Source organism: Micromonospora sp. NPDC047730 (genome assembly GCF_043204765.1).
Taxonomy (GTDB): domain Bacteria; phylum Actinomycetota; class Actinomycetes; order Mycobacteriales; family Micromonosporaceae; genus Micromonospora.
The window spans coordinates 1-56,464 of sequence record NZ_JBIDCU010000017.1 but is presented as its reverse complement, the minus strand read 5'-3'; the positions used below and the strand labels follow the sequence as shown (position 1 = coordinate 56,464).

Here is a 56,464-nt window from a genome sequence, read left to right as displayed (position 1 = left end):
CAACGGCACCGAGGAGGAGAGCGGCCCGACCGGCCGGCAGGAGGCCGCCGCGAACCGGCCGTCGCCGTTCCAGGACTGCTCGGCGCTCGGCAGCCCGCCCGCGTCCGGCGCCCCGGCGTCGGCGTCGGGGGGCGCGGGGCAGGCACTGCCCGACCTGACCCTGGACTGCTTCACCGGCGGCGCGCCGGTCGCCCTCCGGGAGCTGCGCGGCCCGGCCGTGGTCAACGTCTGGGCCTCCTGGTGCCCGCCCTGCCGCGACGAGCTGCCCGCCTTCCAGCGGCTCAGCGACCGGGCTGCCGGCCAGCTCCGGGTGATCGGGGTGAACAGCGGGGACAGCCGCGAGGGCGCCCAGGCCATCGGCGAGGACTTCGGGGTCCGTTTCCCGGTGCTGGTCGACCGGGGCGAGCGGCTGAAGCAGGAGCTGCGGCGCAAGGCCATCCCCCTGACCGTCTTCGTCGACGGGCAGGGCAACGTCCGGCACGTCGACTCCTCCGGCACGCTCGACGACGCCCGCCTGGCGGAACTGGTCCGGCAGCACCTCGGCCTGGCGGTGCCGGCGTGAGCCGCCGGTGGGCAGGTGCGGGCGTGCGTCGCCGGTGGGCACGGTGGGGCGCGGAGGTGTCGGCGTGAGCCGACAGCCGCCGGGCTGGCTCGACCCGCTGCTCGCCCGGCTGGGCAGCGCGCGCAGCGAGGACTTCACCAGGCTGGCCACCCCGGAGACCGGCGGGCGGGAGAGCGCCGTGCTGGTGCTGCTCGGCGAGGAGCCCGGCGCCGGCCCGGACGTGCTGATCCTCCAGCGGGCGGCCACCCTGCGCAACCACGCCGGCCAGCCGGCCTTCCCCGGCGGCGCGGCCGACCCGGAGGACGCGGACGCCCCGGCGACCGCGCTGCGCGAGGCCAACGAGGAGGTCGGCCTCGACCCGGCCAGCGTCACCGTCCTGGCCGAGCTGCCGAAGCTCTGGATCCCGGTCAGCGACTTCGTGGTCACCCCCGTGCTCGCCTGGTGGCACGCCCCGCACCCGGTGCACCCCCGGGAGCCGGCCGAGGTGGCGCACGTGGCCCGGCTGCCGGTCAGCGAGCTGGTCGACCCGGAGAACCGGATGCGCGTACGCCACCCGAGCGGCTGGATCGGCCCGGCGTTCTCGGCGCGCGGGATGCTCGTTTGGGGCTTCACCGCCGGGGTCCTGGCCGCCCTGCTGGAGATGGGTGGCTGGGCCCGCCCGTGGCCGCGCGACCGGGTCGTCGACCTGCCGCCGACCGGGGCCACCCCGGCGCCCTCGGCCGGCACGGACGCGGTGGACGAGACTCCGGTGCGCTGAACGGACGGTCACCTTCCGCACGCGATGGTCATTCCGCGGGCCGGGTGCCCGTACGCTTGACGCGTGTCCGCCGTGGATCTCGTACTGCTGCTGCTCATGCTCGTGTTCGCGATCAGCGGATACCGCCAGGGCTTCGTCATCGGGGTGCTGTCGTTCAGCGGCTTCTTCCTGGGCGCGCTGGTGGGTCTCCAGGTCGGGCCGCTGCTGGCGCAGCAGTTCGTCGACAGCGGCACCCGCGTGCTGATCTCCCTGGTGGCGGTCTTCGGGCTGGCGGTGGTCGGCCAGGCGCTCGCCGGCTGGGTCGGTTCGCACCTGCGCAAGGTGATCACCAGCGACGTGGGCAGGCGGGCCGACGACATCGGCGGGGCGTTCGTCTCGCTCTTCGCGGTGCTGCTGGTCGCCTGGCTCGTCGCGGTGCCGCTGGGCTCGTCGTCGCTGCCCTGGCTGGCCTCCTCGGTTCGCAACAGCGCGCTGCTCACCGTGGTGGACCGGGTCCTGCCGGACCAGGCGCAGCAGCTCTCCACGGCGCTGCGGGACACCGTCGACACGAACGGCTTCCCCGACGTCTTCGGCGACCTGGCGCCCACCCGCGCCCGGCAGGTGTCCCCGCCCGACCCGGCGCTCGCCGGCTCGCAGGTGGTGGTCAACAGCCAGCGGTCGGTCGTCAAGGTGCTCGGCTCCGCCCCGAGCTGCTCGCGCCGCATCGAGGGCTCCGGCTTCGTCTACGCGGACGACCGGGTCATGACCAACGCGCACGTTGTCGCCGGCACCCGCTCCACGGTCGTCGAGCTGAACGGCGACCGGTACGACAGCAAGGTGGTCGTCTACGACCCCGACCGGGACCTGGCCGTGCTGCACGTGCCCGGGCTGCCCGGCCCCTCGATGCGCTTCGCCGCCGGCAACGCGGGTAGCGGCGCGGACGCCATCGTGCTGGGCTTCCCGCTCGACGGGCCGTACAACGCCCAGTCGGCGCGGGTCCGGGACGTCGACCGGATCACCGGGCCGGACATCTACTCCGCCGGCAACGTGACCCGGGAGATCTACACGATCCGGGCGCTCGTGCAGAGCGGCAACTCCGGCGGCCCGCTGGTCTCGTCGAACGGCCTGGTCCTCGGGGTGATCTTCGCGGCGGCGGCCGACGACCCGAACACCGGGTTCGCGGTGACCGCGGCCGAGGCCCGCCCGGTCGCCCTGGCCGGTGCCGAGCGCACCCGCGCCGTCGGCACCGGCGAGTGCACCTGACCGCTGCCCGCCGGGTCGCGGGGGCGACGGGAAGCAGTTGCGTAATCTCCCGGTCGGCGTCGGCGCGGAGGCCCGTCAGCGCGGTGCCACACCGCCCACACCGCCCACCGGCCCGGGTTCCGACGGCGGTTTCGGGCGCCCGGCGCGCGCCGGCCCATGTCCGGACGGCCGTTCCCGGCGGTCGGCGCCCGACGGGCCGGGCTCTGCCGGCCGCCCCGGGCGGTCCGTGCCCGGCGGGCGTTGCCCGCGTCGGGACGGGCGGCCGGGCGGGGTGGCCCGCCAGACGGTGAGGGCGGCGGCGGTCGCGGCGACCACGGCCACGCCGAGGAGCCAGCCGGCCAGCACGTCGCTGGTCCAGTGCACGCCGAGGGCGACCCGGCTGAAGCCGGTCACCAGGGCGAGCAGCAGCGCGGCGGCGACCATCATCCGGCGGGCGACCGGCCCGGCGTGCGGGAGGAACACCACCAGCAGCACCCCGGCGGCCAGGGCGGCGTTGAGCGCGTGCCCCGACGGGAAGGCCAGACCGGGCGCCTGGGCCACCGGGTCGGGCAGGTCGGGCCGCGACCGGCCGAAGAGCAGCTTGAGCAGCGGGCTGAGCAGGCCGCCCACCGTCATCGTGACGGCGACCCAGACCGCCAGTTGCCGGGCCCCCCGCCGCACCAGCCAGAGGACCAGGACCAGTGCGCCGACACGCAGCGGCATCGGGGCGAACACGTCGGTCCAGAGGGACATCAGGCGTACCCACGCCGGGTGCTCGGCGGCGTAGCCGGCCAGCGCGTCGGTCACCGCCGTGTCCAGCCGGCGCAGCGGGGGCCAGTCTCCCAGGACCAGGAGCGCCAGCAGCGTGAACGGCACCACCACCAGGAACGCGGCCCCGACGGCGAGGGTGAGCCGCAGGCTGCGGGAGTGGTCAGGGTGCAGGCGGCGGCTGCGCCACGAGGGTCGCGGCGGCGCGGCGAGGGTACGCGGGCCCGGCGTGCTCATGACATCCGTTCTACCCGGTACCCGGGCCGGCCAGACGCGGACCGGGCAGTCGGATCGCCCTCGCCGTGCGGGTGCTGGTCGGGTCGGCCCGGCCGCCGCCCCAACCCGCCGGCTCGGGCTGCCAACTCGCCCGCCGGCTCGGATCGCCGACTCAGCTCGCGGGCGGGCGGCGCTCCACCCGGGCCGGGCGAGGCGGGGCGGCCGGTGGGGTCCACTGGCGGAACCGGCGCACCATCAACGCCGCCCCGGTGAGCAGGGCGACGAAGAGGGCGGCCCCGGCCCAGAGCCGCTCCGGCGTGGCCTCCTCGTGCGTGCCCGCCGGCTGCGCCGCCCAGTGGGTCTGCCCACGCGGCACGGTGAGGCCGAGCCGGTCGCTGCCGGCCCCGGAGACGTCGGCCTGCGCCGAGCCGGGCGCGGGACCGAACCCGACCACGCCCGGCGAGGAATGGTCGTCGAGCGGGTTGCGGCCCACCGGGGTCACCTCGGCGTCCAGCGCGGCGACCGGGTCGACCAGGCCGTACCCGAAGCGGTCGTCCCGACCGGTCGGGCCGATGTCGCGGGCGGTGGTCAGCAGCCGGTTCACCACGTCGCCGGCGGAGAGCTGCGGGTAGCGGGCCCGCACCAGCGCGGCGGTGGCGGCGACCAGCGGCGCCGCGAAGCTCGTGCCCTGCACGCGCCAGTAGCCGCCGGGGCGGGCCCCGACCAGGCTGGTGGCCGGGGCGGCGAGCGCCGTGGCCCGCCCGGTGATCGACCCGGACCAGAGGTCGTCGCTGTCGCGGTCCAGCCCGGCGACCGCGATCACGCCGGGCTCCCGGGCCGGGTACCAGACCTCTGAGCTGGACGAGGTGGCCACGTTGCCGGTGCAGGCGATCACCACCACGTCCCGGGCGAAGGCGTAGTCGATCGCGGCGGCCAGGGCGGCGCTGTCGCCGCTGCCGCCGAGGGACAGGTTGATCACCTGGGCGCCGTTGTCCACGGCCCAGCGCACAGCCTTGGCGACGATCATCGCGTCGTCGTAGCGGTTCTCGGCGTCGAGGACGCGGACCGGAAGGATCCGGGCGTCGGGCGCGAGGCCCACCGCGCCGCGCTTGTCGTCGTTCCGCCCGGCGATCAGCCCGGCCACGGTCGTGCCGTGGCCGACCGGGTCGGGCTCGTCGGCGGAGCCCCCGGGGTCGACCAGGTCGAGGCCGGGCAGCACCTGGCCGGCCAGGTCGGGGTGGGAGGCGTCCACCCCGGAGTCGATCACCGCGACGGTGACCCCGCGCCCGGTCGAGCTGCGCCAGGCCGCCTTCGCCTGCAACGCGTCGAGCTGCCACTGCTCGTCGCGGATCTGGTCGGGGCGGCTCTGGCTGTCGGTGGGCGCGAGCGGCACCGGGACGGCGGCGACCGGCTGGGCGGCGGCGACCGGTCGGGGGGCGGCGTCGGCCGGGGTGACCGGACCGGCAACCGAGGCGACGGCAGCCGCCACCCCGAGCAACGCGCGTCCGGCGATCCGCCGGCCCGCCGGCGGACAGCTGTGCCGCACCGTGGTCACATCCTCAAGCCGTTCATCCCAGACGCAAACATGACGATCGGAGATTACCGGTTCCCCGCGGCCTTGCGGGGCGATCCGGGGACACCCGTCACGGCGACGGCAGATACGCCAGCTGGACCAGCCGTACGCCCTCGCGCCGGGTGACGAGCCGGCCGCGCCCCGGGGGCAGCGGCCCGGGCCGGACCGGACCGACCAGCGCCCCCTCGTCCGGGCTGCCCGCCATCACCAGCCCGGCCGTGGACAGCTCGCGGAGACGCTGCACGATCGGCTCGTACTGGGCCCGGCCGGCGCCGCCGGAGCGTCGGACGAGCACCAGGTGCAGCCCGACGTCCCGGGCGTGCGGCAGGTGCTCCTCCAGCGCGCGCAGCGGGTTGGCCGGCCCGCCGGCCACGAGGTCGTAGTCGTCCACGAGCACGAACAGCTCCGGCCCGGACCACCACGACCGCTCCCGCAGTTGCGCGGGAGTGACCTCCGGCCCGGGAGCCCGGCCGTGCATGTAGCCCGCGGCCGAATCGATCAGCTCGGTGGTGTGCGCCGCGGCGGAGCCGTACCCGATCAGGTGCGGGGCCTCGGTGAGGTCCGACAGGCTGCGCCGGTAGTCGACCAGGATCACCCGGGCCTGCTCGGGGGTGAACCGGGTGATGATCGAGGTGGCCAGCGCGCGCAGGAACGACGACTTGCCGCACTCGGCGTCGCCGAAGACCACGAAGTGCGGCTCGGTGGCGAAGTCCAGCACCACCGGGCGCAGGTCCGCCTCGGCGATCCCGACCGGGATGCGCAGGCCGGTGGTCGAGGTCAGGTCCAGCTCGGCGTACGGGAGCACCGGCGGCAGCAGCCGCACCGGGGGCGCGGCCGGCCCCGTCCAGCTCCCGACGACCCGCTTGACGAGATCGGTGGTGTCCCCGCCGGAGGCGGCCAGCAGCGGCAGCGCGGTGAGGAAGTGCAGGCTCTCCGCGGTGACGCCCCGGCCGGGGGTCTTCTCCGGCACGTTCGCCGCCGCCCGGCGGGCCACCAGCGAGTCGGACGGGTCGCCGAGGCGCAGCTCCAGCCGGGAACCGAAGAGGTCCCGGATCGCCGGCCGGAAGTCCAGCCAGCGCACCGCCGTCGCCACCACGTGCACCCCGTACGACAGGCCCCGGGTGGCCAGGTCGGTGACGAGCGGCTCCAGGTCGTCGTACTCGCCGCGCAGGGTGGTCCAGCCGTCCACCACCAGGAACACGTCGCCGAACGGGTCGGCGCCCGGGCCGGTGCCGGCCGCCGCGGCCCGCCGCTGCCGCCAGGCGGCCATCGACTCCACGCCCAGCTCGGCGAAGCGGCGTTCCCGGTCGACCAGCAGGGTGGCGATCTCGCCGACCGTACGCCGGACGGCCGTCGGGTCGGCGCGGCCGGTGACGCCCCCGACGTGCGGCAGGTCGCGCAGCGCGGCCAGCCCGCCGCCGCCGAAGTCGAGGCAGTAGACCTGCACCTCGGCCGGGGTGTGGGTGAGCGCCAGCGCGCAGATCAGCGTGCGCAGCGCCGTCGACTTGCCGCTCTGCGGCCCGCCGACGACCGCGACGTGCCCGGCGGCGCCCTCCAGCGACAACCAGAGCAGGTCGCGGCGCTGCTCGAAGGGCTTGTCGACCACCGCCACCGGCACCTGCAACGCGCCGTGCAGCTCCGGGTTGCCGAAGGCGAGCCCGCGCGCCGGGTCGGCGGCGACCGGCCCGAGCAGCTCGTCCAGCGCCGGCGCCCGCCCGAGCGGGGGCAGCCAGACCTGGTGCGCGGGCGGGCCCTGGCCGGCCAACCGGTCGACCATCAGCTCCAGCAGGCTCCCGGTCTCGCCCTCGTCGGCCGAGGGCAGGGCGGGCGGCCCGACCGGCTCCGGCTTCGGCACGAGGTGCGTGGAGAAGGCGAGCAGGCGCGGGGCTCCCGCGCCGCCCGCGCCCGGTGCCGCGCCGCGCCGGCGGAGCGCCCCGGAGACGTACGCGGCCTTGAACCGCACCAGCGGCTCGGTGCCGAAGCGCAGGTAGCCGTGCCCGGGGGAGCGGGGCAGCTCGTGCGCGTCCGGCACGCCGAGCACCGTCCGGGACTCCAGCGCGGAGAAGGTCCGCAACCCGATCCGGTACGACAGGTGGGTGTCCAGCCCGCGCAGCCGCCCCTCCTCCAGCCGCTGCGAGGCCAGCAGCAGGTGCACGCCGAGTGACCGGCCCAGCCGGCCGATCTGCACGAAGAGGTCGATGAAGTCGGGCTTGGCCGAGAGCAGCTCGGAGAACTCGTCGCAGATCAGCAGCAGCGACGGCAGCGGGGCGAGCGGGGTGCCGGCGGCGCGGGCGCGTTCGTAGTCGCGCAGGCTGGCGAAGTTGCCGGCCCGGCGCAGTAGCTCCTGGCGCCGCACCAGCTCGCCGTTGATCGCGTCGACCATCCGGTCGACCAGCGGGAGCGCGTCGGCCAGGTTGGTGATCACCGCGGCGGTGTGCGGGAGCCGGTCGAAGGAGGCGAACGTGGCGCCGCCCTTGAAGTCGATCAGCACGAAGTTGAGCTGCTCCGAGCTGTGCGTGGCGGCCAGCCCGAGCACCAGCGTGCGCAGCAGCTCCGACTTGCCGGAGCCGGTCGCCCCGATCAGCAGGCCGTGCGGCCCCATCCCGTCCTGCGCCGACTCCTTGAGGTCCAGCTCGATGGCGCCGCCGTCGGCGCCCACCCCGATCGGCACCCGCAGCCGCTCCCGGGCGGAGCGGGGCGCCCAGCCCTGCTCGGCGGTGAAGCCCTCCGGGTCGCCCAGACCGAGCAGCTCGGGCAGGCCCGGCTCGGCGCCCGGCGGGGCGTCCGGGCCGCGTACGGCGGTGGCCAGCCGCAGCGGGGCCAGCCGCCGGGCGATCGCCTCGGCGTCGACCGGGTCGAGCCGGTCGGCCGTGCCCACCTCGGCGTGCCCCTCGGCCGAGTGGGAGTGCAGCCGGCCGTGGCGCAGCTCCAGCAGCAGCGCGAACCGGTCGAGCAGGCGCGGCGGCGGGGTGTCCAGGTCGATCACCGTAACCGCGTCGATGCCGCCGTCCCCGGTCAGGTCGGTGGCGCCGGTCAGGTCGCCCCCGTCGAGCACCACCACCACGTGCGGGCCGTCGGTGGCGGGCCCGGCCGGGCTGAACCGGGACCGGCTGGCCAGCACCTCGTCGAGCAGCCGTTCCAACTCGGCTGCGGCGCTGGTGACCAGCCGCACCGGGCCGAGGGCGTCGGTGCGGGTGGGGTGGTGGGCGTGCGGCAGCCACTTGACCCACTCCCAGGCGGCCCGCCGCTCCGGCCCGGCGCAGACCGCGACGAGCAGCTCGTCCGGGGCGTGGAAGACCGCGAGCTGGGCGAGCATCGCCCGGGCCAACGCCTGGCCGGCCGACCCGTCGCCCGGACCGCCGGTGGCGTCCCGGACGAAGACCCGGGCGAAGCTGCGCAGCGAGAGTGCCACCGGCAGGTCGGGCACCACGGAGTACGCGTCCAGGAACCGGCGCAGCGCGCCCGCCGTCATCGGCTCCAGTTCCTCGAGCGGGCGGGTGACCGGCGGGACCAGCGGGGTCGCGAGGGTCTGCGGGCCGACGGCGACCCGGACCACCGCGAAGTCCGGGTCGGCGGGGCGCCGTTCCCAGACCCGGTGGCTGTCGACGGTCGACCAGAGCCGGCCGGGATCCGGGTGCCGGTAGTAGAGCCCGGCGCGCTGCTGCCCGGCGGTGTGCCGGACCCGACGCCGCAGCGCCGTCAGGTGCCGCAGGTACTCCCGCCGGGCGGCCATCATCTCGGACTTCTTCGGCATGCCGGAGGCGCTGCCCCACGAGGTCACCAGCATGGCCAGCGAGGAGAGCCCGAACATGCCCCCGACCACGTACGAGTACGCCCCGCCGCCGCGACCGAACATCATCGCCATCGCCACCGTGCCGCCGAGCATCGGCAGCACCATCAGCAGCTGCTGCCAGCGCCCGCCGGTGACGGCGGGGATCTCCGGCGGCGCGTCCACCGGCAGCTCGCCGACCGGGATCTCCGGTGCCGGACGTCGGGGTGGCCGCTTGATGACGACAGTGGACACTCGACCTCCTGACAGCGCTCGGTGACCCGAGCCCGACACATGGTAGGTAAAGTCCTGTCGTCCGCGCAGCCACCAATCCCGTTCGATATGGAGACCGGTCGATGACAATCGGGTTGGCCCGGGTCACCATCAGCGCCCCCCAGCGGCGGGTCGACGTCGCCCTGCCCGAGCAGGTGCCCCTGGCCGAGCTGCTGCCCGAGGTGCTGCGGCACGCCGGCGAGGGCCTCGCCGACGACGGCGAGCGGCACGGCGGCTGGGTGCTGCGGCGCACCGACGGCGTGGTGCTCGCCACCGCGCAGGCGCTGCTGCCGCAGGGCGTCCGCGACGGGGAGGTGCTACACCTCGTGCCGGCCCGCGCGCAGTGGCCCGAGCTGGAGTACGACGACGTGGTCGAGGCGATCGCCGACGGGGCCCGGCGGCGCGGCGGCGCGTGGTCGCCCGCCGCCACCCGGGCCGCCGCCCTGGCCGGGGCGGCCGTGCCGCTGGCCGTCGGGCTGCTCGCCCTGGCGGCCGGCGGGCCCGGGCACCGGGCCGGCTGGCCGGCCGCCGCCGTGGTGGCGCTGCTGCTCACCCTCGCCGGGGTGGTGGCGTCCCGCGCCCACGGGGACGCCTCGACCGGCGCGACGCTCGGCGGCTACGCCCTGCCGTACGCGGCCCTTACGGGCGCCCTGGCGGTCAGCTCCGGCGACCCGGTCGGGCCGGTCGCCGGCCTGCGCTGGCTCGGGGCACCCGAGCTGCTGGCCGGCTCGGTGGCGCTGCTGCTGGTGTCGGTGCTCGGGCTGGTCGGCATCGCCACCCGGCTCCGGGTCTTCGTGGCCGGCGCCACCGCGGGGTCCGCCGGCGCGCTGGCGGCGCTCGGCGGCCTGCTGCTCAGCCCGGCCGGGACGGCGGCGGTCCTGCTCTGCGTGCTGGTCTTCGCCGTGGGCGCGGTCCCGCTGCTGGCCATCCGGCTCGGCAAGGTGCCGCTGCCCCCGATCACCCTGCCGACCGGCGAGCCGGGCGACGCCGACCGGGCCCGGGACCTGCCCGACCGGGACCGCGTCTACGCGGCGGTCGCCCGCACCGAGGAGATGCTCACCGGGATGCTGCTCGGGCACGCCGTGCTGGCGGTGTCCGCCGCGCTGGTCCTCGGCCTCTCCGGCGGGCTGGCCGGCCGGCTGCTGGTGGCGGTCGCCGCGACCGTGCTGCTGCTCCGCTCCCGGCTGTTCGTGGCGCTGCGCCACCGGGTGCCGACCGTGGTCGCCGGCCTCGCCGGGTACGCCGTGCTGGGCGCCGTCCTCGCCGAGCGCTCCGGTCCGGCCGGTCGGCTCGCGCTGGTCGTCGCCGGGCTGGCGCTGGCCCTGCTGGCGGTGGCCGCCGGCACCACGTACGCCCGCCGTCCGGTCTCCCCGTACGTCGGTCGGGTCGCCGACCTGACCGACACCGCCCTGGTGGTCTCCGTGGTGCCGGTCGCCTGCGCGGTGCTCGACCTGTACGAACGGGCCCGGGGGCTGCTCGGCTGAGCGGCCCCCGGGCCCGTCGACGTCCGGTTCCGGGTCAGTGCGTGGACTCGCCGCGCTCCTCGGCCTCCCTGGCGCGCCGGTACGACGCCGCGATCTCCGCCTCGGCCTCCTGCCGGCCGACCCAGGTGGCGCCCTCGACCGACTTGCCCGGCTCGAGGTCCTTGTAGACCTCGAAGAAGTGCTGGATCTCCAGCCGGTCGAACTCGCCGAGGTGGTGGATGTCGCGCAGGTGCTCCTGGCGCGGGTCCTCGTAGGGAACGCAGAGGACCTTGTCGTCGCCGCCCTTCTCGTCCGTCATCCGGAACATGCCGATGGTGCGGCACCGGATCAGGCAGCCCGGGAAGGTGGGCTCGGGCACCAGCACGAGCGCGTCCAGCGGGTCGCCGTCCTCGCCCAGGGTGCCCTCGATGAAGCCGTAGTCCGCCGGGTACTGCGTGGAGGTGAAGAGCGTGCGGTCCAGCCGGATCCGGCCGGTCGCGTGGTCGACCTCGTACTTGTTGCGGTGACCCTTCGGGATCTCAACCGTCACGTCGAAATCCATCTGCACGCTCCCTCGTTTGCCCACGCTGGCTAACGGAAACCAGCGGCACGCCGCTCCCGTCGGGTTAATGCCCACCCGCCGGCTCCGGCCGCCGCATAGTGTTCGGACCGAAGTAGTGTCACCCAAGCAGATTTCGCGGGGGGAGGAGGGGGTCGTGGGGAGGGAAGATTCACACTACCGCCCGGAGGCCGGTGCTGGACGGGGGACCGGGCGATCTGCTTCCGGCGGGGCCACCGGGCGCTTCCCGGTGCCCGACGCCCACCTTCCCCGCACGCCCGGGTCCCCCGGCGACGCCGGCCCGGCCGCGTACGGCCCGCCGCCCGGGCCGACCGACCTCTGGGCCGCCGCCGCGACCCGCCCCGTCGGCGGACCGCCCGGCCCGGGCGCCCCGCCCCCGGCCGCGCCCCCGGCGTCCGGCCCGGCGCGCCGCCGGGTCCTGCCCGTCGCGCTGGCCGCGGTGCTCGTGCTCGTGCTCGCCGCCGTCGGGATCGCCGTGGTCCGGCCGGGCCCCGTCGCCGAGTGGCTGGGCGACGAGCCGGCCGACCGGAGGGCGGCGCAGGCGGCGGAGCCGGCGCCCGTGGCGGTGCTGTCCGGCGCGGACGCGAACGCCCCGCTGCCCACCCCCGAGAAGGTACGCGCCGCGCTCGCCCCGCTGGTGGACGTGCCCGCGCTCGGCGACCGGGTCAACGTCTCGGTGGCCGACGTGGTCACCGGCCAGCCGCTCTTCGGCCAGGGCGAGGACGACGGCACCGTGCCCGCCTCGGTGACCAAGCTGGTGACCGGCGTGACGGTGCTCGCCGCGCGCGGCCCCGCGTACCGCATCCCGACCCGGGCGGTCGCCGGCCCGAACCCCGGCGAGGTGGTGCTCGTCGGCGGCGGCGACCCGACGCTGGCGGTCGACAAGAAGGGCTTCTACGCCGGGGCGGCGCGCCTGGACGACCTCGCCGCCCAGGTGCGCACGGCGCTCGGCGGCACGGAGCCGACGAAGGTGACGGTCGACTCGTCGCTCTACTCCGGCCCCGTCCACGAGCCGGGGTGGGACGAGGACATCCCCACCGGCGGTTACGGCGGCGCGATCACCGCGCTGATGACCGACGGCGCCCGCAGCGACGTGCCGCGCGCCAAGAAGGACGACGCTGCCGGCAACCACTGGGCCGAGCGGGCGACGCAGCCCGACCTCGCGGCCGGCCGGGCCTTCGCCCGGCTGCTCGGCGTGCCGGCCGACACGGTGAAGCGCGGCACCGCTCCCGCCGCGGACGGCGCCGCCGCCACCGGCACGCCCGGGCCCGGCGCCGAGCTGGGCAAGGTGGAGTCGCTGCCGATGGTCCGGCTGGTCGACATCATGATCAGCGACAGCGACAACATCATCGCCGAGGCGCTGGCCCGTCAGGTCGCGCTGGCTCGCAACGAGCCCGCCTCCTTCGAGGGCGCCGGTGCGGCGATGGACGCGGTGGCGGGGGAGCTGGGCCTGCCGGCCGACGAGCTGTCCCTCGCCGACGGCAGCGGGCTGTCGCGCAGCAACCGGATCAGCCCCTCACTGCTCACCGACCTGATCACGCTCGCCGGCGACGGCAGCCGCCCCGAACTGGCCGCGATCTTCGGCGGCCTGCCCGTGGCCGACTGGTCGGGCACCCTCGCCGACCGGTACGGCACGGCGGCGACGAAGGCCGGCGCCGGGGTGGTCCGGGCCAAGACCGGCACCCTGACCAAGGTGCACGCGATCGCCGGCGTGGTCAGCACCGCCGACGGGCGGCTGCTCACCTTCGCGGTGCTCACCGACGCGGTGCCGCCGGACGGCCTGGAGGCCGCCCGGGTGGCGCTGGACCGGATCGGCGCCGCCCTGGCCGGCTGCGGCTGCCGCTGACCGGACAGGGCAGGGCGCGACCGGCGTCGATCACGCCGACGCGAGCCCGGGCCGGGGTGTCCCGGCGCGGGTACGGTGGGTGCATGGCGCAGTTCGTGGACTGGGATCTGGCCGCCGCGACCGCGGGGGCACTGGGCAAGTCGGGCCCCCGGGTGTCGTACGCCGAGGCCACCGACGTCGTCGGCGACCTGCGGCGGCTGACCGACGAGGCGGCGGGGCACGTCGCCGACTACACGGGGCTGCGCTCGCAGGTGTCGCACCCGCCGGTGCGGGTGGTGGACCGCCGGGACTGGGCGGCCGCCAACATCGCCGGGCTGCGCGAGGTGATCACGCCGCTGGTCGGCCGGCTCACGAAGGACAAGCAGCCCGGCCCGCTGACCGAGGCGATCGGCTCCCGGCTGACCGGCGTGCAGGCCGGCACCGTGCTGGCGTACCTCTCCGGCCGGGTCCTCGGCCAGTACGAGGTGTTCTCCGCCGACCCCGGGCAGTTGCTGCTGGTCGCGCCGAACATCGTCGAGGTGGAGCGGAAGCTGGAGGCCGATCCCCGCGACTTCCGGCTCTGGGTCTGCCTGCACGAGGTGACCCACCGGACCCAGTTCACCGCCGTGCCCTGGATGCGGGCGTACTTCCTCAGCGAGGTGCAGGCCTTCGTGGACGCGTCGTCGAGCGGCGGCGAGCACCTGCTGGAGCGGCTGCGCCGGGGCGTGGCCACCCTCGCCGACGCGGTGAAGGACCCGGAGAGCCGCACCAGCGTGTTGGACATCGTGCAGACCCCGGCGCAGCGGGCTGTGCTGGACCGGCTCACCGCGCTGATGACCCTGCTGGAGGGGCACGCCGAGTTCGTCATGGACGGCGTCGGCCCGGAGGTGATCCCGAGCGTCGAGCGGATCCGGGCGGGCTTCAACCGGCGCCGGGAGGCCGGCAACCCGCTGGAGAAGGCCATCCGGCGGCTGCTCGGCGTGGAGGTCAAGATGCGCCAGTACGCCGAGGGCCGCAAGTTCGTGCACGGGGTGGTCGACCGGGTCGGCATGGACGGCTTCAACAAGATCTTCGGTTCGCCGCTCACCCTGCCCCGGCTGGAGGAGCTGGGTGACCCGGACGCCTGGGTGGCCCGGGTACACGGGCCGGTCGGTCCGGTCCAGGCCACGGGCTGACCGTACGCCGTGGCCGCGCTCGCCCCGCCGGTGGCCGCGATCCGGGTGGCGGTCCGCCGCGCACTGGCCGACCTGCCGCCCGGGGGCCCGGTGCTGGTCGCCTGCTCGGGTGGGGCGGACTCGCTCGCGCTGGCCGCCGCGACCGCGTTCGTGGCGCCCCGGCTGGGTCGCGCCGCCGGCCTGGTGACGGTCGACCACGGCCTCCAGGAGGGCTCGGCGCAGCGGGCCGCGGCGGTGGCGGCGTGGGCCCGCGAGATCGGCCTGGCGCCGGTCGAGTCGGTGCGGGTCGACGTCGCCGGGCGACCGGGCGGGCCCGAGGCGGCCGCCCGCGAGGCCCGCTACCGGGCGCTCGCCGAGTCGGGCGGCCGGTACGGGGCGGCGGCGGTGCTCACCGGGCACACCCGCGACGATCAGGCGGAGACCGTGCTGCTCGCGCTCGCCCGTGGGGCCGGCCCGCGCGGCCTGGCCGGGATGCCAGCCCGGCGGGACCTCGACGGGGTGCCCCTGCTGCGCCCGCTGCTGGAGGTCGGCCGGGAACAGACCCGCAAGGCGTGTGCGGTGCTCGGGCTGAGCCCGTGGGAGGACCCGCACAACGCCGACCCCTCGTACGCCCGCGCCCGGGTGCGGGCCGACGTGCTGCCCGCCCTGGTCCGCGCGCTCGGGCCCGGGGTGCTGGACAACCTGGCCCGGACGGCCCGGCTGGTGGCGGCGGACAACGCCGTCCTCGACGAGTTGGCCGTCGCCGCGCTGGCCGACGTCCGCCACCCCGACGGGGGGCTCTCGGTGGGTGCCCTGGCCACCCTGTCGCCGGCGGTGCGCGGCCGGGTGCTGCACGCCTGGGCCCGGGAGCTGGGCGCCCCGCCCACCGCCCTGTCGCACCGGCACGTGGCCGCGCTGGAAACGCTGGTCACCGGCTGGCGGGGGCAGGGGGCGGCGTACCTGCCGGGCGGGCTGCGGGTGGTCCGCCGCGACGGCCGGCTCACCCCCGTCGTCCCCCGCTGACGGGTGTGTCACCGCAGCGCGGCTGGACCGAGGGAGGGGCGGCTCAGACCCCGACGCGGTCGCGGAAGGTGGCCCGGTAGGTCTGCGGCGTGGCGCCGACGCGGCGGGTGAAGTGGTGCCGCAGCGCCGCCGCGTCGCCGAAGCCGGCCCGGTCGGCGACCGCCTCCACGCTGAGCCGGGTCTCCTCCAGCAGCCGGCGGGCCAGCAGCACCCGCTGGTTGGTCAGCCAGTCGTGTGGCGTGGTGCCCGTCTCGGCCCGGAACCGCCGGGCGAACGTGCGCGGGGCCATCCCGGCCCGGGCGGCCAACTCGTCCACGGTCACCGGCCGGTCCAGGTGTCCCATCAGCCACTCCAGCACCGGCTCCAGGGTGGGTGCCTCGGGGGTCCTCGGAATGGGGGCCTCGACGTACTGGGACTGCCCGCCGTCGCGGTGCGGGGGGACCACCATCCGGCGGGCCAGCCGGGTGGCCGTCGCCGAGCCGTGCTCCTGGCGGACCAGGTGCAGGCAGGCGTCGATGCCGGCCGCCGTGCCGGCGCTGGTGATGAGGCGGTCGTCCTGCACGTAGAGCGAGTTGCACCGGACCTTCGCCGTCGGGTGGCGGCGTTGCAGCTCGTCGACGTACCGCCAGTGGGTGGTGCACTCCCGGCCGTCGAGCAGGCCGGCCTCGCCCAGCACGAACGCTCCGGAGCAGACGCTGAACACGTACGCCCCGCGGGCGGCGGCCCGGCGCAGCGCATCGAGCACCGGGGCCGGCACCGTGGAGCCGTGCTCGTGGGCCGGCACGGCGACCAGGTCCGCGTCCTCCGCCGGCCCGAGGTCCGCGTGTGGGGTCAGCTGGAAGCCCGACGTGGTGCGGACCGGCCCGCCGTCGGGGCTGCACACGTGGAACCGGTAGCCGGGGAACCCGTCGGCGGTGCGGTCGGTGCCGAAGACCTCGGCGAGGACGCCGAGCTCGAACGGGGCGACCCGGTCCAGGGCGAGGACGGCGACCGAGCGGAGCATGTGACGAGGGTAACCGCGCGGGTGGCAGGAAATCGAGGGGGAGTGGCATTCCTGCCGCTGTCCGGCCTGTGGTGCTCGGCGCAGACTGGGTGTAGTCCGGTGCGCACCGGCGGCGAAACCGACAGCAACCGTGCGAAAGCGAGCGCCGCCATGGAGTTCCTGTTCTTCCTCTTCTTCTTCCTTCTCCTCGCCGTGGCCTCGGCTGCCGGCCTCACCGCCGACAGCCGGGACTCGGCCGACTGGAAGCCGACCGACGACGGCCGCCGCTGGCGGTCGCGTACCTGCTGAGGTGATTGGTGACCTTCGCGCACTTCATCCCGTGCGGGACCGCTCCAAAAGGGGCGGCCCCGCCGACGGAGGCCATCCGGCGTACGGCAGGCTAGGAGCCATGGCTGACGGCTCCTGGTACGACGCCGACATCGACCACGTGATCATCTCCGAGGCGCAGATCCGCGAGAAGACTGCGGAACTCGCCAAGCAGGTCTCGGCGGACTACGCCGACGTCGATGACGGGCTCCTGCTGGTCTGCGTGCTCAAGGGCGCGGTGATGTTCATGGCCGACTTCGCCCGGGCGCTGGGCCGCAACGGGCCGCCCGCCGAGCTGGACTTCATGGCCATCTCCTCCTACGGCCAGGGCACCACCTCCTCCGGCGTGGTCCGCATCCTCAAGGACCTGGACCGGGACATCGCCGGCCGGCACGTGGTCGTCGTCGAGGACATCGTCGACTCCGGCCTGACCCTCTCCTGGCTGCTGCGCTACCTGGAGTCCCGCTCGGCGGCCAGCGTCGAGGTCGTCGCGCTGTTCCGCAAGCCGGACGCGGTCAAGGTGCCGGTGCCGGTGAAGTACGTCGGCTTCGACATCCCCACCGAGTTCGTCGTCGGCTACGGCCTCGACTTCGACGAGCGCTACCGCGAGCTGCCGTACGTCGGCGTACTCAAGCCCGAGGTCTACGCCCGGGCCTGAGCCCCTCTCGCATCGGCGTCCATCGAGCGGACGTTCAGCGGGCTCTCAGCCAGTCGGACTACGGTATAGGTCGGTGGCGTGGAGGCATCCTCCACGCCCGACCCTCGAACCGCAGGACCGGGCGACCGGGCGGTCGGGCGGCCGGGCGCGGGGCTCCCGTCACGTCGGCTGGACCCGGTCCGCCCGACGCGCAGCTGCTGGGCTCGCGAGCTCGCTCCGCGCGCGCACGATGTTCCGTTCGTGCGCGACTGCGGGGCTCGCAAGCTCACTCCTCGCGCACACGGTGTACCGTCGAATGACCGCGGCGCGGCAAACTTCGCGCCTCGGGGTCGAGTCGGCCCGCACGGCGGCTCGGGCCGCCGCAGGCGGCGACACCATCAGACGGACAGGACGTCGATCAGGAGGATGCGGGCGCCTCGGCGCTCGACAACAGCATGGAACGTACGCGTTTCTTCCGCCGACCGGTGGTCTGGATCATCCTGGTCATCCTCGGCGCCGTTGTGCTCAGTCAACTGTTCACCGCTGGTCCCAGCTACCACCGGGTGGACACTTCCGTTGCGCTCGACCAGCTCAACACCGGCAAGCCCGCGATCAAGAAGGTCGTCTTCCAGGACAAGGAACAGACGATCCAGCTCGACCTGGCCGAGAAGACCAAGTTCGGTGACACCACCACCGACCGGATCGAGGCGCAGTTCCCCTACGAGGTCGGCGACGAGGTCTGGAACGAGGTCCTCGAGGCCAAGGCCAACAACCGGGTCACCGGGCCGGCCGACGCCAAGGTGTCGTCCGACAGCATCTGGGTGAGCCTGCTGGTCAACCTGCTCCCGATCGCCCTGCTGGTGCTCCTGCTGCTCTTCTTCATGTCGCAGATGCAGGGCGGCGGCTCCCGGGTGCTCAACTTCGGCAAGTCCAAGGCGAAGATGATCACCAAGGACACGCCGAAGACCACGTTCGCGGACGTGGCCGGCGCCGAGGAGGCCGTCGAGGAGCTGCACGAGATCAAGGACTTCCTGCAGAATCCGGCGAAGTACCAGGCCCTGGGCGCCAAGATCCCGAAGGGCGTGCTGCTCTTCGGCCCGCCCGGCACGGGTAAGACGCTGCTGGCCCGCGCCGTCGCCGGCGAGGCCGGGGTGCCGTTCTACTCGATCTCCGGCTCCGACTTCGTCGAGATGTTCGTCGGTGTCGGCGCGAGCCGGGTCCGCGACCTCTTCGAGCAGGCCAAGGCGAACGCCCCGGCGATCGTCTTCGTCGACGAGATCGACGCCGTCGGCCGGCACCGCGGCGCCGGCATGGGCGGCGGCCACGACGAGCGCGAGCAGACCCTCAACCAGCTGCTGGTCGAGATGGACGGCTTCGACACCAAGGGCGGGGTCATCCTGATCGCCGCCACCAACCGGCCGGACATCCTCGACCCGGCGCTGCTGCGCCCGGGCCGCTTCGACCGGCAGATCCCGGTGGACGCCCCTGACATGGAGGGCCGCAAGGCGATCCTGCGGGTGCACGCCAAGGGCAAGCCGTTCACCCCCGACGTCGACCTCGACTCGGTGGCCCGGCGCACCCCGGGCTTCAGCGGCGCCGACCTGGCCAACGTCATCAACGAGGCCGCGCTGCTCACGGCCCGCAAGGACCAGCGGGCGATCAGCAACGACTCCCTGGAGGAGTCGATCGACCGGGTGATCGCCGGTCCGCAGCGCCGGACCCGGGTGATGAGCGACCAGGAGAAGAAGATCACCGCGTACCACGAGGGTGGGCACGCGCTGGTCGCCTGGGCACTGCCGCACGCCGCGCCGGTGCACAAGGTGACGATCCTGTCCCGCGGCCGGTCGCTGGGCCACACCCTGGTGCTCCCCACCGAGGACAAGTACACCCAGACCCGCGCCGAGATGGTCGACACCCTGGCGTACGCGCTGGGTGGCCGGGCCGCCGAGGAACTGGTCTTCCACGAGCCGACCACCGGCGCCGGCAACGACATCGAGAAGGCCACCCAGCTGGCCCGCGCGATGATCACGCAGTACGGCATGAGCTCCAAGCTCGGCGCGATCAAGTACGGCACCAGCGGCGACGAGCCGTTCCTCGGCCGCAACATGGGCCACGAGCGGGACTACTCCGACGCCGTCGCCGCCGAGATCGACGGCGAGATGCGGGCGCTGATCGAGCTGGCCCACGACGAGGCCTGGGAGATCCTGGTGGAATACCGGGACGTCCTGGACAACATCGTGCTGGAGCTGATGGAGAAGGAGACCCTCTCCACCGCCGACATGGCCCGGATCTGCGCCCGGGTGGCCAAGCGGCCGCCGATGGCGCCGTACAACGGCTTCGGCAAGCGCCAGCCCTCCACCGAGCCGCCGGTGCTCACGCCGGCCGAGAAGGAGGCGCTCAAGGTGCAGGCCCAGGCCGACGGCGCCCAGGCGACGGTCGGCGGCACCACCTCGACCAGCTCGAACAACTCGGACGGTACGCACTGAGCACCGACCCGACGGCCAGTTCCCGGGACGACCGGGGACTGGCCGTCTCCGCGACCGAGCCCGATGGCGACGACGGCCTCGACTACGTGGCCGCACGCCTGATCAGCGGCAAGCTCACCGGCCGACCCGTCGAGGACACCGTGGACCTCGGGCGGATCGAGAAGGCGGTCCGCGAGATCCTCATCGCCGTCGGGGAGGACCCGGACCGCGACGGGCTCCAGCAGACCCCGGCCCGGGTGGCCCGCGCGTACGCCGAGCTCTTCGCCGGCCTGCGGGTCGACCCGGCCCAGGTGCTCAGCACCACCTTCGAGGCCAACCACCAGGAGCTGGTGCTGGTCCGGGACATCGACGTGATGAGCCTGTGCGAGCACCACCTGCTGCCGTTCCGGGGCAGCGCCCACATCGGCTACATCCCGGGGCCGGACGGCCGGATCACCGGCCTGTCCAAGCTGGCCCGGCTGGTCGAGGTCTTCGCCCGGCGGCCGCAGGTCCAGGAGCGGCTCACCTCGCAGATCGCCGACCTGCTGATGGAGCGGCTCGCGCCGCGCGGCGTGGTGGTGGTGCTCGAGTGCGAGCACATGTGCATGGCGATGCGTGGCATCCAGAAGTCGGGTGCCCAGACCATCACCTCGGCCGTGCGGGGCACGCTCCAGCACGACGCCAAGTCGCGGGCCGAGGCGATGGCGCTGATCATCCCCCGCTGACCGCGACCGACCCGACCGGCCGGTCGACCCGCACTCCGGGTCGGCCGGCCGCTCGCGTGTCCGGACGCCGCGTGACGGCCCCGCTCAGCCGGCCAGCAACTTGCCTGTCCGGGCCCGCGCGACGGCTCCGCTCGGCCGGCCAACAACTTGCCTATCCGGGCGCGCGGCGGCTCTGCTCGGCCGGCCAACAACTTGCCTTTCCGGGCCCGCGCGGCGGCCCGCTCAGCCGGCCAGCATCGCGAGCAGCAGGCCCGCGCTGACCAGCACCGCCGGGACCAGGCACACCAGCGCGCCGAGCCGGGCCGTCCGGTCCACCCGGCCACCCTCCCCGGCCGGGAAGAGCCGCCCGACGCCGAGCCAGCCCGCCGCGAACGCCACCGCCGGCATCGGCAGCCCGCAGAGCAGCGCCGCCACGCTCGCCGCCCCGGGACCGGTCGCCACGAACAGCGCCACCTGGATCAGCGGCACCAGCAGGGCCAGCGGCGCGTACAGCAGCAGGTTGCGCGGGCGCGCCGGCCAGGCGGCCAGGCGGGGCAGGCCGCGCGCGGCCAGCGTGGCGTCCGCGGCGTCCGCGCGGCCCCGGGCGGCGCGGAGCGCGGACAGCACCGCGGCCGGCCCGCCCGCCATCGACCGGGCCGCCTCGGTCAGCTCAGGCGGCGTCGGGACCAGCGAGATCGGTGGTACGCCCCGCTCGCGCAGCCGGGTCTCCTGCGCCGCGAGTCGGGTGCGGACGGCGGTCAGCTCCTCGCGGGCAGCCTGCACCGACCGGGCCTGCTCACCGGCAGCGGTGGCCGCGTCCCGGCGTACCCCGTCGAGCTGCCGGGCGGCGGCGAGGTAGTCGGTCCACGCGGCGGACACCGGGTCGCCGCCCGCGACGGCCCCCGACGGCGCCGCCGCCTCGGGCCCACCCGGCGGCGGCCCGGCGGCGGACCGCTGGCGTCCCGGCCCGGCGTGCGCCGGCCTGCTCCGCGCCCCGCTGCGGGTCATGTCGGCTCTCCCTGCTCCGCGAAGGGAACCAGCACCGTGCCCTGCTCGCCCGGCCCGTCCCAGAGCACCGCCCGGCCAGGGCGGGGCCGCCACTCCACCGGCCGGCCGAAGACCGACGCGAGCTGGGCGCCGGGCAGGTCCACCACCGCCACCGCCGCGAGCTTGTCGACCTCGCCGTCGGGCTCCAGCAGCGCCGCGAAGGACGGCGCCGTGCGCCAGTGGCCGAGCAGGTGCCGCCCGGCGGGCGGGCCCTCCCGCAACAGCGCGCGCAGCCGCTCCGGGGGCAACTGCTCCGGCGACAACACATCCAGGCCGAAGACCACCAGGTATGCCGGCTCGGCGGCGTCCACGGCGGCGAGCAGGCCGGCGGCGTCCACCGTCTCGACCGGGTGCCGCCCGGCCAGCTCGGCCGCCAGCGCATCGGCCAGCGGGCGGCAGTCGTCGCCCGGCGCGGCGAGCACGAAGCGGGCCGTCCCCGGCGCGTGGTGGGCGGCGGTGCTGCGCGCCGCCGTGGCCAGCAGCCGGGCCGCCTCCGGGCCGGGGCCGAGGACAGCCAGGTTGCGCCCCGGGGCCGGCCCCAGCGGCACCGCGACCGTGCTCCGGGGCACGTCCACGGCCCGGCCCAGCAGGGCGGCGGGGCCGGACGCCCGCCCGGCCAGCGCGGCCCGGTGCCGCGGATCGTTACGCAGCAGCGGGCGGGCGTAACCGGCGAAGACCACCGGCGGGGCGGACCCCTCCGGTCGCGCCGACCAGAGCCGCTGCCGCAGCTCCCCGACCGTGTCGGGATGGTCCTGCGGGTCCGGGAAGCGGACCATCCGCTCGTGCCCCCGGATGGCGCCCCGGGGCCCGCCGAGCCCGCCCGCGGTGTTCACCACCGCGCTGCCCACCGGCAGCCCCGCCGCCGAGTCGTTGGTCGGCTCCAGCACCGCGCCCCCGCCGGGCAGCGCCACCCGCACCGGGAACTGCCCCAGCACCGAGTCGCGGTCCGTACGCGAGCCCAACCCCAGGTCGCCCTCGCCGGCCAGCACCAGGTGCACCCCGTACGCGCGCCCCGTGCGGGCCAACGTGTCCAGCCGGGCGGCGGCGTCCACGGCCAGCCGGTCCCGCTCGGCGAAGAGCAGCGGAAGATTGTCCAGCACGCAGACGATCCGGGGCATCGCGCGGTGCTGCCGCAGCTCGGCGAAGCGCTGCCCGCCCGCCCGGCCGCCAGCCTCCTCGCGGCGGCGCACCTCCGCCGTCAGCTCGTCGAGCAGGCTCAGCACGTACTCCCGGTCGGCCGCCATCGCCGCGGCCCGGACCTGCGGGATCCACGACCGGTCCCGCTCGGTCTGGAGGAACTCCACGAAGGACTCGGCGTCGGCGAGGTCCACCAGGTAGAGGGCCAGCTCCTCGGGACCGTACCGGGCGGCCAGACCGAGCAGCGCCGTGGTGAGGAAGGTGGACCGGCCCGCGCCGGAGCGGCCGCTGACCAGCCAGTGCGGGGTCAGCTCGGTGAACCCGAGCGACACCGCCCGCCCGCCCGCGTCGCCGACGGTCGTCGCGAGCCCGTCGGCCGCGGTCGCCGTCCACAACTCCTCGTCGGGCGGCGGCAGCAGGTCAGTCAGGGCCAGCCGGGAACCCGCCTCCACCTGCGCGGCCAACCGGCGACACACCGCGTCGACGAGGTCGCCGGGCGGATCCGCCTCGACGAAGACCGGCGAGTTCAACCCGCCCGGAGGCTCCGCGCCGGGGCCCGCGAACGACCCGCCCGGCGGATCCCCCAGCAGCGCGTACGCGTTGCGGATCGCCAGCGTGGTCGCCTGCGGCAGCGGGGCACGATCGGCGTACGGGCCCGCCGGGGGCCAGCCGGCCACCACGAGGTGCAGCCCGGCGGACCGGCCCTGCTCGGCCAGCGCTTCCACCCGGGTCAGGTCGGTGGGGCCCGTCAGGTCGGGCAGTGCCGCGATCACCAGCAGCAGTGTCCGGTCGTGCCGGCGACGCCCGCTCGCCCCCGGGGCCACCCACTGCTCGGCCTCGGTGAGCACGGCCCGCAGGCCCGCGACGTCCACCGCCGGGGGCGGCAGCAGGCCCGCGTCGGCGAGCGCCGCGAACGGCTCCAGCGTCGCACCCGTCGCGTCCACCGCGCGGACCAGCAGCGCCCCGGCCGGGGTCGCCGCCAGCAGCCGCAGCAGTACGGACCGGAGCAGCCCCGCCACCCGGGGATCCCGGGCGTCGGCGTCCACGGCGAGATGCCCCGTGCCGAGCAGCGGCACCAGCGCTGGGAAGCGCGCGTCGTCCAGCGGCGCCGCCGTGCCGACCCGGACGAAGGCGGGCGGCCCCTCGCCGGCGGGTGCGGTCGGGACGACCGCCTCCAGGGGAGCGCCCGCCCAGCCGGGGGCCAGCACCGCCGCCGCGGACCGGAGGCGGTCGGCCAGCTCGTACTGGCGGTGCTGGTCGGCGGGAACGGGACGGGTGTCGTCGAGGATGCCGGCGGCGGCGGTCGCGGTGGCGGCGGCCTGCCGGTGCAGTGCGGCGGCGCGGTTCGTCCGTGCCTTCGGACCGGTCACCGCGTCCACCCCCTCTGTCCGAGGTTGGCAACCCCTCCCCGCGCAGAGACGGTAACCCAGCCGGAGCGGCTCGTCCGGGATGCGCGGCGGCGCTGCGCCGGTGTTGTCGTGGATCTCACCAGAGGGGAGTGGTCCGTCACGATCCGCTGCATCTGGGGCATTGGGTCTCCGGCACCCAGCCGCTAGCCTCAGAGGGTGGAATCAGTGCAGCCCCCCGCCGGTTCCCAGGTCTCCCGCGTACCGGCGCAACGGCCCCCCTCCGACCACCTGGCGCCGCCGTCGCCGGCCCCGGCGCCGGAGCGGCCGAGGCGACGGGCGCGCACTGTGCTCACGGTCGTCGCGAGCATCCTCGCGGCGCTCTGTCTCGGCGGCGTGGCCGCCGGATACGTCCTCTACAACCGCGCGGCCGCTCCCGACCGCAGCGCGCCCGACGTGGTGGTGGACAACTACCTTCGGGCCTTCCTCGTGGATCGCAACGACACCCGCGCCGAGCTTTTCACCTGCGAGGAAGACACCGGGCTGAGCACGTTGTCCGGCCTGCGCAAGGAGATCGAGCAGCGCGAGGCCAACTTCGGTGTCGTGGTGCGAGTCAGCTGGGGACCTCTCACTCGGACCGAGACCGGAGAGGGCGAATCGGTCGCCACAACCCTCTCCATCTCCAGCTCCGCCAACGGGCAGCCCCGTAGCAGTCGCCGAGAGGACTGGGTGTTCGACGTGATGGACGGCGAAGAAGGATGGCGGGTTTGTGCTGGCCGGAAAACGGCCTGAACCGTCACTCGATCCAGAGCAGGTGGACCGGGACCTCCAGTGTGGTCGGTGACTGGCCCCGCCAGGCCCAGCGGTACCACTCCACTTCAGGCGTGACCCGCACGCAGATGTCCCCGTCGGCGCCCGAGTAGGTTTCGGTGACCGCCCGCAGGTCCCGGTGCTCGACAGACTCCACGACGTGTACGACCCGGCGGCCGGTGACGGCGTCCGCCTCGAAGACCGGGGTCGGCACACGGTGAGCCGGGGCGTCCAGGGAGACGAGACGGACGCCCGCCTCGCGGTCCACCGACGTGTCCGGCCGCCGGCTCCCCACCGTCTCCACCCAGACCCGCTCCACCGGAACCAGCGGCGCGAACACCTCCACCTGGTCGGACTCCGCCCGGTACCACTCGTGCTCGGGGAGCACGGGGACGTAGGTACGGCTGCCCTGCACCACCCGCTCGTCGGCCCGCAGGTCACCGCGCCAGCCGAGCCCGGGCAGGCCGACCAGGACCCGCCGCCCGCGCAGCTCGACCCGCCCGGTGGCCGGCACGATCTCGATCGGCCGGGGCGGCCGGGGGGCCCAGTCGGGCTGGTCGGCGAACGGGTCGGGGAGCGGCTCGTTCATGACGGCTGGCGCCTCACGCCGCGCCCTTGAGCGGCGCACCCCGCGACCGCATGAACGGCACCGGGTTGATCGCGCCCCGGCTGCTGCGATCCTCGTCCTTGTGCACCTCGAAGTGCAGGTGCGGGCCGGAGGAGTTGCCGCTGCTGCCCACCTCGCCGATGACCTCGCCGGCTTGGACGGTCTGGCCGACGGAGACCCGGGGCTTGCTCACCATGTGGCAGTAGCGGGTGATGAACCCGCCGGCGTGCAGGACGTCGACGAACCAGCCACAGCCGCCCTTGTCCGGCCAACCGTCGGCGTTGCAGCTGAGCCGTCCGCGATTGTCCGGGTCGCAACGGGAGACCAGGACGCGGCCGGTGGCGGCGACCCGGATCAGGGTGCCCTTCGGGGCGGCGATGTCTACCCCGTTGTGCCCGGGCCGGCTCGCCGTGCGGAAGCCCGACCCGACGCCGCCCGGGATGGGCGCCGTCCAACCCGAGGCGGCGATCTCCCCGCCGGCAGCGCGGTCACATGCCTGCTTCCCGCCGACGAGCACGGTCCGGGCCGCACCACCGGCCAGGGCGTTGACGATCTGCGAGGCGATTTCCTCGTGCTTGGCGTAGGCGTCCGGGAAGGCGCTGATCTGCACCGCCTGGGCGGCTCGCGTCAGCGGCATCCGCTCCCAGCCGGGTACCTTGACCAGCTTCTCGTAGAACTTCCGGGCGGCGTACTCGGGCGTCATCCGCTGGGCGACGCTGCCCCAGCTGGCCCGCTGCTGGAAGAGGCCGACAGAGTCGTGGTCGGCCCCCATGCCCTCGTTGGGCAGGTTCTCGGATTCGCCGACGGTCGAGTTCGCCAGGTTGCGCAGCCGGGACTCCTGCATGGCGGTCGCCACGGCGATGACCCAGCCGCGCGGCGGAACCTTCATCTCCTGCCCGACCTTGATGATCCGAGCGGCGTTGCGGAGTTCGACTTCGCCGTACTGGGACATTCGGGGCATGCTGCCCTGGATGTCGACCCGGAAGTCCTCCGTGCAGTCCAGGCTGGCCGACACCATCCGGTCATCCGCGTCACCGCCGAGTTCGGTGAGGAAGAAGGCGCCTGCGCCGCCGGTGCAGCAGAGGAGGGCGAACGTCGCGGTCAGCGCGGCGGCCAGGGCGCCGAGCCGGAGCTGTCGAGGGCGCGGTCGGGTCTCGTCGTTCATGCCTGCTCCCAGTCCACCGCGTCCACCAGCCACCGCCCGTCGGGCGCCACCAGTTCGAGGCGGAGCCGGCCCGCGTCTAGCGGGACCAGCACCTCGACGAAGTTCTCGGTCCGGGACCGGAGCGTGACGTCACCTTTGACCTGCCCGGCCGGCACCCCCGACGGGTCGGCGCCCGCCAGTTTCTCGGTCAGCGCCGGAGTCGACAGGGGACGCAGCCCCTCCTGCCACTGGTCCGCCGTGACGCCCGGCTTGCCCAGCCACGCCGCGACGAAGCGCTCGGCGATCTCCTCCGGCGTCGGCTCACCCGCGCGCGTGACCGGAGACGGGGGAGCGCCCGTCGAGAACGCCCCGTCGTCACCGGCGGTCGGGGCGACCGTGGTGATGGGTCGGCTCGGACGGTTGCTGAGCCCGCCCGTCGGGTCGCCGGGACCAGAGACCAGCCGGGCCGCCCCGATGACCCCGAACACGACCACGGCGAGAGCGAGCGCGATGCCGAACCGGGACCGCAGCACCCGGGTGACGAGGAATTCGACGGCCCGACGCACCGCACTCACCGCGCCTCGGAGCGGATCCGCGGCGCGGGCCGTGCCGGCTCACGCTCGGCCGAGCCCGGACGGTAGATGACGAATGACGGGTTCTCGTCGGGCACGTCCGGCTCGGTCCACGCGGCTGGCTGGCGCCGACGAGGCCGGGGCGCGACCGGGCGGGGAGTCTCCCGTTCCGCGGTTTCCGGCGCCTCGGCGGCCGACTCTTGGCCGTCCGGCCGCTGCCGCTCCTGATCGCCACCCGTGCGGGCGTGCGACGGGTCCTCCCGGCGGGCCTCCGGCCGCAGGGTGCTCTTCTCCGCCACGACGGCGCGACGCCGGCCCATCGCCGGCTCGGCCGTACCGCCGGGCTCCGCCACGTCGAGCCGGGCGGCCGTGCGCATGTCCCGGAAGAAGCGCCGGTGCCAGGAGCCGGCCGAACTGACCGCCTCGCTGCTGTCCTTGCCGCCGAGCTGGGTTATCCGGCGGTAGGGGCGCAGGAGCAGCCAGCCGACCACACCACAGAGCCAGACCAGCACCACCTGGAGCCAGCCCGGCAGCGTCGGCGTGCTCATGATCAGGTCCACCGCGAAGAGGTAGATGGCGGCGCCGGTGCCGAAGATGGCGATGTTGAAGACGGCGGCGACCACCGCGTTTCCCAGCCGGCGCAGCCCGGCGCTGGCCGGTCGCAGCAGGCCCACCGTGCCGAGGATCGGCGCGGCGATCACCGCCCAGCGGAAGATCAGGAAGCCCAGCAGCACCAGCAACGAGGCAGTCAGGTCGAACATCGCGAAGAGCACGGCGGCGAGCACCGCGATGAACCCGGCCCCGATCCGGTCCATGTCCCGGACCCCTTGGAGGTACTCGTACGCCTCCGGGTCCTCGGTCTCGATCTGCTGCGCCACCCTGGCCCACTGCTGCTGCTTCGCCTTGATGGTGGCCTCGCGGGTGGCCGGATTCGACCGGAGCTTCGCCGCTTCCTCCCACGAGAGCGACTTCGCGTCGTACAGAGCCGGGCCGTACTTCTTGGCGGTCTCGCTGTCGGCCGAGCCGAGCACCCCCCGCAGCCAGTTGCGGTAGAGCATGGCCTCGGTCGCCGTGTCACTGGCCCGGACGGCGGGCGGACGGTTGTCCTTGCACGCCTCGGGGTTCGGGTCGTCGCACTGGCTGGGTGGGGTGTCCTTGGAAGCCGGGCCGACAGCGTCGTGCACCACGCCCAGGGTGGTGACGAGGGTGCCGTCGGCGATGTTCGCCGACTTGACGGGCCAGGCGGCCAGGGCGGTCACCGCCACCATCACCAGCAGCGCCCAGCCCGCCGTGGTCATCGCGTTGCTCATGTCGGACTGGCGGGAGCGCCAGAGCAGGTAGAGACCGACCACGCAGAGCGTGACGATGCCGAAGACGCTGAACACCTTCTGGTAGACGGCCTTGGTCGCCTGGTCCACCAGCGGGTCCGCCCAGCCCCACATCGAGCGCGGATCCCAGGCGCGCTCCCGGAGCGCGTTCGAGGCGCCGACGATCGCCGTGGCCATCATGAACTCGCCGTTGGCCACCGTGTTGGTGAACTTGTAGTCCGGGTGTAGCACCGCAGTCGCGCAGCCGCTGTCGACGTCGTACGTCGAGTAGCTGTAACCGGCGTAGCCGTAGTCGCTGTAGAAGCCCTTCGGGCCCGGCTTCGTGGCCGACTCCGGACGCGAGGCGAACCAGCCGGCGAGCCCGGAGTCCGGGGCGCCGGGGGTCGGGGCGTTCCGGCACTTGACGTCGTCCTCGGCGACATCCTTGAGCTTGGCGACGCAGGCGCGGAAGTCGGCCTGCCACTCCGGAGTGGTGCAGAGGTCCGCCGAAGCCTGGGCGGTCAGCGGTGCCGGGGCGGCCGCGGCGGCGCCGAGGGCCGGCCAGCCGATCGTTGCCCCGGCGAGTACGCCGAGTGCGAGAAGGAACGCCGCCAGCCGTGCCCGGGCCCCGGCCATGTCACGCCTCCAGATCCGGCAGGACGGCCGGCAGTACCCCGGCGGCCGCGGCGATCGCGGCGGGAGTGGTGTCGAGGTGGTCCAGCAGCCCGTCGACGTACGAGACGTCGACCCGGACCTTCTGCACCCGACCGTCGACGTCCCGCATGACGAACTCGCGGAAGCCGAGCCGGGTGGCGGAGGTCGCGTCGGCGGTGGAGAGCGAGGCGAGGGTGGCCTCGTAGCCGTCGTCGACCGGCACCCGCAGCAGGCGCAGCGCTTCCGAGGCGATCTCCGCGTCCTCGGCGATCCGGCCGACGAAGACGGTCGAGACCAGGTTCTGCACGTCGAGGCCGAGGATGTCGCGCGGGTTCTGCGAGGCCACCAGCGCGGCGAGGTTCCACTTGCGGGAGTCGCGGGCGAGCCGGACCAGGAAGGAGCGGCCGGAGCGCCACCCCTCCATGAAGTGCGCCTCGTCCAGGCCGACGAGCTTGCGGGACGACATCGACCCGCCGTAGCAGCGGCGTACGGCCAGCCGGTGCGCGGTGTGCAGCATCGGCAGGGCGAGCGCCTCCTCGGCCGACCAGTACTCCCGCTCGATCTTCAGGTCGGGCAGCCGCAACCCGGCCATGGTGATCACGGTGAGCGCCGCGTCCGCGCCGAGCAGCCCCTCCGGCGGCCGGCCGAAGAAGAGCATGGCCAGCGGCATCTCGGCGGTGTCCAGCAGCAGGTTGGCCAGTTCCCTGCCGGCGTCGTCGTCGAGTTGGCTGAGGCAGGCGACCACGTCGTCCAGGGTGGAGGTCTCCTCCGCCGGCACCTGGCGAACGGCGTGCCGGAACAGGGTGGCGGTGGACGCCTCGCGGGCCACCTGCGGCGGCACCAGCATCATGCAGATGTCCTGGACGAGCATCCGCCGCTCGGCGCGGGCGTTGGAGACGGCGATCTCGAACTCCCGGTCGCCCGCCGCTCCGCTGCCGAACTCGGTGCGCAGCGGGGTCGGGATCAGCGAGTACGGCGCCAGGGTGCCGTGCTCGGAGCCGGTCAGGTTCAGCACCCGCGAGTACGGCCGCAGCTCGGGCATGGCGCACAGCCGGGCCAGCGGGCCGGACGGGTCGAGCAGCGTCACCTGGACGCCGCGCCGGGCCGCGAGGTAGCCGAGGGCGCCGAGCAGGGTGGACTTGCCGCCGCCCGGTTCGGCGACGAAGACGGCGAGGCCGGAGCGTTCGCGCACCTCCATCGGGAAGTGCAGGTCGAGGAAGACGGGCCGGCGGCAGGTGCCCGCCGTCCGCCCGATCAGGTCGCCGCGCCGGTCGCCGACCGTGGAGGCGGCCTGCGGGAGGGCGGCGGCGAGCAGGTTGACCGGCATCCGCCGGACGTAGCCGGTGTTGGCGATCGGCTCGCCGGGGATGAACTCGCGGGCCAGCCAGTCCTGGTTCTTCGGGTGTTGCAGCGAGATGCGCAGCTCCCGGGAGTAGAGCTGGATCAGCCGCCGGGCTCGCTCCAGGCACTCCTCGCGGGTCCGCCCGCCGACGGCGATCCGGTGCCAGCCGTGCGCCCGGGCGGAGTCGACCGGCAGGCCGGTCGTCATCTCGTCGCCGATCACCAGGGCCCGCTTGGCCAGCCGCTCCAGCTCGGGCGGGGCGTCGATGCCGTGTTCGGCGTAGTCGAGCTGCTGGGAGCGGATCATCCGGAGCCGGTGCTCGAGGTTACGGAAGGAGTCGCCGGAGCCGAGGATGTCGACCCGGGTGGAGAGCTCCATCGGCCAGGGCAGCCGCTCGTGGAAGTGCAGCCACGGCTCGTGCCGCTCGGGGATCTCCAGCGGTTCCATCCGGCCCACCGCCAGCACGGCGACGTGCCGCTCCTCGCCGGTCATGCGGTTGACCAGCTTGACGGTGGAACCGTACGGGGTGCGGTAGCGCTCCACCTGCTCTGTGAGGGCGAGCAGGTCGCCGCGTTCCCACCGGCCGTCGGTGATCGGGGAGAGCCGGCCGGGGGGCGCCATGCAGAGCGCCACGGAGCGGTAGAGCAGCCATTCCAACTCCTGCGCGGTGACTCGTCGTCCGCGCATGCCGAACGCGCCCAGCACCTCGTCGAACTGCTCGACGGTGCGCCCGAGCTTGCGGCGCTCGCCCTCGGCCACGCCGCGACCGAAGGTGCGCAGCAGGCGTTCGGTGAGCGAGTCGCCGAGGGAGCGGCGGGCGAAGGTGACGCCGAGGTAGGTCTGCCCCTCGGCGTGGTTGACCGAGAGCAGGTGCCGCTGCGCGGCCACCAGGTGGTCGGCCCAGCCGGCGGTGCCCGGGACGTCGGGCAGCGGGGACCGGGTGTGCGTGTCGATGGTGCGGGCCCACTCGTCGGCCGGGAAGGGCCGGGTGGTGCGCCGCAGGTGCAGCCGGAAGCCGGCCAGGCCGGCGTACTGCTCGGAGATCGCCGAGAGCAGCGCCTCCCGCTCCGCGTCCGGCCGGAACGCCCAGCGCACCTCCGGCAGCCAATACCAGGCGGTGACGGTGTTCGGGGTGAAGGTGAGGTGGCCGGCGATCTCGGTGATGGCCAGCTCGACCGCCGGGTCCCGGTCGCCGAACTTGATCTTCGGCGGCTTGACGCGGACCGGCTTGGTGGGCTGGTCGCGCCGGCCGGCGGAGCGCTGGCGCGGCGGCGTCACGTCCCGCCCCGTGCGCTCCGGCAGCCGCTCCCCGGCCCGCCGCGACGGCCGCTCTGGGGGCGCCGGGTCGAGTGGCGCCGGTGGGGGCGGCGGGGTCACGCCGGCCGCCGCCTCGTCCGCCGGTGGGCGGAGCGTCGGCAGCCGGTCCCCGGGCTGGTGCGGCACCCGGACCGCCCGGGCCGGCGGCTCGTGGGCGACCGCCGGGGGCTCGTACGCGACCGCGGGGGGCTCGTACGCGACGGCGGATGGCTCGTACGCGACGACCGGCTGCTCGTACGCGACGGCCGGGGGCTCGTCGTCGGCGTCCGCCGGCGGCGGTTCCACCGCGGGTGCCCGGTCGGCTGTGCCGGTGGAACGGGCGGGCGGCCGGGCGGCGCGCGGCGGGGCCGGGGCGGCGGCCGGGGCCGGCTCGACGGCGGCCGGCTGCTGCGGGATGGCCGCGTGCTCCCGCCCGCCGACCCGAGGCGGCGTGGCGGGCCGCGTGCCGGGGCGCGCCCCTCCGAACAGGTCGAGGAAGGGCGAGTCGATGTCGGCGCTGTCGGCCGGTGGCCCCGGGTCGACCGGCGGCGTCCGGCGCTGCACCGGGCGGGGCGCCTGGAAGACGCCGACGCCGCCGTGCCCGGGGGTGGTCACGAGGGCCGGGTCGAGGGCGACCTCGTCCCGCTCGGGCTCGTCCGGGTAGTCGAACGACCGCGCACGGTTACCGTGCGGGGCGGCCGGACGCCCGGCCGGGGAACCCGGCGTGGAAGAGCGACTCATGCGACCGCCTCACCCGCGTCGTGCGACTGCCTGATCGGCGTACGCCCGGTCATGCCAGTTCCTCCCGGATCCTGATCCGGCTGCCGACCAGGCGGGGGTCCCGCTGCTCGGCGGCCGGCTCCCGGGTCCGCCGCCAGTCGGTCAGCGCGGTGCGGATCACCATGCGCGCCGGCCGGTCCGGGTCGACGTACCGGAAGATGAACGAGGTGGTCACGATGGCCAGCGCGATCTCCCAGGCCGGGAAGAGCTCGACCTGCAGCGTGAACAACCAGTGGATGAACATGTAGAGGGGGACGAGCAGCATGAACAGCCCGTACTGGGCGTAGGGCAGGTGGACCGGAAGGGTGTAGCCGGGCGGCCCGAGGTAGACCAGGCGAGCCCGGTAGATGTCGTCGTCGGTGCGCAGCCGCATGTCGTGCCCGCGCCTATTCGAAGATCAGGTCGATCAGGTAGTCGCCGATGAAGAAGAGTGTGGCGGCTCCGGCGATGAAGGCGAGCCCGACGATCGCGATGGCCGAGCTGGTCAGCACCTTGGAGATCTCGCCCCGGCTGGCCCGCCCGATGAAGATGACGCCCAGCACGGCCAGCAGGATCGGAGCGATCTTGCTGGCGAAGAACGTGACGACACCCTCGGTGTCGATGCCCTTGGGCGCGGGCTCGGCGAGTGGAGTCGACGCCAGGGTGGAGAGCGTGTGGGCGGCGGCGGACGTCACCGTCTCCATCAGCTCGATGGCGATCACTGGAACCTCCCCAAGTCGCGGCCGGCGGCGCCGCGGTGGTGCAGTAGGCATGCCTGGCGGGAACGGTGCTCACTAGCCGCAGCGTCGACGACCCTGCGTTCGTTACCCACCACGGAGGGTGGTGAGCTTTGGGCGGATTTTCCCGCTTCGGCCCTCCCTCCAGGCTTCGCCATCTCGATGCCGGGCAATTCCAAAGCGTACGGGCAGGCCCTCAATGCGACAAGCCGCGAAGAGTCTGCCCGATTCGACCCGGACGACCGATCGTACACCCGTTCGAATGCGCATGTCACCGCCCTCGACCCGGCCCGCCCGGGGTGCTCCGGCCGACCGGTACCGTCTAGTCGTGACCGATCTGGTACGGGCCTCGGCCCCGGTGGTGATGGGCGTTCTCAACGTCACGCCCGACTCGTTCTCCGACGGCGGACGGTACGCCGACCTCGATGCCGCCGTCGGACACGGCGTGCGGCTGCGGGCCGACGGCGCCCACTTGGTGGACGTGGGCGGGGAGTCCACCCGGCCCGGCTCCGACCGGGTCGACGCCGACACCGAGACGGCCCGGGTGCTGCCGGTCGTCCGGGAGCTGGCCGCCGCCGGCGTGCCGATCAGCATCGACACCACCCGCGCGCGGGTCGCCGAGGCGGCCCTCGCCGCCGGCGCGGCGGTGGTCAACGACGTCTCCGGCGGCCTCGCCGACCCCGACATGGCCCGGGTGGTCCGGGACGCCGGCTGCCCCTGGGTGCTGATGCACTGGCGCGGCCACGCCCGCGAGATGGGCGAGCTGGCCCGTTACACCGACGTGGTCGCCGACGTCCGCGCCGAGCTGGGCCGGCGTGTCGACGAGGCGCTGCGGGCCGGTGTCGCCGCCGACCGCATCGTGATCGACCCGGGGCTCGGCTTCGCCAAGACGGCCGCGCACAACTGGGAGCTGAGCGCCCGCCTGCCCGAGCTGCTGGAGCTGGGCTTCCCGCTGCTCTTCGCGTCCAGCCGCAAGGCGTACCTGGGTCGGCTGCTGGCCGGCCCCGACGACGCCCCCCGCCCCACGGACGGCCGGGACGCGGCCACCGTCGCCACCAGCCTGCTCGCGGTGGCGGCCGGCGCCTGGGGCGTCCGTGTGCACGACGTCCGCGCCACCGCGGACGCGCTCGCCGTCTGGCGGGCCACCGGCGCGCCCCGCCTGACGCCCCCGACCACCGGCGCGGCCCGCCCGGCCCACGCGGGCGCCGGCCGGGCGGGCGGCACCGCCGACCACGGAGGAGACCGATGACCGACCGCATCCAACTGACCGGCCTGCGGGCGCACGGCCGGCACGGGGTGTACGACTTCGAACGCGCCCAGGGGCAGGACTTCGTCGTCGACGCCGTGCTGGAGATGGACCTGGCCCCGGCGGCGCGCTCCGACGAGGTGGGCGACACCGTCCACTACGGCGAACTGGCTGAGCGGCTGGTCGCCGTCGTCACCGGCGAGCCGGTCAACCTGATCGAGACGCTCGCCGACCGGCTGCTGACCGTCTGCCTGGCCGACCCCAGGGTCGAGGTCGCCACGGTCACCGTGCACAAGCCGGAGGCGCCCGTCCCGCACGCCTTCACCGACGTGGCCGTCACCATGACCCGGCGGCGCGGCCGGTGAGCCGGGCCGTCCTCTCCCTCGGCAGCAACCTCGGCGACCGGCTGGCGCACCTGCGCTCCGCCGTGTCGGCCTTCGGCGACGACGTGCTCCTGGTCTCCGGCGTCTACGAGACTCCACCGTGGGGGGACCAGGACCAGCCCGCGTACCTCAACGCGGTGCTGCTCGCCGAGGACCCGGCCGCGACGCCGCGCGACTGGCTGGAGCGGGCCCGGGCGGCGGAGCGCGTCGCGGGCCGGACCCGCGACCCGCGGCGGCGCTTCGGGCCGCGCACCCTGGACGTCGACGTCATCGCCGTCTGGGCCGACGACGAGCCGGTGGTCAGCGACGACCCGGAGTTGACCCTGCCGCACCCCCGGGCGCACCTGCGGGCGTTCGTGCTGCGGCCGTGGATCGACATCCAGCCGTACGGGCGGCTGCCCGGGCACGGTTGGCTGACGGACCTGCTCAACACCGGCCCGGTCGCCGCCGACGCCCTGGATCTGCGCCCCCGGCCGGATCTGGCGATAGAGTCGACGGCATGACCCAGTGGAGCCGGCCGGCATGACGCAGGCGCGATCCCCACGCCCGGGCGGGACGGGTCCGGACCGGTTCCGGATGGGCCCCACCCGGATCTCCACCCTGGTGGTGGCCGGCCTCGGCGCCGCCGCGGTGGCCTGGCTGCTGATCAGCACCCTCTACTACGACTACCTGCCCGACCTGCCGTGGCTGCCGGTGGTCACCCTGGCCGCGCTCGCCGTGCTGGAGGGGTACGCCGCGGTCAACACCCGGGGGCGGATCGAGCGCCGGCCGGGCCGCGATCCGGTCAACCCGCTGCTGGTCGCCCGGTTCGTGGTGCTGGCCAAGGCGTCCTCGCTGGCCGGTGCGATCTTCGCCGGCTTCTACGCCGGGCTGACCGGCTGGCTCTTCGTGGAGCGCACGGACGCCGCAATGGACGACCGGCCGGTCGCCGGCGCCGGCCTGCTCGCCGGGTTGGCCCTGGTGGCGGCGGCGCTCTGGCTGGAGCGCGCCTGCCGCGTCCCCGAGCAGGAGGACGACGAGGACCGCGAGCCCGGCGACCGGGAGAACCGCCCCGGCCCGCGCTGATCCGGGGGGTTACGCCCGGCCTCCCGCACGGGTAGCGTGCCTGCGACCGGAGAGCAACGGCCGCCCCGGCCCGCCCGCGCGTCGGACCTGGACGAGCGGCCACGTGGGAGGCGGCGGCTATGGGGTACGACGAACCGGGGCGCGACGCGTCCACCGAGCCGTCGTCCGGCATCCCGGCCGCCGTCCTGGAGAACGTCTTCGACGACCCCGCGCACGGGGAACCCGGCCGGGACCGGTTCGCGGTCCACGTCGTCTGGGAGTTGCTGCTCCTCGTCACGCTGGGCGTCGGGACGTTCCTGCTCTGGCGGGAGAACCCGGACGCGCTGCGCGGCGCCGGGCTGCGCTCGCTGCTGCTGGACGCGGTCGTGCTCGGGCTGCTGGTGCTGGCCGCCGGGCTGAGCCTGCGTACCGCCGCGGTGAACCTGGCGGTGGGCCCGGTGGCGGTCGCCGCCGCGCTGCACATGGCCGAGCAGGGCGACCGGGGCGTCACGGCGGCTGCCGGGCCGGCCCTGGCGGTCGCCGCGCTGGGCGGGCTCGCCCTGGCGCTGGCCGTGGTGGTGCTGCACGTCCCCGGCTGGGCCGCCAGCCTCGCCGGTGCGGCGGGGGTCGTCGTGTACATCGAGCAGCGCTCCGCGCCGGTCCTCCCGCAGGGTGACTACGACCCGGGGCGCGGCGCGCTGCACCTCTTCGCCGGGCTCGCGGCCGTCGTCGTGCTCGGCGGCTTGTTGGGGGCGGTGCGGGCGGTCCGCCGGCTGGTCGGCCGCTTCCGCCCGGTCGTCGACCCGGCCCGCCGTCGCGGCGTGGTGGCGGCGGTGGTCGTCTCCGGCGCGCTCGTCTGCTCGACCGTGCTGGCCGCCCTCGCCGGCATGCTCACCGCCACCCGCGCCGCCGGGCCGGTCGCGCCCGACGCCGGGCTGGATTGGACGGTGCTGGCGGTCGGCGTGGCGCTGCTCGCCGGCACCAGCGCCTACGGCCGGCGGGGCGGCGTGTTAGGCACCCTGCTGGCGGTGTGCCTGGTCGCGGTCTTCGTCGCGTACGCGCAGGCCAGGGGCTGGACGGTGAGCCGGTGGGCGGTCGGCGCGGCGGCGCTCGGCGGGGGGCTGCTGGTAACCCGCCTGGTCGAGGCGTACGGGCGGCCGGCGGTCGGCGCGGCGGCGGAACCGGTCCCGGTCGGGGACGGCCGGATCGGCACGGGTTGGGCGGCGCCCCGGCCCGACCCGGTCGGCGACTGGCCGCCCGCCCTGCCGGCGCAGTCCACCGAGAGCCCGGCGGACCCCTGGAGCGTGCCGCGGTGGGAGAGCGGGCGCCGCCGGTGGGAGAGCGACGACCGCTGAGCGGCCACCCCCTGACCGGCCGCGGGGCGGGCCGGCGGTGTCGGCCGGTGTCGCGTCCACCCTGCCGGCGGTGATCTCGGCGGTTAGGCTCGTCGGCATGACCGACACACCATCGACCTCCGCCGGCCCGTCGTTCGAGGAGCTCGACGCGCTGTCCACTGAGGAGCTGCGGGAGCGGGCCTTCGCGGTCGCCCGGGAGCGCCGCGACGTGGGCTTCTTCTGGTCGGTGCTGCGGCACCTGCCGAACGCGGACGAGGCCGCCGTCCTGGACGGCGCGCCCAACTCGGTGGGGCCGACGATCGACGAGGCCGCGGCGCTGTGGCGGGAGCTGACCGGGCACGGCTACGAGGAGTCGGCGCCGCTGCTGCGGGCCGCCTTCATCGACTACCTGATGACGCACCCGCGAAGGTGACGGTGGCCGACGGGCTCCGGCAGGTTTGCTCCCCGAGGTCCGCCGGGAACTGATCCGATCATGGCGCTCACCAACCCGCCGCGGGCCGGCGGCCGCTACGGGACGGCGGCGGGCACCGGCGCGCTCGCCGCGTTCCTGCTGGTCGCGGTCTGCGGCAGCCCGGCGTACGTCGGCTGGGCCGCCGGCACCGACCCCACCTCCGCCGGCGGCTGGTTCCTGCAACTGCTCGCCTGGCCGGCCTGGCGGTTCGACGGCGGCGATGCCTCCGGCGGCCTGCTCGTCGCGAACCTGCGGGCCGTCCTGCTGGTGATCCTCGCGGTGGTCTTCCTCTACCTGCTGCCCGCCACGCAGGTGGCCCGGGTACAGGGGTCGGCGAGCCAGTTCTTCTCCGGCTGGGCCGCCTACGTCCTGGCCGGCGGCTTCGCCTCGCTGCTCGCCGCCTTCCTCGGCCCCGATCCGGCGCTGCTCACCGCCATCCAGTCGGCCGGCACCGGCGCGACGTACGGCTTCCTCTCCGGCTGGATCGTCGGCACGGCCAGCCTCGGCGGCCGGGCCTGACCCCGCCGGCCCACGATCCCCCGTCGTCCGACCCGGGCCCGCTGCCCGCGACCCTTCCCGGCCGGGCCGGTCACCGGTCGGGCCGGCCCAGTTCGAGCAGTCGCGTCCGGCTGAGCACGCCCACCGGCCGCCCCTCGTCGGTCACCACCACCCGATCGGCGGCCGAGGTCAGCAGTGCCCCCAGCGCGTCGTACGCCGAGCCGCCCCGCGACACCGTCGGCAGCTCGGCCACCCCGGTCGTCGGCAGCGGTTCGACGGCCGCGCCGGTCAGCGGGGTGACCGCCAGCCGGCGGATGCCCCGGTCGGTGCCGACGAACTCGCGGACGAAGGGCGTGGCGGGTGCCCCGAGCACGGCGGCCGGGGTGTCGTACTGCTCCAGGCGACCGCCCTGGGAGAGCACCGCGATCCGGTCGCCCAGCCGGACCGCCTCGTCGAGGTCGTGGGTGACCAGCACGATCGTCTTGCGCACCTCGGCCTGCAACCGCAGGAACTCCTCCTGCAACCGGGTCCGGGCGATCGGGTCGACGGCCGAGAACGGCTCGTCCATCAGCAGCACCACCGGGTCGGCGGCGAGGGCCCTCGCCACCCCGACCCGCTGCCGCTGGCCGCCGGAGAGCTCGTGCGGGTAGCGGCGGCCGAACGTCGCCGGGTCGAGCCCCACCAGCTCCAGCAGCTCGTCGACCCGGCGGCGGCTGCGCTCGCGGGGCCAGCCGAGCAGCCGGGGCACGGTGGCGACGTTGGCGCTGACCGTCTGGTGCGGGAAGAGCCCGACGTTCTGGATCACGTAGCCGATCCGGCGGCGCAGCCGGACCGGGTCCACCCGGGTGACGTCCTCGCCGTCGAGCAGGATGCGGCCACCGGTCGGCTCGATCAGCCGGTTGACCATCCGCAGCACCGTCGACTTGCCGCAGCCCGACGGTCCGATGAGCACCACCAGCTCGCCGGCGGCGATGTCGAGGCTCAGCTCGCGTACGGCCTCGGTGCCGTCCGGGTAGCGCTTGTGGATGCCCTCCAGCGCGATGGACGCCGCACGCGGCCCGCCGTGATCCGTGGTTGCCGGGGTAACGTCCACACATGTCCTTCCGCCTGAGCTACCGGGCCGACCCGGGTAACCCGTGGTTCTCCTGGCAGTACGTGCGGGACAACTCTGACACGATCCTCGCCGCCGTGCGGGAGCACGCCTCGCTGACGGTGCGCGCGGTGCTGATCGCCGCCCTGGTCGCCGTGCCGCTGGCCGTGGCCGCGTACTGGTTCCGCTCGCTGGCCGGGCCGGTGCTGGCCGTCACCGGGGTGCTCTACACGGTGCCGTCGCTGGCGCTGTTCGCGTTCATCGCGCCCTACCTGGGCATCGGGGCGGTGACGGCGCTGAGTGTGGTGGTCCTCTACGCGCTGCTGGTGATCGTCCGCAACGCCCTCGCCGGGCTCAACCAGGTGCCTCCCGAGGTGCGTGAGGCGGCCGAGGGGATGGGGTACGGCCGCTGGGGCCGGCTGGTCCGGGTCGAGCTGCCGCTGGCCCTGCCGGGCATCCTCACCGGCCTGCGGCTGGCCACGGTCTCCACGGTGGCCCTGGTGACCGTGGGCGTGGTGATCGGGCGGGGCGGCCTCGGGCAGTTGATCTTCGCTGGCTTCCAGAACAACTTCTACAAGGCGCAGATCATGACGGGGACGCTGCTCTGCGTCCTGCTCGCCCTGGTGCTCGACCTGATCCTGGCCGGCGTGGGCCGGCTGCTGACCCCCTGGCTGCGGAGCAGGGCGGCGTGAGCGCTCGGAACGCCGCGCGGCGCGGTCCCGCGGTCGCGAACGGAGGGCGGGCCCGATGAACCCCGTCGAGGCGGCGCTGGTCTGGCTCAACGACCCGCTGAACTGGACCAATCCGGGCGGGATCCTGGAGCGGCTCGGCGAGCACCTGTCGATGTCGGCGGCGGCGGTGGCGCTGGGCTGCCTGATCGCCTGGCCGATCGGGCTCTGGCTCGGGCACACGGGTCGGGGCGGGGGCCTGGTGGTGCTGGTGTCGAACGTCACGCTCGCCGTGCCGACGCTGGCCCTGCTCACCATCCTGCCGCTGACCTTCCTCGGCTTCGGCCAGCCGTCGGTGGTGGTCGCGCTGGCCGTCTTCGCGGTGCCGCCGCTGCTGGCCAACGCGTACACGGGGGTGCGGCAGGTCGATCCGGAGGCCCGGGACGCGGCGCGCGGCATGGGCTTCTCCGGGTGGCAGTTGCTGCGCCGGGTCGAGCTGCCGCTGGCGGTGCCCTACCTGGCGGCCGGGTTCCGCACGGCGGCGGTGCAGGTGGTGGCGACCGCCGCGCTGGCCTCCTTCGTCAACGGGGGCGGCCTCGGGCAGATCATCCGCGCCGGGTTCGGGCTGGACATCGCCGCCGGCGGCGGCCAGATCCTCGCCGGCGGCGTGCTGGTGGCCGGGCTCGCCGTTCTGGTCGAGCTGGTGCTGGCCCTGGTCGAGCGGCTGGTCACCCCGCGCCCGCTGCGGGCCACCCGCCGCCGGGCCCGCCGCCGCGCGGCGGACGCGCTGGCCGGCGGCTGAGCTCCGGTCCGCCCCGCGCGGGACGCCACACCCGGGAGTGCCCGCCGACGCGCGCTGCCGCTCACCGACGCCCGCTGTTCGATGGCTGTCGACGGGTGACGATCCGGTGACAAACCTTTCCTCGGGTTGTCGGACCCGTGTGGAAGATGTTGGGTGGAAAATCGCGGGCGGCCGGAAAGGGGGCCGCCCGACGGACACAGCGGGCGGCCGGACAGGGATCGCCCGTCGGACACGCGGCCGGCCCGGACGGGTCGCGCCGGGACACGGAAGGCGGGCACTGATGCGCGCACGTACACGACTGGCGGTCGGTGCGGTGGGAGCCCTCGCCGCGGCGGGGCTGCTGACCGGATGCGGCGACGCCGGCTCCTCCGGCACGGACGCCCCGGAGCAGGCGGCCTCCGGGGCCGGCTGCGCCCCGGTCGCCGGTGACCAGCTCGTCGTCCTCGACGACGACAAGAAGCTCCAGAACACCGACAACGTCATCCCGGCGGTCAACGCCAAGGCGGCCAACCCGCAGCTGCTCGCGGCGCTGGACAAGGTCTCGGTGGCGCTCGACACGCCGAAGCTGATCCAGCTCAACAAGGCCGTCGACGTGGACCGCAAGACGGCGCAGAAGGCGGCCGAGGAGTTCGCCGCGGCCAACGGCGTCACCACGGGCATCGCCAAGGGGCCCGGCGGTCAGATCGTGATCGGCGCGGCCAACTTCACGGAGAACGAGATCCTGGCCGAGCTCTACAAGATCGCGCTGACCGCCGCCGGCTACGAGGCCAAGGTGCAGCAGATCGGCAACCGCGAGCTCTACGAGCCGGCCCTGGAGCGGGGCGAGATCCAGGTGGTCCCCGAGTACGCGGCGACCATGGCCGAGTTCCTCAACACCAAGGCCAACGGCAAGGACGCCCAGCCGGTGTCCTCGCCCGAGCTGGAGAAGACCGTCGCCGCGCTCAAGGCCGCCGGTGACAAGGTGGGCCTCGTCTTCGGCACGCCCGCCGCCGCCCAGGACCAGAACGCCTTCGCCGTGACGAAGACCTTCGCCGACAAGTACGGCGTCCGCACGCTCTCGGACCTGGCGGCCAAGTGCTCGGGCCAGGCCACCGTGCTGGCCGGGCCGCCGGAGTGCCCGCAGCGGCCGAAGTGCGGGGCCGGGCTGGTCCAGGTCTACGACTTCAAGGCCGGCTCGTTCAGCTCGCTGGACCAGGGCGGCCCGCAGACCAAGAACGCCCTGAAGACCGGCGCCGCCAGCGTGGGCCTGGTCTTCTCCTCGGACGGCGCGCTGGCGTCCAGCTGATTCCCAGCCGGTCGCCGGCGGCCCCGCGCCGCCGGCGACCGGCTGCGCCGTCCCGTCCCGCCGGGCCTCTCCAGCCGTTCCCAGGCGGGGGAACTCTCGGTAGGCTGCGGACCCATGCCAGCCCCGGTCGCCCCCGCCGACAAGCGCAACCCACCGCTGCTCACCGTGCTCTTCTGGATCGGCGTCGCGCTGGCGCCGGTGGCGGCGCTGATCCTGCTCGTCGCCGACGGCAACGGTCCGCTGCGGTTCGCCGCCGTGCTCGCCATCCTGGCCGTGGTCCTGATCGGCCTGTCGATCGCGTTGCGCGCCGACGGCGCCGGCCCGGCCCGGCCCGAGGAGCTGCTGGACGAGATGGAGCAGCTCCGCCACGAGCTGCGCGGGGAGATCGTGGCGGCCGCCCAGCGTGGCAACCAGGCGCTCGACCAGGCCCAGCGGGCCCAGGAGGCGGTCGCCGCGCTACGCCGGCGGCTGGACGCCAGCAGCGCCGCGCTGGGCGGAATCGACGACCAGGCCGATGCCGGCCGGACCCCGGGATCCGCCGACGACGGGTTCTCTGGCCGGGGGCGGGCGCCGGGCCAGGACGATCCGGCGCCCCGCTGGGGACGCGCCGACCGGGACGACGAGGAGCCCGCCCGCCGGCCCCAGCCGGGCCCGCGCGCCGAGCGGCCGGCGGCCCAGGCCGGGGCGTACGGCGCGGACCGGCCCACCGGCGGCTCGGCCGGCGGGTACGGCGGGGACCGGCCCGCCACCACCGGGTCCGCCGGGGTGTACGGCGGGGACCGACCCGCCGGCGGAGCGGCCGGGGTGTACGGGGCGGCCCGGCCGGCGGAGCCCGAGAGCCAGCCCGCCGCGCGCCCGCTCGGGGTGGTGCGGCACACCGAGACCGTGCACGTCACCACCCGGCACACCATCGTGGACGGTGGCGCGTCCGTGCCCGGCGACCCCGGCACCGGGTACGGCGGCGGGTACGCGGGACGGTGGTCACCGCCGCCGGAGGAGCGGCCGTGGTCCGGCGAGTCGGACGACCGGTCCCGGGCCGGTCACGGCGACCCGGCGGACCGGCCCCGGCGCGACGACGACCGTTCCCGGCGGAACGACGACCGGTCGTGGGCGACGGCCGGCGCGCCCCGGGACGACGACCGGTCGCGGTCGCGCGACGGGGGCGAGTGGTCCGGGCAGGGGACCGACCACGAGCGGCCGGGCCGACGGGACGAACGCGGGCAGCGGCAGGAGCGCGGGCAGCAGTGGGACGACCGGGGCTGGGACGGCACGGGCGGGCCGGCGGCCTGGGCCGCTCCGGCCGAGCAGCCGGGGCGGGGCCGGCCGCACCAGCCCGACGAGGCGGGACCGGAGCGCGGTGAGTACTGGTCGGAGCTGCGCGCCGGTGACCGGTGGGCGGCCGTGCGGGACGACGACCGGGGCCGGGAACTGCGGGTCGGGGAGCGGCGTGCCGAGGTGCACGCGGACGCCACCGGCACCGAGTACCGGGTCGCGGACCGCTGGGCGACGGTCCGCCGGGACGAGCCGCGTCGGGACCGGGCGGACGACGGATGGCGGGGCGGCTGGGCGGAGCCGGGGGACGCGCCGGCGCTGCCGGCCGGCGGGGTGCCGGTGCCCGAGGAGTGGCGCCCGCCCCGCCAGCGCGGGCACCAGCCCGAGGCCCACCGCACCCGCCAGCCGGAGCCCGAGCCGGAGCGGTACGGCCGGCGGCAGGAGCGCTACGGCTACCCGCCGCAGGACGACGTCCCCCGCGCGGGCGGCTCGCGTTCGGCCGACCGCTGGCGCTGACCGGCGACCGGGGCCGCGCGGGTCACTTGTCGATGTCGCCGACCACGAAGAACATCGAGCCGAGGATGGCGATCAGGTCCGACACCAGGCAGCCGGGGAGCAGGGTGGCCAGCGCCTGCACGTTCGCGTACGACGCGGTGCGCAGCTTGAGCCGCCACGGCGTCTTCTCGCCGCGCGAGACCAGGTAGTAGCCGTTGATGCCGAGCGGGTTCTCGGTCCAGGCGTAGGTGTGGCCCTCCGGCGCCTTGAGCACCTTCGGCAGCCGGGTGTTGACCGGCCCGGTGAGCCGGTCCACCCGGTCCAGGCACTGCTCGGCGAGGTCGAGCGAGGCGTACACCTGGTCGAGCAGCACCTCGAAGCGGGCGTGGCAGTCCCCGGCGGTCTTCGTCACCACCGGCACGTCCAGCTGGTCGTAGGCCAGGTAGGGCTCGTCGCGGCGCAGGTCGAGGTCGAGGCCGGAGGCCCGGGCGACCGGCCCGGACGCGCCGAACGCGGCGGCGTCCGCCGCCGTGAGAACGCCGACGCCGACCGTGCGGGCCAGGAAGATCTCGTTGCGCCGGATCAGGTTGTCCAGGTCCGGCATGCGTCCGCGGACCTCCGCGATGGCGGCCCGCGCCCGGCCGGTCCAGCCGGACGGCACCTCCTCCTTGAGGCCGCCCACCCGGTTGAACATGTAGTGGATCCGGCCGCCGGAGACCTCCTCCATCACGGCCTGGATCGTCTCCCGCTCGCGGAACGCGTAGAACATCGGCGTGATCGCGCCGATCTCCAGCGGGTAGGAGCCGAGGAACATCAGGTGGTTGAGCACCCGGTTCAGCTCCGCGAGGGCCATCCGCAGCCAGGTGGCCCGTTCCGGCACCTCCATGCCCATCAGCCGCTCTACGGCGAGCACCACGCCCAGCTCGTTGGAGAAGGCCGAGAGCCAGTCGTGCCGGTTGGCCAGCACGATGATCTGCCGGTAGTCGCGGACCTCGAAGAGCTTCTCCGCGCCCCGGTGCATGTAGCCGACGATCGGCTCGCAGGCCACCACGCGTTCGCCGTCGAGCACCAGCCTCAGCCGGAGCACACCGTGGGTGGAGGGGTGCTGCGGCCCGATGTTGAGCACCATGTCGGTGCCGAGCTGCTCCCCGCCGGTGCCCGCCACCAGGCCCGCTCCGGTGCCGACGGTCAGCTCGCGGAGGTCGCCGGCGTCCGTGGTCATGTCCGTCATCGTGCCATGAACCGCGCGGGGTCGACGCCGACCGGTTGCCGCAGCCACCAGTGCCCGCCCAGCCCGGCCGGGTCGGTCAGCTCCGCCACGGCCGAGGCGGCGGCGAGCGCCCGCACGTAACCGACCGGGTCGCTGGCGGCCAGGCTCAGCACCGGTCGCCCGCCGTCGGCTCCGAGCGCCCGCAGCGCCTCCCGCTGCGACACCAGGTCGTACGCGCACCGGGCGACCCGCCCACCGGCGGAGGCGACGGAGTCGACGGCGACGTGTGCGGTGACGTCGCAGGCCCCGTCGGGCACCGGCGGCACCTGCCGCCCGCCCCGGTACCCGGTCAACGTCCCGTCCACGGGCCGGCCGCCTCGCAGGTGTCCGTAGTCCACGGCCAACGCCAGCCCCCGGTCGACGTGGCGCACGGCCTCGGCCCAGGCGTTGTCGCGGGTGCGGCCGATCTCGGCGCGCACCCCGGTGGGGGGTTCCGGGCGGCCCGACCCGCTCCGGGCGGTCAGGCTTGATCCCTCCGCGGATCGGGCCGCCCGGAACCCCGACCCGGTCGGGCCGATCCCGTCCGCTCCGGCCTCCGGCGCCGGCCACCACCGGGCCAGCCAGTCCGCGTCGGCGGGTTCGACCGGGTCACCGATGGTTTCCTCACCGGTGGCCGGGTCGACCAGCAGGTAGCGCCAGCCGTCGGTGGTGTGCACCGCCACGTCGAGCGGCACGTTGTCCAGCCACTCGGTAGCAACCAGCAGCCCGGTGATCCCGTCGGGGATCTCGTCCAGCCAGTCGATCCCGTCCGGCAGGTCGGCCGGTCGGGGCGCCTTCTCGACGGCGGTGAGGCGTACCCGGGAGGCGAGCGGAACAGGCGTGGAGGGCGCGGGACCGGCGGACGCCGGGCCGGGCGAGAGCGAGGGCCGGGCGGCGGCCGGGGGAGTCGGGGTTGCCGGGGAGCCCGCCCGCGGAGGGATCAAGCCTGACCGCCCGGAGCGGGCGGGCTCCCCGGCAACCCCCAGTGCGGAGGAGAGCTGGCGCAGCAGCTCACCCCGGCCCGCTCCCACGTCGACGACGGAGAGGACAGCCGGGTGGCCGAGGGCGGCGTCGACCTGCTCGACGAGCCGCAGCAGCGCGGCGGCGAAGGCGGGGGACGCGTGCACGCTGGTGCGGAAGTGGTCGGCCGGGCCGGAGCCGGCGACGAAGAACCCGCCCGGCCCGTAGAGCGCCCGGTCCATGGCGTCCCGCCAGCGGACCGGCATCAGTTCATCCCTCGTCCCGCGTGGACGACCAGATATCGTCCGCCACGACCCGCTTCGTCACAGGCGGCACTGTAGCCGCAGCCGGCCGCCCGCGCCGCCGGGAACGCCCCCGCGCACCGCCCGGTGAAGGTTTTCACAGACCCTGTTTCGGCTCCGTCACGGCGGCGCATACTTGCGATCGACCGGTACCCCCTCCGAGGACTGGATCGTTGCCATGAGCGCACCGCTGCGCCCGCAGGCGGCCACCCCGCCTACGGCCGCCGTACCGTCGGGCGGCGCCACATCCGGCGCCCCGCTCTCCTTCCCGCGCACGCTCACCGTCGGCGTCGTCGGCGCCGGCCGGGTCGGCGCGGCGCTGGGCGCCGCGCTCGTCGCCGCCGGCCACCGGGTGGCCGCCGCCTCCGGCGGCTCCGGTGCCTCCCGGGCCCGGCTGGCGCTGCTGCTGCCCCGGGTGCCCCGCCGCTCCGCCGCCGCCGTGGCCCGCGCGGCCACCGACCTGCTGCTGCTCGCCGTGCCGGACGACGCGCTCGCCGGGGTCGTCACCGACCTGGCCGACAGCGGCGCGCTGCGTCCCGGCCAGGTCGTGGCGCACGTCTCGGGCGCGCACGGATTGGCCGTGCTCGCCCCCGCCGCCGCGGCGGGCGCCCGGCCGCTCGCCCTGCACCCCGCCATGACCTTCACCGGTACGCCGGACGACCTCGCCCGGCTGGCTGGCATCTCGTACGGCGTGACGGCCCCGGTGGAGCTGCGCCCCCTGGCCGCCCGGCTGGTCGCCGACCTCGGTGGCGTGCCGGAGTGGGTTGGCGAGGCCGACCGGCCGCTCTACCACGCGGCGCTGGCGCACGGCGCCAACCACCTGGTGACCCTGGTCAACGAGGCGGCCGACCGGCTGCGCGACGCCGGGGTGGCCCAGCCGGAGAAGGTGCTCGCCCCGCTGCTGCGGGCCGCCCTGGAGAACGCGCTGCGCCTCGGCGACGACGCGCTGACCGGGCCGGTGTCCCGGGGCGACGCCGGCACGGTCGAGCGGCACCTGGCCCGGCTCGCCGCCACCGCACCCGAGTCGGTCCCGCCCTACCTGGCCCTGGCCCGGCGTACGGCCGACCGGGCCATCGCCGCCGGCCGGCTCCGCCCGGTCGACGCGGAGTCGCTGCTCGGCGTGCTGGCCGGGCCCCGGCGGGAGGTGGCCGCGTGAACGGGCCGACGGTGGACGGAGGGGGCCGCGTGACGGAGTTGGTGCACACCCGCGCCGAGCTGGCCGCGGCGCGGGACGGGCTCAAGGGCACCGTCGGCGTCGTGATGACCATGGGCGCCCTGCACTCCGGGCACGAGACGCTGCTGCGGGCGGCCCGGGAGCGGGCTGACCACGTGCTCGTCACGATCTTCGTCAACCCGCTCCAGTTCGGGCCGAACGAGGACTTCGACCGTTACCCGCGCACCCTCGACGCCGACCTGGAGATCTGCCGGCGGGCGGGTGCCGACGTGGTGTTCGCCCCGTCGGTGGCGGACATGTACCCGGACGGCCAGCCCCGCGTCCGGGTCAACCCGGGTCCGCTCGGCGAGGACCTGGAGGGGCAGAGCCGCCCCGGGTTCTTCCACGGGGTGCTGACGGTGGTGCTGAAGCTGCTTCAGCTCACCCGCCCCGACCTGGCGTTCTTCGGCGAGAAGGACTACCAGCAGCTCACCCTGGTGCGGCGGATGGCCCGGGATCTCGACGTGCCGGTCGAGGTGGTCGGCGTGCCCACCGTGCGGGAGCCCGACGGGCTCGCCCTGTCCAGCCGCAACCGCTACCTGTCCCCGGCCGAGCGGGAGATTGCGTTGAGCCTGTCGGCGGCGCTGCGGGCCGGTGCCGAGGCCGCCGACGCGGGCGGTGACGCGGGGGCCGTGCTCGCCGCCGCGCACGCCGCCTTCGGCGCCGGTACGCCCGGCGCGCGGCTCGACTACCTGGTGCTCACCGACCCGGACCTGGAGCCGGGGCCGGTGTCCGGTCCGGCGCGGCTGCTCGTCGCCGCCTGGGTCGGCGGCACCCGGCTGATCGACAACGCGGCGATCCGGCTCGCCCCCCGTTCCTGAACCCGACCCCCACCACGTTTCCGCGAAAGGCATCCCGATGCTGCGCACCATGCTCAAGTCGAAGATCCACCGGGCCACGGTGACCCAGGCCGACCTGCACTACGTCGGCTCGGTGACCGTCGACGAGGACCTGCTCGACGCCGCCGACCTGATCCCCGGCGAGCAGGTGGCGATCGTGGACATCACCAACGGGGCCCGGTTGGAGACGTACGTGATCCCGGGCGAGCGGGGCAGCGGCGTGATCGGCATCAACGGTGCCGCCGCCCACCTGGTGCACCCGGGTGACCTGGTCATCCTCATCTCGTACGGGCAGATGGACGACGCCGAGTCCCGGGCCTATCGGCCGAGGATCGTGCACGTCGACGCCGACAACCGCATCGTCGACCTGAACGCCGACCCCACGACCGCCGCCCCCGGCACCGCCGGCGCCCCCGTTCCCAACCCCTACGCCGCCGTCTGACCCGCCCGCCCCGTCCGCCCCGTCCGTTCCCCGCGATCTTGCACTGCGGCCCGCCTTTTGTCACCACAAGTCCTTTTTGCCCGGGCGGTAACTGCAAGATCGCGGCACAGTGGGGGTGAGTGGGAGCGCAAACGCGGTCTGTCACCGGAGGGCGGCGGTGGGTAGTCTGGGTGCCCGTCGGAGAGACGCGGTGGCTGGGGGAGGCCGCGATGCGCCGTTCGATGACCACCCTGCTCGCCGCCGTGAGCGCGGCAGTCCTCCTGGTCGGCTGCGCCGGCTCCGCCGGGCTGGACGGTGACCTCGCCGACGACTGGGCGGCCCTGCCCGCGCCCGGCCCGTTCACCCCGGCCGCCGGCGTCTGCCAGGCCGCCGACTTCACCGACGTGGTGACCCTGGCGGCGTACGCGCCGGTGGACTGCGCCGCGCCGCACCGGGTCGAGACCGTGCACGTGGGCGCCTTCCCGGCCGAGCGGGCCACCCCGCCGCCGGGCGGCTCGGCCGAGCTGCGGGGCGCGTTCGCCGACTGCGACGCGCGCGCCACCGGGCACGTCGGCGACGACTGGCGGGCCGGGCGGCTCCGGCTGGCGGTGGCCCTGCCGTCCGGGCCCGGCTGGGCGGCCGGCTCCCGCTGGTACCGGTGCGACCTGACCGAGGTGAGCACCGTCGAGGCCGCCGCCACGGTGGTCACCCGCTCCGGCAGCCTGCGGGACGCGCTGCGCGGGCCGTCGCCGTTGCGGCTGGGCTGCCAGCAGACCAGGGCCGGCGGCGGGGCGGTGCGGACGCTGCTCCCCGTCGACTGCGCCACCCGGCACGACGCCGAGTTCGTCGGGGTGTGGCGGGCGCCGGACCGCCCGTACCCGACCCGGGCCGCCGACTGGGCCCCGCTCTACGCCGGCTGCCGCTCCGTGCTGGGCCGCTACGTGGGGGTGCCCGACGACGCGGACCTGCGCTTCCGCAGCGGGGTGGTGGTGCGACCGCCGGGGGCGGGGCGCTGGCGCGTCGGCGACCGCGGCGTCCGCTGCTACCTGTGGCTCGACGACCGTACGGTGACCGGCTCCCTGAGGGGCGCGGGCCCGGCCGCCCTGCCGGTCCGGACGAGGTAGGCCCCCCACCCGGCCACCGGACGCGATGGCCCAAACCACTCGTCCCGCCCCCGCCGCCCCCCGCGAGGGACCTTCGGGTTGACTGTGGGCATGGACCTTCCGACCGTGGACCTGCCGGCGCTGCCCCGACTGCTGGCCGCCCCCGCGCCCGGCTGGGTGGAGACCACCGACGTGATCGTGGTCGGCTCCGGGGTGGCGGGGCTCACCGCCGCGCTGCACCTGCGGGAGGCGGGCCTGCACGTCACCGTGGTCACGAAGGTCAACATCGACGAGGGTTCGACCCGCTGGGCGCAGGGCGGCATCGCCGCCGTGCTCGATCCGCACGACACCCCGGCCGCGCACGCCTCCGACACGGAGATCGCCGGCGTCGGGCTCTGCGACCCGGCGGCGGTGCGGGTGCTGGTCGAGGAGGGCCCGACCCGGCTGCGCGAGCTGATGCGGATCGGAGCGGAGTTCGACCGCAACCCGGACGGCTCGCTGATGCTCACCCGCGAGGGCGGGCACCGGGCGGACCGGATCGTGCACGCCGGCGGCGACGCCACCGGGGCCGAGGTCCAGCGGGCCCTGCACGCCGCCGTCCGCCGCGACCCGTGGATCCGGCTGGTCGAGCACGCCCTGGTGCTGGACCTGCTGCGCGCGCCCGGAGACGGCCCGGGCGGGCTCGGCGCGGCCTGCGGCATCACCCTGCACGTGCTCGGCGAGGGCAGCGAGGACGGGGTGGGCGCCATCCTGGCCCGGGCGGTCGTCCTGGCCACCGGCGGGATGGGCCAGATCTACGCGGCCACCACCAACCCGGCCGTCTCGACCGGGGACGGGGTGGCGCTGGCGATGCGCGCCGGCGCGGCGGTCACCGACGTGGAGTTCGTCCAGTTCCACCCGACCGCGCTGATCACCCCGGCCGGTGCGGGTGCGCCGGGCGCCGGGCACGCCCAGCAGCCGCTCGTCTCCGAGGCCCTGCGCGGCGAGGGCGCCCACCTGGTCGACGGCGACGGCAAGCGGTTCATGGTCGGGCAGCACGAGCTGGCCGAGCTGGCGCCCCGGGACGTGGTGGCCAAGGGCATCCACCGGGTGCTGCTGGCCACCGGCGCGGACCACGTCTTCCTCGACGCCCGGCACCTGGGCGGCGACTTCCTGGCCCGGCGCTTCCCGACCATCGTCGCGTCCTGCCTGGCCATCGGGGTCGACCCGGCGGCCGACCTGATCCCGGTGGCCCCGGCCGCCCACTACGCCTCCGGCGGCGTCCGCACCGACCTGCGCGGTCGCACCTCCATCCCCGGCCTGTACGCCTGCGGCGAGGTCGCCTGCACGGGCGTGCACGGCGCGAACCGGCTGGCCAGCAACTCCCTGCTGGAGGGGCTGGTGTTCTCCCGGCGGATCGCCGAGGACATCGCCGTCGGGCTGCCGGAGCAGGCCCAGCCGGCGTCGACCGGCGCCTGGGTCGGCGGCGAGGGCTGGGTGGTGCCGGCCGAGGCGACGCCGACCATGCAACGGGCGATGACCCGGGGCGCGGGCGTGCTCCGCTCGGCGCAGACCCTCGCGGGGACGGCCGTCGCGTTGACCGGGCTCGGCGAGGGCCGGGGCCGGCCGCGGACGGCCGACTGGGAGGCGACGAACCTGATCACCGTGGCGTCGGCGTTGGTCGCCGCCGCGTACGCCCGCCGGGAGACCCGGGGCTGCCACTGGCGGGAGGACTTCCCGACGGCCGACGAGCGGTGGCTCGGCCACCTCGTCGGCGCGGTCGGGGCGCAGGGCCGGTTGACGTCTCAGTGGGAGGGGAATCGATGACGGAGTCGACGGAGCGGGCGTTGCGGGACGCCGGCCTGGACCCGGCGCAGGTGCGGCGGGTGATCGGGAACGCGCTCGCCGAGGACCTGGGGCCCGACTTCCTCGACGTCACGAGCGTCGCCACCATCCCCGCAGGGCAGACCGACACGGCCGACCTGGTGGCCCGCGCCGACGGCGTGGTGGCCGGGTTGGCCGTGGCGGCGGCCGTGTTCGAGCTGGTCGGCGAGGTGACCGGTGCCGGCCGTACGGTCGAGGTGTCGCTGGTGGCCCACGACGGCGCGCGGGTGGCGCGCGGCGACGTGCTGGCCACGGTGACCGGCCCGACCCGGCTGCTGCTCACCGCCGAGCGGACGGCGCTCAACCTGCTCTGCCGGATGTCCGGGGTGGCCACCCACACCCGGGCCTGGGCGGACGCGCTGGCCGGCACCAAGGCGATGGTGCTGGACACCCGCAAGACCACCCCGGGCCTGCGCGCCCTGGAGAAGTACGCGGTCCGCGCCGGCGGCGGCACGAACAAGCGGATGGGCCTGCACGACGTCGCCATGATCAAGGACAACCACAAGCTGGCGGCGGGCGGGATCACGGCGGCCTTCCGTCGGGTCCGGGAGACGTTCCCGGACGTGCCGGTGCAGGTCGAGGTGGACACGGTGGCCGAGGCGGTGGAGGCCGTCGAGGCCGGAGCGGAGTTCCTGCTGCTGGACAACATGACCCCGGAGATGCTCACCGGGGTGGTTGCCGCCGTGGGGGACCGGGCGGAGCTGGAGGCGACCGGCGGGCTGACCCTCGACGTCGCGGCGCGGTACGCGGCGACCGGCGTCGACTTCCTGTCGGTGGGCGCGCTGACCCACTCCTCGCCGATTCTCGACATCGCCATGGACCTGCGCACCGAGTGAACCGGCGGCCGGTCGTTGTCTAGGCTTCGTGCGTGCTGCTCTGCATCGACATCGGAAACACCAACACCGTGCTGGCGACCTTCGACGGAGACAAGCTGGTGCACTCCTGGCGGATCAAGACCGATGCGCGGTCGACGGCGGACGAGCTGGGCCTGAAGTTCCGGGGCCTGCTCGCCGGGGACGCGGTCGAGATCACCGGGGTGGCGGCCTGCTCCACCGTGCCGGCCGCGCTGCGCTCGCTGCGCACCATGCTGTCCCGCTACTACGCCGACCTGCCGAGCGTGATCGTCGAGCCCGGGGTGCGCACCGGTGTGCAGCTCGCCATCGACAACCCGAAGGAGGTGGGCGCCGACCGGGTGGTGAACACCCTGGCCGCGTACACCCTCTACGGCGGGCCGTCGATCGTGGTGGATTTCGGCACCACCACCAACTTCGACGTGATCAGCGACCGGGGCGAGTTCCTCGGTGGCGCCTTCGCGCCGGGCATCGAGATCTCCTTCGACGCGCTCGCCGCCCGAGCCGCCCAGCTGCGCAAGGTGGAGGCCACCCGGCCCCGCTCGGTGATCGGCAAGAACACCGTCGAGTGCCTCCAGTCCGGCCTCTACTTCGGCTTCGCCGGCCAGGTCGACCGGATCGTCGAGCGGATGACCGAGGAGCTGGGCGAGGTGCGGGCCGTCATCGCCACCGGCGGGCTCGCCGGCCTGGTGATCAACGAGTGCCGCACGATCACCCACCACGAGCCGATGATCACCCTGATCGGCCTGCGGATGGTCTACGACCGCAACGTCTGACCCCGCCGGCCCCGGTCCCGGGCCGCCGCCGGGGCCGGGCGCCGCCGCTCAGCGCCGCCGGGCGCGGCAGACGAGGGTGCGGTACGGCAGGTCGAAGCGTTCCCGCCCGGCCAGGTCGGGGTGGGTGTCCAGCAGGTCGCGCAGTTCCCGGTCGAGGTCCCGCCGCCGTTCCGGGTCGGCCGTCAGGTAGTACGAGCGGGTCCGGACCATCCCGACCAGCTCGTCCGGGGTGAGCGTGGTGCGGTGCGCGAAAACGGCCTGCTCGGCCGGCGTGAACGCCGGTCCGAAGTCGCCGACCCGGCTGGCCAGGTCGTCGGCGCTGCCGCCCATCCGGGCGATCTTCGTCAGCTCCGCCACCCAGCCGGTCCGCTCGTCCCGCAGGTTCCAGATCGGCGCGAGGACGCGTCCAGGCGGGCCCGCATCCCGGGGTCCGGCTCGACGGGCACCACCTCGTGTCCGAGGGCGAGCACCCCGCGGGTGAGGATGCCGGTCCCGGCGCCCAGGTCGACGACGCGGGCGGGCGCGCCCAGCCCGTCGAGCGCCCAGCGCACCGCCTCCTCCGGATAGCGGGGCCGGAACCGGTCGTAATCGCCCGCCGCCGCACCGAACGACAGGGCGTGAGTGGGGTCGGTCATGGCGGGCAGGTTATCCCGTAACGCCTCCCTGGCGCCTTGAGTACGCTCGGGGCCTGACCCCGCCCGAAATCTCCTTCTGAGGAAGCGTGCCGTGACCGAGCAGACTCCCGTGCCAGTCGACCCCGCCGACGACCTTCCCGAGCAGATGAAGGTCCGCCGGGAGAAGCGGGACCGGATGCTCGCCGAGGGCGTCGAGCCGTACCCGGTCGGATTTCCCCGGACCAGCACGCTGGCCGAGATCCGCGAGAAGTACGCCGAGCTGCCCACCGACACCGCCACCGGCGACCGCGCCTCGGTCACCGGCCGGGTGATCTTCGTACGCAACACCGGCAAGCTCTGCTTCGCCACCCTCAGGGACGGCGACGGCACCGAGTTGCAGGCGATGCTCTCGCTGGACCGGGTCGGCGCCGAGCGGCTGGACGACTGGAAGCGCCTCGTCGACCTCGGCGACCACGTCGGGGTGACCGGCGAGGTGATCACCAGCCGCCGGGGTGAGCTGTCCGTGTTGGCCGACGAGTGGGCGGTCACGGCGAAGGCGCTGCGCCCGCTGCCGGTGGCGCACAAGCCGCTGAGCGAGGAGGCGCGGGTCCGGCAGCGCTACGTCGACCTGGTCGTCCGGCCGCAGGCGCGCCAGATGGTGCGCACCCGGGCCGCGACCGTCCGCAGCCTGCGCGACTCGCTGCACGACCGGGACTTCATCGAGGTGGAGACCCCGATGCTGCAGTTGCTGCACGGCGGCGCGGCGGCCCGGCCATTCGTGACCCACAGCAATGCGCTGAGCACCGACCTGTATCTGCGAATCGCGCCGGAACTGTTTCTCAAGCGGGCCGTCGTCGGCGGCGTCGACCGGGTCTTCGAGATCAACCGCAACTTCCGCAATGAGGGCATCGACTCCTCGCACTCCCCGGAGTTCGCGATGCTCGAGGCATACCAGGCGTACGGCGACTACGACACGATGGCGGAGCTGACCCGCAATCTCGTGCAGCAGGCGGCGATCGCGGTCGCCGGCTCGACCGTGGTGACCCACGCCGACGGCCGGGAGTTCGATCTGGGCGGCGAGTGGCGCTCGGTGACCCTCTTCGGGGTGCTTTCCGAGGCGCTCGGCGAGGAGGTCACGGTACGCACCGAGCACGCCCGCCTCGTCGAGTACGCCGACAAGGTCGGATTGGCGGTCGACCCGAAGTGGGGGCCGGGCAAGCTGGCCGAGGAGCTGTTCGAGGAACTGGTCGTCCCCGGCCTCCAGGCACCCACCTTCGTCCGCGACTACCCGGAGGAGACCAGCCCGCTCACCCGGGCGCACCGCAGCGAGCCGGGGCTGGCCGAGAAGTGGGACCTCTACGTGCTCGGTTTCGAGCTGGGGACGGCGTACTCGGAGCTGGTGGATCCGGTGGTGCAGCGCGAGCGGCTGCTGGCCCAGGCGCAGCTCGCGGCCCGCGGCGACGACGAGGCGATGCGGCTGGACGAGGACTTTCTCCGGGCGATGGAGTACGGAATGCCGCCGGCCGGGGGTATGGGAATGGGAATCGACCGGCTCTTGATGGCGCTGACGGGCCTGGGAATTCGGGAAACCATCCTCTTCCCCCTGGTGCGGCCGGAGTAGTCGCGTACTCGCACCGGGTCGTTACCGCATCCTATTGACGCGACAAGCGTCGCACGGGTTATTGTGCTCTCAAGTTTGCAGGAGCACCCTGCTCGAAAGGAATGTGGGACGTGGCCAAGCAGATCATTCATAAGCTGGTCGATGACCTGGACGGCGGGGACGCTGACGAGACCGTCAAGTTCGCGCTCGACGGCGTTCAGTACGAGATCGACCTGTCGAGCTCGAACGCCGAGAAATTGCGTGACGTATTCGCTCCCTACATCGCCCACGGGACCAAGGTGGGCCGGGGCGGTGTCGTCGTGGGCGGCCGGGCCGCACGCGGCCGGGGCGGCGCCACCGCCGACCGGGAGCAGAACAAGGCGATCCGGGCCTGGGCCAAGAAGGCCGGCAAGGACATCTCCGACCGGGGCCGGATCCCGCAGGAGATCGTCGACGAGTACCACTCCAAGGCCGGTCACTGACCCGACCGCCGACGGGCGACAGACGCCGGGCCGGAGCACGACTCCGGGCCGGCGTCGCCGTATCCGCCCACGGGTGCGCCGGGACCGGGAAGAATTTCGCCCCGACGGAGGTTGTCCACAGCCGGTGGAGAACTTGTCCACAGCCTGTGGACGACTCCCGGGCGGCCCGGGTTCGGGGCCGCGCCGGTGCCGGCACCGGCCTGCGGACGCGGTCCGGCCGGTGCCCGAATTTCGCTCTGCGCGTACAGGCGGGGGTCGCGGAACACCCCCTGAGCGCGGACGGTTGAGTAAAACGACGCGTACGCGGCCCCCGGCGGGGACACACGACCTCAGCGGAGTCGGTCTGCGGCGATAGAGTAAGTAGGCACGGACGCCCGTCCCGGACGTCCGCGCACCGGCCCCGCCAAGATCTAGACCATCAAGGCGCACGGCACGTGAGGAGCACGAGGGCATGTTCGAGCGGTTCACCGACCGAGCGCGACGGGTTGTCGTCCTGGCCCAGGAAGAGGCCCGGATGCTCAACCACAACTACATCGGTACGGAGC

The 56,464-nt window shown here is 75.0% G+C and carries 49 protein-coding genes and 2 pseudogenes (1 of these 51 cut by a window edge); 32 read left to right on the top strand and 19 right to left on the bottom strand.

What is annotated here, in order from left to right:
* From ACGF5G_RS28765 to ACGF5G_RS28755, 3 genes are all read left to right on the top strand, one after another.
* On the top strand, window positions 1-562 hold the 3' portion of the coding sequence (locus ACGF5G_RS28765) for a TlpA family protein disulfide reductase (RefSeq protein ID WP_393268407.1). 65 nt of this gene lie to the left of the window's left edge; the window shows 562 of its 627 coding nt (coding positions 66-627); its start codon lies off the left edge, out of view; its stop codon occupies window positions 560-562.
* A 64-nt stretch (window positions 563-626) separates the two neighbouring features.
* Complete coding sequence (locus tag ACGF5G_RS28760; protein WP_357696116.1) at window positions 627-1,319, top strand: CoA pyrophosphatase; 693 nt, start codon at window positions 627-629, stop codon at window positions 1,317-1,319.
* 63 nt (window positions 1,320-1,382) lie between these two features.
* A complete protein-coding gene (locus tag ACGF5G_RS28755) occupies window positions 1,383-2,561 on the top strand; it encodes a MarP family serine protease (protein ID WP_357696118.1) in 1,179 nt (392 codons plus the stop codon).
* Window positions 2,562-2,819: 258 nt separating this feature from the next.
* Here ACGF5G_RS28755 and ACGF5G_RS28750 read toward each other — a convergent pair.
* The 3 genes and pseudogenes from ACGF5G_RS28750 to eccCa form a co-directional block, all read right to left on the bottom strand.
* Window positions 2,820-3,545: pseudogene (locus ACGF5G_RS28750) on the bottom strand (phosphatase PAP2 family protein); the annotation flags it as partial.
* 151 nt (window positions 3,546-3,696) lie between these two features.
* Complete coding sequence (gene mycP / locus ACGF5G_RS28745; RefSeq protein ID WP_393268404.1) at window positions 3,697-5,079, bottom strand: type VII secretion-associated serine protease mycosin; 1,383 nt, start codon at window positions 5,077-5,079, stop codon at window positions 3,697-3,699.
* A gap of 88 nt (window positions 5,080-5,167) precedes the next feature.
* Window positions 5,168-9,121: a type VII secretion protein EccCa gene (gene eccCa / locus ACGF5G_RS28740; protein WP_393268403.1), complete on the bottom strand. Its 3,954-nt coding sequence runs from the start codon at window positions 9,119-9,121 to the stop codon at window positions 5,168-5,170.
* Window positions 9,122-9,222: 101 nt separating this feature from the next.
* Between eccCa and eccD the strand changes: the two genes are divergently transcribed.
* Window positions 9,223-10,623, top strand: coding sequence for a type VII secretion integral membrane protein EccD (gene eccD / locus ACGF5G_RS28735; RefSeq protein WP_393268401.1), 1,401 nt, complete (start codon window positions 9,223-9,225; stop codon window positions 10,621-10,623).
* 34 nt (window positions 10,624-10,657) lie between these two features.
* On the opposite strand, the gene ACGF5G_RS28730 is transcribed toward eccD, so the two are convergent.
* Complete coding sequence (locus ACGF5G_RS28730; protein WP_393268398.1) at window positions 10,658-11,164, bottom strand: inorganic diphosphatase; 507 nt, start codon at window positions 11,162-11,164, stop codon at window positions 10,658-10,660.
* Between the two features lie 436 nt (window positions 11,165-11,600).
* Here ACGF5G_RS28730 and dacB point away from each other — a divergent pair, with 436 nt between their 5' ends.
* The 3 genes from dacB to tilS all read left to right on the top strand — a co-directional run bounded on the left by dacB (window position 11,601) and on the right by tilS (window position 15,184).
* Window positions 11,601-13,028, top strand: coding sequence for a D-alanyl-D-alanine carboxypeptidase/D-alanyl-D-alanine-endopeptidase (gene dacB, locus ACGF5G_RS28725; protein WP_393268582.1), 1,428 nt, complete (start codon window positions 11,601-11,603; stop codon window positions 13,026-13,028).
* Window positions 13,029-13,111: 83 nt separating this feature from the next.
* A complete protein-coding gene (locus ACGF5G_RS28720) occupies window positions 13,112-14,182 on the top strand; it encodes a zinc-dependent metalloprotease (RefSeq protein WP_393268395.1) in 1,071 nt (356 codons plus the stop codon).
* A gap of 9 nt (window positions 14,183-14,191) precedes the next feature.
* The gene (tilS, locus tag ACGF5G_RS28715; protein WP_393268393.1) at window positions 14,192-15,184 is read left to right on the top strand and encodes a tRNA lysidine(34) synthetase TilS; all 993 of its coding nucleotides are present in this window, start codon (window positions 14,192-14,194) and stop codon (window positions 15,182-15,184) included.
* Between the two features lie 43 nt (window positions 15,185-15,227).
* On the opposite strand, the gene ACGF5G_RS28710 is transcribed toward tilS, so the two are convergent.
* Window positions 15,228-16,187 (bottom strand): GlxA family transcriptional regulator, encoded by a 960-nt coding sequence (locus ACGF5G_RS28710; protein WP_393268390.1) that lies wholly within the window; start codon window positions 16,185-16,187, stop codon window positions 15,228-15,230.
* Window positions 16,188-16,229: 42 nt separating this feature from the next.
* Between ACGF5G_RS28710 and ACGF5G_RS28705 the strand changes: the two genes are divergently transcribed.
* From ACGF5G_RS28705 to folE, 4 genes are all read left to right on the top strand, one after another.
* Window positions 16,230-16,475, top strand: coding sequence for a hypothetical protein (locus tag ACGF5G_RS28705; protein WP_393268594.1), 246 nt, complete (start codon window positions 16,230-16,232; stop codon window positions 16,473-16,475).
* Between the two features lie 100 nt (window positions 16,476-16,575).
* Window positions 16,576-17,151 (top strand): hypoxanthine phosphoribosyltransferase, encoded by a 576-nt coding sequence (gene hpt / locus ACGF5G_RS28700; protein WP_357456518.1) that lies wholly within the window; start codon window positions 16,576-16,578, stop codon window positions 17,149-17,151.
* A 434-nt stretch (window positions 17,152-17,585) separates the two neighbouring features.
* Entirely contained in the window at window positions 17,586-19,616 is a 2,031-nt protein-coding gene (gene ftsH, locus ACGF5G_RS28695) for an ATP-dependent zinc metalloprotease FtsH (protein WP_393268387.1), read from the top strand.
* A gap of 38 nt (window positions 19,617-19,654) precedes the next feature.
* Entirely contained in the window at window positions 19,655-20,320 is a 666-nt protein-coding gene (folE, locus tag ACGF5G_RS28690) for a GTP cyclohydrolase I FolE (protein ID WP_393268581.1), read from the top strand.
* A gap of 222 nt (window positions 20,321-20,542) precedes the next feature.
* Here the strand turns inward: folE and ACGF5G_RS28685 are convergent, their stop codons facing one another.
* A complete protein-coding gene (locus ACGF5G_RS28685; RefSeq protein WP_393268384.1) occupies window positions 20,543-21,307 on the bottom strand; it encodes a hypothetical protein in 765 nt (254 codons plus the stop codon).
* A complete protein-coding gene (locus ACGF5G_RS28680) occupies window positions 21,304-23,862 on the bottom strand; it encodes an FtsK/SpoIIIE domain-containing protein (RefSeq protein ID WP_393268382.1) in 2,559 nt (852 codons plus the stop codon). Before ACGF5G_RS28680 ends, ACGF5G_RS28685 begins: the two co-directional genes overlap by 4 nt.
* 195 nt (window positions 23,863-24,057) lie before the next feature.
* On the opposite strand from ACGF5G_RS28680, the gene ACGF5G_RS28675 reads away from it, so the two are divergent.
* On the top strand, window positions 24,058-24,621 hold the full coding sequence (locus tag ACGF5G_RS28675; RefSeq protein WP_393268379.1) for a hypothetical protein: 564 nt from the start codon (window positions 24,058-24,060) through the stop codon (window positions 24,619-24,621).
* Window positions 24,622-24,625: 4 nt separating this feature from the next.
* On the opposite strand, the gene ACGF5G_RS28670 is transcribed toward ACGF5G_RS28675, so the two are convergent.
* The 7 genes and pseudogenes from ACGF5G_RS28670 to ACGF5G_RS28640 all read right to left on the bottom strand — a co-directional run bounded on the left by ACGF5G_RS28670 (window position 24,626) and on the right by ACGF5G_RS28640 (window position 33,042).
* Window positions 24,626-25,228, bottom strand: coding sequence for a hypothetical protein (locus tag ACGF5G_RS28670; RefSeq protein WP_393268377.1), 603 nt, complete (start codon window positions 25,226-25,228; stop codon window positions 24,626-24,628).
* A 13-nt stretch (window positions 25,229-25,241) separates the two neighbouring features.
* Window positions 25,242-26,411: a M23 family metallopeptidase gene (locus ACGF5G_RS28665; protein ID WP_393268374.1), complete on the bottom strand. Its 1,170-nt coding sequence runs from the start codon at window positions 26,409-26,411 to the stop codon at window positions 25,242-25,244.
* On the bottom strand, window positions 26,408-26,965 hold the full coding sequence (locus ACGF5G_RS28660; protein WP_393268372.1) for a hypothetical protein: 558 nt from the start codon (window positions 26,963-26,965) through the stop codon (window positions 26,408-26,410). Before ACGF5G_RS28660 ends, ACGF5G_RS28665 begins: the two co-directional genes overlap by 4 nt.
* Window positions 26,962-28,905 (bottom strand): MFS transporter, encoded by a 1,944-nt coding sequence (locus ACGF5G_RS28655; RefSeq protein ID WP_393268369.1) that lies wholly within the window; start codon window positions 28,903-28,905, stop codon window positions 26,962-26,964. The genes ACGF5G_RS28660 and ACGF5G_RS28655 overlap by 4 nt, the downstream gene beginning before the upstream one ends.
* Window position 28,906: 1 nt before the next feature.
* A pseudogene (locus ACGF5G_RS28650) lies at window positions 28,907-32,302 on the bottom strand (ATP-binding protein).
* A gap of 49 nt (window positions 32,303-32,351) precedes the next feature.
* Window positions 32,352-32,714 carry a hypothetical protein gene (locus ACGF5G_RS28645; protein ID WP_088976442.1) on the bottom strand — a complete coding sequence of 121 codons (363 nt, stop codon included), beginning with the start codon at window positions 32,712-32,714 and terminating at the stop codon, window positions 32,352-32,354.
* A gap of 13 nt (window positions 32,715-32,727) precedes the next feature.
* Window positions 32,728-33,042 carry a hypothetical protein gene (locus tag ACGF5G_RS28640; RefSeq protein ID WP_091101477.1) on the bottom strand — a complete coding sequence of 105 codons (315 nt, stop codon included), beginning with the start codon at window positions 33,040-33,042 and terminating at the stop codon, window positions 32,728-32,730.
* A 343-nt stretch (window positions 33,043-33,385) separates the two neighbouring features.
* Here ACGF5G_RS28640 and folP point away from each other — a divergent pair, with 343 nt between their 5' ends.
* The 7 genes from folP to ACGF5G_RS28605 all read left to right on the top strand — a co-directional run bounded on the left by folP (window position 33,386) and on the right by ACGF5G_RS28605 (window position 38,055).
* Entirely contained in the window at window positions 33,386-34,306 is a 921-nt protein-coding gene (gene folP / locus ACGF5G_RS28635) for a dihydropteroate synthase (protein ID WP_393268367.1), read from the top strand.
* Window positions 34,303-34,668, top strand: a complete 366-nt coding sequence (gene folB, locus ACGF5G_RS28630) for a dihydroneopterin aldolase (protein WP_357703493.1) — start codon at window positions 34,303-34,305, stop codon at window positions 34,666-34,668. The genes folP and folB overlap by 4 nt, the downstream gene beginning before the upstream one ends.
* Window positions 34,665-35,189: a 2-amino-4-hydroxy-6-hydroxymethyldihydropteridine diphosphokinase gene (folK, locus tag ACGF5G_RS28625; protein ID WP_393268364.1), complete on the top strand. Its 525-nt coding sequence runs from the start codon at window positions 34,665-34,667 to the stop codon at window positions 35,187-35,189. The genes folB and folK overlap by 4 nt, the downstream gene beginning before the upstream one ends.
* A gap of 19 nt (window positions 35,190-35,208) precedes the next feature.
* Entirely contained in the window at window positions 35,209-35,751 is a 543-nt protein-coding gene (locus ACGF5G_RS28620; protein ID WP_393268362.1) for a DUF3180 domain-containing protein, read from the top strand.
* 119 nt (window positions 35,752-35,870) lie between these two features.
* The gene (locus tag ACGF5G_RS28615; protein ID WP_393268360.1) at window positions 35,871-37,085 is read left to right on the top strand and encodes an ABC transporter permease; all 1,215 of its coding nucleotides are present in this window, start codon (window positions 35,871-35,873) and stop codon (window positions 37,083-37,085) included.
* Between the two features lie 97 nt (window positions 37,086-37,182).
* Complete coding sequence (locus ACGF5G_RS28610; protein ID WP_393268358.1) at window positions 37,183-37,497, top strand: hypothetical protein; 315 nt, start codon at window positions 37,183-37,185, stop codon at window positions 37,495-37,497.
* A gap of 60 nt (window positions 37,498-37,557) precedes the next feature.
* Window positions 37,558-38,055 (top strand): hypothetical protein, encoded by a 498-nt coding sequence (locus ACGF5G_RS28605; RefSeq protein ID WP_393268356.1) that lies wholly within the window; start codon window positions 37,558-37,560, stop codon window positions 38,053-38,055.
* A 70-nt stretch (window positions 38,056-38,125) separates the two neighbouring features.
* Here the strand turns inward: ACGF5G_RS28605 and ACGF5G_RS28600 are convergent, their stop codons facing one another.
* The gene (locus tag ACGF5G_RS28600; RefSeq protein ID WP_393268353.1) at window positions 38,126-39,127 is read right to left on the bottom strand and encodes an ABC transporter ATP-binding protein; all 1,002 of its coding nucleotides are present in this window, start codon (window positions 39,125-39,127) and stop codon (window positions 38,126-38,128) included.
* Window positions 39,128-39,129: 2 nt separating this feature from the next.
* On the opposite strand from ACGF5G_RS28600, the gene ACGF5G_RS28595 reads away from it, so the two are divergent.
* The 4 genes from ACGF5G_RS28595 to ACGF5G_RS28580 all read left to right on the top strand — a co-directional run bounded on the left by ACGF5G_RS28595 (window position 39,130) and on the right by ACGF5G_RS28580 (window position 43,667).
* Window positions 39,130-39,816, top strand: a complete 687-nt coding sequence (locus ACGF5G_RS28595; RefSeq protein ID WP_393268350.1) for an ABC transporter permease — start codon at window positions 39,130-39,132, stop codon at window positions 39,814-39,816.
* Window positions 39,817-39,871: 55 nt separating this feature from the next.
* Complete coding sequence (locus ACGF5G_RS28590; RefSeq protein WP_357703475.1) at window positions 39,872-40,594, top strand: ABC transporter permease subunit; 723 nt, start codon at window positions 39,872-39,874, stop codon at window positions 40,592-40,594.
* A 280-nt stretch (window positions 40,595-40,874) separates the two neighbouring features.
* On the top strand, window positions 40,875-41,879 hold the full coding sequence (locus tag ACGF5G_RS28585; RefSeq protein ID WP_393268347.1) for a glycine betaine ABC transporter substrate-binding protein: 1,005 nt from the start codon (window positions 40,875-40,877) through the stop codon (window positions 41,877-41,879).
* Window positions 41,880-41,993: 114 nt separating this feature from the next.
* Window positions 41,994-43,667, top strand: coding sequence for a hypothetical protein (locus tag ACGF5G_RS28580; RefSeq protein WP_393268345.1), 1,674 nt, complete (start codon window positions 41,994-41,996; stop codon window positions 43,665-43,667).
* Window positions 43,668-43,689: 22 nt separating this feature from the next.
* Here ACGF5G_RS28580 and ACGF5G_RS28575 read toward each other — a convergent pair whose 3' ends face one another.
* Together ACGF5G_RS28575 and ACGF5G_RS28570 are read right to left on the bottom strand one after the other, a co-directional pair.
* On the bottom strand, window positions 43,690-44,877 hold the full coding sequence (locus ACGF5G_RS28575) for an NADH-quinone oxidoreductase subunit D (protein WP_393268343.1): 1,188 nt from the start codon (window positions 44,875-44,877) through the stop codon (window positions 43,690-43,692).
* Window positions 44,874-46,121 (bottom strand): SAM-dependent methyltransferase, encoded by a 1,248-nt coding sequence (locus tag ACGF5G_RS28570; RefSeq protein ID WP_393268341.1) that lies wholly within the window; start codon window positions 46,119-46,121, stop codon window positions 44,874-44,876. Before ACGF5G_RS28570 ends, ACGF5G_RS28575 begins: the two co-directional genes overlap by 4 nt.
* A 214-nt stretch (window positions 46,122-46,335) precedes the next feature.
* Here ACGF5G_RS28570 and ACGF5G_RS28565 point away from each other — a divergent pair, with 214 nt between their 5' ends.
* From ACGF5G_RS28565 to ACGF5G_RS28535, 7 genes are all read left to right on the top strand, one after another.
* Window positions 46,336-47,313: a Rossmann-like and DUF2520 domain-containing protein gene (locus ACGF5G_RS28565; protein ID WP_393268340.1), complete on the top strand. Its 978-nt coding sequence runs from the start codon at window positions 46,336-46,338 to the stop codon at window positions 47,311-47,313.
* Between the two features lie 29 nt (window positions 47,314-47,342).
* Window positions 47,343-48,191 (top strand): pantoate--beta-alanine ligase, encoded by an 849-nt coding sequence (gene panC, locus ACGF5G_RS28560; protein WP_393268337.1) that lies wholly within the window; start codon window positions 47,343-47,345, stop codon window positions 48,189-48,191.
* A gap of 37 nt (window positions 48,192-48,228) precedes the next feature.
* A complete protein-coding gene (panD, locus tag ACGF5G_RS28555; protein ID WP_393268335.1) occupies window positions 48,229-48,651 on the top strand; it encodes an aspartate 1-decarboxylase in 423 nt (140 codons plus the stop codon).
* Window positions 48,652-48,860: 209 nt separating this feature from the next.
* A complete protein-coding gene (locus ACGF5G_RS28550; RefSeq protein WP_393268332.1) occupies window positions 48,861-49,754 on the top strand; it encodes a septum formation family protein in 894 nt (297 codons plus the stop codon).
* A gap of 90 nt (window positions 49,755-49,844) precedes the next feature.
* Window positions 49,845-51,539, top strand: a complete 1,695-nt coding sequence (locus tag ACGF5G_RS28545; RefSeq protein WP_393268330.1) for an L-aspartate oxidase — start codon at window positions 49,845-49,847, stop codon at window positions 51,537-51,539.
* Window positions 51,536-52,432, top strand: a complete 897-nt coding sequence (gene nadC / locus ACGF5G_RS28540) for a carboxylating nicotinate-nucleotide diphosphorylase (protein WP_393268328.1) — start codon at window positions 51,536-51,538, stop codon at window positions 52,430-52,432. The genes ACGF5G_RS28545 and nadC overlap by 4 nt, the downstream gene beginning before the upstream one ends.
* A 32-nt stretch (window positions 52,433-52,464) precedes the next feature.
* Entirely contained in the window at window positions 52,465-53,223 is a 759-nt protein-coding gene (locus tag ACGF5G_RS28535) for a type III pantothenate kinase (protein WP_350709398.1), read from the top strand.
* Between the two features lie 48 nt (window positions 53,224-53,271).
* Here the strand turns inward: ACGF5G_RS28535 and ACGF5G_RS28530 are convergent, their stop codons facing one another.
* Both ACGF5G_RS28530 and ACGF5G_RS28525 read right to left on the bottom strand, forming a co-directional pair.
* The gene (locus ACGF5G_RS28530; RefSeq protein WP_393268326.1) at window positions 53,272-53,580 is read right to left on the bottom strand and encodes a hypothetical protein; all 309 of its coding nucleotides are present in this window, start codon (window positions 53,578-53,580) and stop codon (window positions 53,272-53,274) included.
* Complete coding sequence (locus ACGF5G_RS28525; RefSeq protein ID WP_393268323.1) at window positions 53,568-53,858, bottom strand: hypothetical protein; 291 nt, start codon at window positions 53,856-53,858, stop codon at window positions 53,568-53,570. Before ACGF5G_RS28525 ends, ACGF5G_RS28530 begins: the two co-directional genes overlap by 13 nt.
* Before the next feature lie 91 nt (window positions 53,859-53,949).
* Between ACGF5G_RS28525 and lysS the strand changes: the two genes are divergently transcribed.
* Complete coding sequence (lysS, locus tag ACGF5G_RS28520; protein WP_393268321.1) at window positions 53,950-55,458, top strand: lysine--tRNA ligase; 1,509 nt, start codon at window positions 53,950-53,952, stop codon at window positions 55,456-55,458.
* A gap of 110 nt (window positions 55,459-55,568) precedes the next feature.
* Window positions 55,569-55,919, top strand: coding sequence for an Lsr2 family protein (locus ACGF5G_RS28515; protein ID WP_342672168.1), 351 nt, complete (start codon window positions 55,569-55,571; stop codon window positions 55,917-55,919).
* The last annotated feature ends 545 nt before the right edge of the window (window positions 55,920-56,464 follow it).

What these genes read in the sequence shown, in the direction of transcription:
- ACGF5G_RS28685 (WP_393268384.1), bottom strand. Translation starts at nt 21,307, where the DNA reads ATGACCCGCAGCGGGGCGCGGAGCAGGCCGGCGCACGCCGGGCCGGGA.
- ACGF5G_RS28670 (WP_393268377.1), bottom strand. Translation starts at nt 25,228, where the DNA reads ATGAACGAGCCGCTCCCCGACCCGTTCGCCGACCAGCCCGACTGGGCC.
- ACGF5G_RS28595 (WP_393268350.1), top strand. Translation starts at nt 39,130, where the DNA reads ATGTCCTTCCGCCTGAGCTACCGGGCCGACCCGGGTAACCCGTGGTTC.
- ACGF5G_RS28565 (WP_393268340.1), top strand. Translation starts at nt 46,336, where the DNA reads ATGAGCGCACCGCTGCGCCCGCAGGCGGCCACCCCGCCTACGGCCGCC.
- ACGF5G_RS28720 (WP_393268395.1), top strand. Translation starts at nt 13,112, where the DNA reads ATGGCGCAGTTCGTGGACTGGGATCTGGCCGCCGCGACCGCGGGGGCA.
- ACGF5G_RS28645 (WP_088976442.1), bottom strand. Translation starts at nt 32,714, where the DNA reads ATGCGGCTGCGCACCGACGACGACATCTACCGGGCTCGCCTGGTCTAC.
- ACGF5G_RS28550 (WP_393268332.1), top strand. Translation starts at nt 48,861, where the DNA reads ATGCGCCGTTCGATGACCACCCTGCTCGCCGCCGTGAGCGCGGCAGTC.
- ACGF5G_RS28525 (WP_393268323.1), bottom strand. Translation starts at nt 53,858, where the DNA reads ATGACCGACCCCACTCACGCCCTGTCGTTCGGTGCGGCGGCGGGCGAT.
- nadC (WP_393268328.1), top strand. Translation starts at nt 51,536, where the DNA reads ATGACGGAGTCGACGGAGCGGGCGTTGCGGGACGCCGGCCTGGACCCG.
- ACGF5G_RS28665 (WP_393268374.1), bottom strand. Translation starts at nt 26,411, where the DNA reads ATGAACGACGAGACCCGACCGCGCCCTCGACAGCTCCGGCTCGGCGCC.
- ACGF5G_RS28620 (WP_393268362.1), top strand. Translation starts at nt 35,209, where the DNA reads ATGACGCAGGCGCGATCCCCACGCCCGGGCGGGACGGGTCCGGACCGG.
- ACGF5G_RS28580 (WP_393268345.1), top strand. Translation starts at nt 41,994, where the DNA reads ATGCCAGCCCCGGTCGCCCCCGCCGACAAGCGCAACCCACCGCTGCTC.
- ACGF5G_RS28590 (WP_357703475.1), top strand. Translation starts at nt 39,872, where the DNA reads ATGAACCCCGTCGAGGCGGCGCTGGTCTGGCTCAACGACCCGCTGAAC.
- hpt (WP_357456518.1), top strand. Translation starts at nt 16,576, where the DNA reads ATGGCTGACGGCTCCTGGTACGACGCCGACATCGACCACGTGATCATC.
- ACGF5G_RS28655 (WP_393268369.1), bottom strand. Translation starts at nt 28,905, where the DNA reads ATGGCCGGGGCCCGGGCACGGCTGGCGGCGTTCCTTCTCGCACTCGGC.
- ACGF5G_RS28605 (WP_393268356.1), top strand. Translation starts at nt 37,558, where the DNA reads ATGGCGCTCACCAACCCGCCGCGGGCCGGCGGCCGCTACGGGACGGCG.
- ftsH (WP_393268387.1), top strand. Translation starts at nt 17,586, where the DNA reads ATGGAACGTACGCGTTTCTTCCGCCGACCGGTGGTCTGGATCATCCTG.
- ACGF5G_RS28545 (WP_393268330.1), top strand. Translation starts at nt 49,845, where the DNA reads ATGGACCTTCCGACCGTGGACCTGCCGGCGCTGCCCCGACTGCTGGCC.
- ACGF5G_RS28575 (WP_393268343.1), bottom strand. Translation starts at nt 44,877, where the DNA reads ATGACGGACATGACCACGGACGCCGGCGACCTCCGCGAGCTGACCGTC.
- ACGF5G_RS28585 (WP_393268347.1), top strand. Translation starts at nt 40,875, where the DNA reads ATGCGCGCACGTACACGACTGGCGGTCGGTGCGGTGGGAGCCCTCGCC.
- ACGF5G_RS28610 (WP_393268358.1), top strand. Translation starts at nt 37,183, where the DNA reads ATGACCGACACACCATCGACCTCCGCCGGCCCGTCGTTCGAGGAGCTC.
- ACGF5G_RS28570 (WP_393268341.1), bottom strand. Translation starts at nt 46,121, where the DNA reads ATGCCGGTCCGCTGGCGGGACGCCATGGACCGGGCGCTCTACGGGCCG.
- ACGF5G_RS28710 (WP_393268390.1), bottom strand. Translation starts at nt 16,187, where the DNA reads ATGCTCCGCTCGGTCGCCGTCCTCGCCCTGGACCGGGTCGCCCCGTTC.
- ACGF5G_RS28730 (WP_393268398.1), bottom strand. Translation starts at nt 11,164, where the DNA reads ATGGATTTCGACGTGACGGTTGAGATCCCGAAGGGTCACCGCAACAAG.
- eccD (WP_393268401.1), top strand. Translation starts at nt 9,223, where the DNA reads ATGACAATCGGGTTGGCCCGGGTCACCATCAGCGCCCCCCAGCGGCGG.
- panD (WP_393268335.1), top strand. Translation starts at nt 48,229, where the DNA reads ATGCTGCGCACCATGCTCAAGTCGAAGATCCACCGGGCCACGGTGACC.
- ACGF5G_RS28615 (WP_393268360.1), top strand. Translation starts at nt 35,871, where the DNA reads ATGGGGTACGACGAACCGGGGCGCGACGCGTCCACCGAGCCGTCGTCC.
- folB (WP_357703493.1), top strand. Translation starts at nt 34,303, where the DNA reads ATGACCGACCGCATCCAACTGACCGGCCTGCGGGCGCACGGCCGGCAC.